The 57,671-nt window shown below is 32.2% G+C and carries 59 protein-coding genes and 1 pseudogene (1 of these 60 running past the window's edge); 48 read left to right on the top strand and 12 right to left on the bottom strand.

Going from position 1 to position 57,671, the window contains the following annotated elements:
* The 21 genes from J8H85_RS03425 to J8H85_RS03325 all read left to right on the top strand — a co-directional run.
* Positions 1–123, top strand: partial view of a GH3 auxin-responsive promoter family protein gene (locus tag J8H85_RS03425; RefSeq protein ID WP_209652687.1) — the final stretch only. 1,371 nt of this gene lie to the left of the window's left edge; the window shows 123 of its 1,494 coding nt (coding positions 1,372–1,494); the start codon falls outside the window, past its left edge; its stop codon occupies positions 121–123.
* Between the two features lie 39 nt (positions 124–162).
* A complete protein-coding gene (locus J8H85_RS03420) occupies positions 163–1,848 on the top strand; it encodes a DUF6909 family protein (RefSeq protein ID WP_209652685.1) in 1,686 nt (561 codons plus the stop codon).
* Between the two features lie 13 nt (positions 1,849–1,861).
* Complete coding sequence (locus J8H85_RS03415; RefSeq protein ID WP_209652684.1) at positions 1,862–2,911, top strand: hypothetical protein; 1,050 nt, start codon at positions 1,862–1,864, stop codon at positions 2,909–2,911.
* On the top strand, positions 2,911–3,960 hold the full coding sequence (gene rfbB / locus J8H85_RS03410; RefSeq protein ID WP_379937081.1) for a dTDP-glucose 4,6-dehydratase: 1,050 nt from the start codon (positions 2,911–2,913) through the stop codon (positions 3,958–3,960). The genes J8H85_RS03415 and rfbB overlap by 1 nt, the downstream gene beginning before the upstream one ends.
* Positions 3,961–4,815 (top strand): glucose-1-phosphate thymidylyltransferase RfbA, encoded by an 855-nt coding sequence (gene rfbA, locus J8H85_RS03405; protein WP_209652680.1) that lies wholly within the window; start codon positions 3,961–3,963, stop codon positions 4,813–4,815.
* Positions 4,816–4,820: 5 nt separating this feature from the next.
* Positions 4,821–5,369, top strand: a complete 549-nt coding sequence (rfbC, locus tag J8H85_RS03400) for a dTDP-4-dehydrorhamnose 3,5-epimerase (RefSeq protein ID WP_209652678.1) — start codon at positions 4,821–4,823, stop codon at positions 5,367–5,369.
* 6 nt (positions 5,370–5,375) lie between these two features.
* Positions 5,376–6,182, top strand: a complete 807-nt coding sequence (rfbD, locus tag J8H85_RS03395; protein WP_209652676.1) for a dTDP-4-dehydrorhamnose reductase — start codon at positions 5,376–5,378, stop codon at positions 6,180–6,182.
* Positions 6,183–6,208: 26 nt separating this feature from the next.
* Positions 6,209–7,036, top strand: coding sequence for a class I SAM-dependent methyltransferase (locus tag J8H85_RS03390; RefSeq protein WP_209652675.1), 828 nt, complete (start codon positions 6,209–6,211; stop codon positions 7,034–7,036).
* Between the two features lie 43 nt (positions 7,037–7,079).
* The gene (locus tag J8H85_RS03385; protein WP_209652673.1) at positions 7,080–8,456 is read left to right on the top strand and encodes a lipopolysaccharide biosynthesis protein; all 1,377 of its coding nucleotides are present in this window, start codon (positions 7,080–7,082) and stop codon (positions 8,454–8,456) included.
* On the top strand, positions 8,437–9,018 hold the full coding sequence (locus tag J8H85_RS03380; RefSeq protein WP_209652671.1) for an acyltransferase: 582 nt from the start codon (positions 8,437–8,439) through the stop codon (positions 9,016–9,018). Before J8H85_RS03385 ends, J8H85_RS03380 begins: the two co-directional genes overlap by 20 nt.
* A complete protein-coding gene (locus J8H85_RS03375) occupies positions 9,002–10,003 on the top strand; it encodes a hypothetical protein (protein WP_209652669.1) in 1,002 nt (333 codons plus the stop codon). The genes J8H85_RS03380 and J8H85_RS03375 overlap by 17 nt, the downstream gene beginning before the upstream one ends.
* 11 nt (positions 10,004–10,014) lie before the next feature.
* Entirely contained in the window at positions 10,015–10,842 is an 828-nt protein-coding gene (locus J8H85_RS03370; RefSeq protein ID WP_209652667.1) for a hypothetical protein, read from the top strand.
* A gap of 149 nt (positions 10,843–10,991) precedes the next feature.
* Positions 10,992–11,771: a glycosyltransferase family 2 protein gene (locus J8H85_RS03365; RefSeq protein WP_209652665.1), complete on the top strand. Its 780-nt coding sequence runs from the start codon at positions 10,992–10,994 to the stop codon at positions 11,769–11,771.
* On the top strand, positions 11,771–13,021 hold the full coding sequence (locus J8H85_RS03360) for an O-antigen ligase family protein (protein WP_209652663.1): 1,251 nt from the start codon (positions 11,771–11,773) through the stop codon (positions 13,019–13,021). The genes J8H85_RS03365 and J8H85_RS03360 overlap by 1 nt, the downstream gene beginning before the upstream one ends.
* Positions 13,018–14,103: a glycosyltransferase family 4 protein gene (locus J8H85_RS03355; RefSeq protein WP_209652661.1), complete on the top strand. Its 1,086-nt coding sequence runs from the start codon at positions 13,018–13,020 to the stop codon at positions 14,101–14,103. The genes J8H85_RS03360 and J8H85_RS03355 overlap by 4 nt, the downstream gene beginning before the upstream one ends.
* On the top strand, positions 14,093–15,481 hold the full coding sequence (locus J8H85_RS03350; RefSeq protein ID WP_209652660.1) for an O-antigen ligase family protein: 1,389 nt from the start codon (positions 14,093–14,095) through the stop codon (positions 15,479–15,481). The genes J8H85_RS03355 and J8H85_RS03350 overlap by 11 nt, the downstream gene beginning before the upstream one ends.
* A gap of 47 nt (positions 15,482–15,528) precedes the next feature.
* Positions 15,529–16,674, top strand: coding sequence for a glycosyltransferase (locus tag J8H85_RS03345; protein ID WP_317194977.1), 1,146 nt, complete (start codon positions 15,529–15,531; stop codon positions 16,672–16,674).
* A gap of 54 nt (positions 16,675–16,728) precedes the next feature.
* Positions 16,729–18,078, top strand: coding sequence for an undecaprenyl-phosphate glucose phosphotransferase (locus tag J8H85_RS03340; RefSeq protein WP_209652658.1), 1,350 nt, complete (start codon positions 16,729–16,731; stop codon positions 18,076–18,078).
* 85 nt (positions 18,079–18,163) lie between these two features.
* Entirely contained in the window at positions 18,164–19,150 is a 987-nt protein-coding gene (locus J8H85_RS03335; protein WP_209652656.1) for a UDP-glucuronic acid decarboxylase family protein, read from the top strand.
* A 9-nt stretch (positions 19,151–19,159) separates the two neighbouring features.
* Complete coding sequence (locus J8H85_RS03330; protein ID WP_209652654.1) at positions 19,160–20,569, top strand: exopolysaccharide biosynthesis polyprenyl glycosylphosphotransferase; 1,410 nt, start codon at positions 19,160–19,162, stop codon at positions 20,567–20,569.
* 7 nt (positions 20,570–20,576) lie between these two features.
* Positions 20,577–21,356: a glycosyltransferase family 2 protein gene (locus J8H85_RS03325; RefSeq protein WP_209652652.1), complete on the top strand. Its 780-nt coding sequence runs from the start codon at positions 20,577–20,579 to the stop codon at positions 21,354–21,356.
* On the opposite strand, the gene J8H85_RS03320 is transcribed toward J8H85_RS03325, so the two are convergent.
* Positions 21,340–22,701, bottom strand: a complete 1,362-nt coding sequence (locus J8H85_RS03320; protein WP_245243716.1) for a phenylacetate--CoA ligase family protein — start codon at positions 22,699–22,701, stop codon at positions 21,340–21,342. The genes J8H85_RS03325 and J8H85_RS03320 overlap by 17 nt on opposite strands.
* Positions 22,702–22,802: 101 nt before the next feature.
* On the opposite strand from J8H85_RS03320, the gene purD reads away from it, so the two are divergent.
* Positions 22,803–24,074, top strand: coding sequence for a phosphoribosylamine--glycine ligase (gene purD, locus J8H85_RS03315; RefSeq protein ID WP_209652650.1), 1,272 nt, complete (start codon positions 22,803–22,805; stop codon positions 24,072–24,074).
* Here purD and J8H85_RS03310 read toward each other — a convergent pair.
* Complete coding sequence (locus tag J8H85_RS03310; protein WP_209652648.1) at positions 24,069–24,296, bottom strand: DUF6341 family protein; 228 nt, start codon at positions 24,294–24,296, stop codon at positions 24,069–24,071. The two genes, purD and J8H85_RS03310, sit on opposite strands and share 6 nt — an antisense overlap.
* 71 nt (positions 24,297–24,367) lie before the next feature.
* Between J8H85_RS03310 and J8H85_RS03305 the strand changes: the two genes are divergently transcribed.
* Positions 24,368–25,291, top strand: coding sequence for a DUF6427 family protein (locus J8H85_RS03305; protein ID WP_209652646.1), 924 nt, complete (start codon positions 24,368–24,370; stop codon positions 25,289–25,291).
* Here J8H85_RS03305 and upp read toward each other — a convergent pair.
* Positions 25,280–25,939, bottom strand: coding sequence for a uracil phosphoribosyltransferase (upp, locus tag J8H85_RS03300; RefSeq protein ID WP_209652645.1), 660 nt, complete (start codon positions 25,937–25,939; stop codon positions 25,280–25,282). The two genes, J8H85_RS03305 and upp, sit on opposite strands and share 12 nt — an antisense overlap.
* A 168-nt stretch (positions 25,940–26,107) precedes the next feature.
* Between upp and J8H85_RS03295 the strand changes: the two genes are divergently transcribed.
* A complete protein-coding gene (locus J8H85_RS03295; protein ID WP_209652643.1) occupies positions 26,108–26,713 on the top strand; it encodes a DUF4254 domain-containing protein in 606 nt (201 codons plus the stop codon).
* A gap of 30 nt (positions 26,714–26,743) precedes the next feature.
* On the top strand, positions 26,744–27,763 hold the full coding sequence (locus J8H85_RS03290) for a glycosyltransferase family 9 protein (RefSeq protein WP_245243715.1): 1,020 nt from the start codon (positions 26,744–26,746) through the stop codon (positions 27,761–27,763).
* Between the two features lie 158 nt (positions 27,764–27,921).
* Here J8H85_RS03290 and J8H85_RS03285 read toward each other — a convergent pair whose 3' ends face one another.
* Positions 27,922–28,977 (bottom strand): ferredoxin--NADP reductase, encoded by a 1,056-nt coding sequence (locus J8H85_RS03285; protein ID WP_209652641.1) that lies wholly within the window; start codon positions 28,975–28,977, stop codon positions 27,922–27,924.
* 283 nt (positions 28,978–29,260) lie between these two features.
* On the opposite strand from J8H85_RS03285, the gene J8H85_RS03280 reads away from it, so the two are divergent.
* The 21 genes and pseudogenes from J8H85_RS03280 (at position 29,261) to J8H85_RS03180 (ending at position 48,797) form a co-directional block, all read left to right on the top strand.
* The gene (locus J8H85_RS03280) at positions 29,261–29,665 is read left to right on the top strand and encodes a DUF2059 domain-containing protein (protein WP_209652639.1); all 405 of its coding nucleotides are present in this window, start codon (positions 29,261–29,263) and stop codon (positions 29,663–29,665) included.
* Between the two features lie 3 nt (positions 29,666–29,668).
* The gene (locus J8H85_RS03275) at positions 29,669–31,147 is read left to right on the top strand and encodes a DUF5687 family protein (RefSeq protein ID WP_209652638.1); all 1,479 of its coding nucleotides are present in this window, start codon (positions 29,669–29,671) and stop codon (positions 31,145–31,147) included.
* An 11-nt stretch (positions 31,148–31,158) separates the two neighbouring features.
* Positions 31,159–31,866 carry an ABC transporter ATP-binding protein gene (locus J8H85_RS03270; protein ID WP_209652635.1) on the top strand — a complete coding sequence of 236 codons (708 nt, stop codon included), beginning with the start codon at positions 31,159–31,161 and terminating at the stop codon, positions 31,864–31,866.
* Positions 31,867–32,066: 200 nt separating this feature from the next.
* Entirely contained in the window at positions 32,067–34,637 is a 2,571-nt protein-coding gene (gene porW, locus J8H85_RS03265; RefSeq protein WP_209652633.1) for a type IX secretion system periplasmic lipoprotein PorW/SprE, read from the top strand.
* Positions 34,638–34,645: 8 nt separating this feature from the next.
* A complete protein-coding gene (locus J8H85_RS03260) occupies positions 34,646–35,065 on the top strand; it encodes a bactofilin family protein (protein ID WP_209652631.1) in 420 nt (139 codons plus the stop codon).
* On the top strand, positions 35,025–35,255 hold the full coding sequence (locus J8H85_RS03255) for an AtpZ/AtpI family protein (protein ID WP_317194976.1): 231 nt from the start codon (positions 35,025–35,027) through the stop codon (positions 35,253–35,255). Before J8H85_RS03260 ends, J8H85_RS03255 begins: the two co-directional genes overlap by 41 nt.
* Positions 35,256–35,751: 496 nt before the next feature.
* Positions 35,752–36,870 (top strand): F0F1 ATP synthase subunit A, encoded by a 1,119-nt coding sequence (gene atpB / locus J8H85_RS03250; RefSeq protein ID WP_209652630.1) that lies wholly within the window; start codon positions 35,752–35,754, stop codon positions 36,868–36,870.
* Positions 36,871–36,957: 87 nt separating this feature from the next.
* Positions 36,958–37,149 (top strand): ATP synthase F0 subunit C, encoded by a 192-nt coding sequence (atpE, locus tag J8H85_RS03245; RefSeq protein ID WP_053970734.1) that lies wholly within the window; start codon positions 36,958–36,960, stop codon positions 37,147–37,149.
* 76 nt (positions 37,150–37,225) lie between these two features.
* Positions 37,226–37,726, top strand: a complete 501-nt coding sequence (locus J8H85_RS03240) for a F0F1 ATP synthase subunit B (protein WP_209652628.1) — start codon at positions 37,226–37,228, stop codon at positions 37,724–37,726.
* 3 nt (positions 37,727–37,729) lie between these two features.
* A complete protein-coding gene (gene atpH, locus J8H85_RS03235; protein ID WP_209652626.1) occupies positions 37,730–38,266 on the top strand; it encodes an ATP synthase F1 subunit delta in 537 nt (178 codons plus the stop codon).
* A 61-nt stretch (positions 38,267–38,327) separates the two neighbouring features.
* Positions 38,328–39,908, top strand: coding sequence for a F0F1 ATP synthase subunit alpha (gene atpA, locus J8H85_RS03230; RefSeq protein WP_209652624.1), 1,581 nt, complete (start codon positions 38,328–38,330; stop codon positions 39,906–39,908).
* Positions 39,909–39,996: 88 nt separating this feature from the next.
* A pseudogene (locus J8H85_RS03225) lies at positions 39,997–40,332 on the top strand (four helix bundle protein).
* Between the two features lie 29 nt (positions 40,333–40,361).
* Positions 40,362–41,222, top strand: coding sequence for an ATP synthase F1 subunit gamma (atpG, locus tag J8H85_RS03220; protein ID WP_209652623.1), 861 nt, complete (start codon positions 40,362–40,364; stop codon positions 41,220–41,222).
* A 289-nt stretch (positions 41,223–41,511) separates the two neighbouring features.
* The gene (locus J8H85_RS03215; RefSeq protein ID WP_209652622.1) at positions 41,512–41,961 is read left to right on the top strand and encodes a hypothetical protein; all 450 of its coding nucleotides are present in this window, start codon (positions 41,512–41,514) and stop codon (positions 41,959–41,961) included.
* A gap of 97 nt (positions 41,962–42,058) precedes the next feature.
* The gene (locus J8H85_RS03210) at positions 42,059–43,534 is read left to right on the top strand and encodes a lipopolysaccharide biosynthesis protein (RefSeq protein ID WP_209652621.1); all 1,476 of its coding nucleotides are present in this window, start codon (positions 42,059–42,061) and stop codon (positions 43,532–43,534) included.
* On the top strand, positions 43,531–43,965 hold the full coding sequence (gene dut, locus J8H85_RS03205) for a dUTP diphosphatase (protein ID WP_209652620.1): 435 nt from the start codon (positions 43,531–43,533) through the stop codon (positions 43,963–43,965). Before J8H85_RS03210 ends, dut begins: the two co-directional genes overlap by 4 nt.
* A gap of 68 nt (positions 43,966–44,033) precedes the next feature.
* Positions 44,034–45,053, top strand: a complete 1,020-nt coding sequence (locus J8H85_RS03200) for a sugar phosphate nucleotidyltransferase (protein ID WP_209652619.1) — start codon at positions 44,034–44,036, stop codon at positions 45,051–45,053.
* A gap of 35 nt (positions 45,054–45,088) precedes the next feature.
* A complete protein-coding gene (locus J8H85_RS03195; protein ID WP_209652618.1) occupies positions 45,089–45,403 on the top strand; it encodes a GIY-YIG nuclease family protein in 315 nt (104 codons plus the stop codon).
* Between the two features lie 30 nt (positions 45,404–45,433).
* The gene (locus tag J8H85_RS03190; RefSeq protein WP_209652617.1) at positions 45,434–46,795 is read left to right on the top strand and encodes a tetratricopeptide repeat protein; all 1,362 of its coding nucleotides are present in this window, start codon (positions 45,434–45,436) and stop codon (positions 46,793–46,795) included.
* The gene (locus J8H85_RS03185; RefSeq protein WP_209652615.1) at positions 46,795–47,562 is read left to right on the top strand and encodes a DUF4292 domain-containing protein; all 768 of its coding nucleotides are present in this window, start codon (positions 46,795–46,797) and stop codon (positions 47,560–47,562) included. Before J8H85_RS03190 ends, J8H85_RS03185 begins: the two co-directional genes overlap by 1 nt.
* Complete coding sequence (locus J8H85_RS03180; protein ID WP_209652614.1) at positions 47,562–48,797, top strand: murein hydrolase activator EnvC family protein; 1,236 nt, start codon at positions 47,562–47,564, stop codon at positions 48,795–48,797. Before J8H85_RS03185 ends, J8H85_RS03180 begins: the two co-directional genes overlap by 1 nt.
* 90 nt (positions 48,798–48,887) lie before the next feature.
* On the opposite strand, the gene J8H85_RS03175 is transcribed toward J8H85_RS03180, so the two are convergent.
* The 3 genes from J8H85_RS03175 to J8H85_RS03165 all read right to left on the bottom strand — a co-directional run bounded on the left by J8H85_RS03175 (position 48,888) and on the right by J8H85_RS03165 (position 50,683).
* Positions 48,888–49,100 (bottom strand): DUF6515 family protein, encoded by a 213-nt coding sequence (locus J8H85_RS03175; protein WP_209652831.1) that lies wholly within the window; start codon positions 49,098–49,100, stop codon positions 48,888–48,890.
* 56 nt (positions 49,101–49,156) lie between these two features.
* Entirely contained in the window at positions 49,157–49,666 is a 510-nt protein-coding gene (locus J8H85_RS03170) for an acyl-CoA thioesterase (protein WP_209652612.1), read from the bottom strand.
* Between the two features lie 69 nt (positions 49,667–49,735).
* Positions 49,736–50,683 (bottom strand): HU domain-containing protein, encoded by a 948-nt coding sequence (locus J8H85_RS03165; protein WP_209652610.1) that lies wholly within the window; start codon positions 50,681–50,683, stop codon positions 49,736–49,738.
* A gap of 104 nt (positions 50,684–50,787) precedes the next feature.
* On the opposite strand from J8H85_RS03165, the gene dprA reads away from it, so the two are divergent.
* Entirely contained in the window at positions 50,788–51,891 is a 1,104-nt protein-coding gene (gene dprA, locus J8H85_RS03160) for a DNA-processing protein DprA (protein ID WP_209652608.1), read from the top strand.
* 93 nt (positions 51,892–51,984) lie between these two features.
* Here the strand turns inward: dprA and trpS are convergent, their stop codons facing one another.
* Positions 51,985–52,953 (bottom strand): tryptophan--tRNA ligase, encoded by a 969-nt coding sequence (gene trpS, locus J8H85_RS03155; protein ID WP_209652606.1) that lies wholly within the window; start codon positions 52,951–52,953, stop codon positions 51,985–51,987.
* A 249-nt stretch (positions 52,954–53,202) separates the two neighbouring features.
* Here trpS and J8H85_RS03150 point away from each other — a divergent pair, with 249 nt between their 5' ends.
* Entirely contained in the window at positions 53,203–53,940 is a 738-nt protein-coding gene (locus J8H85_RS03150; RefSeq protein WP_209652603.1) for a lysophospholipid acyltransferase family protein, read from the top strand.
* An 88-nt stretch (positions 53,941–54,028) separates the two neighbouring features.
* On the opposite strand, the gene J8H85_RS03145 is transcribed toward J8H85_RS03150, so the two are convergent.
* The 4 genes from J8H85_RS03145 to recA all read right to left on the bottom strand — a co-directional run bounded on the left by J8H85_RS03145 (position 54,029) and on the right by recA (position 57,623).
* The gene (locus J8H85_RS03145; RefSeq protein WP_209652602.1) at positions 54,029–55,522 is read right to left on the bottom strand and encodes a hypothetical protein; all 1,494 of its coding nucleotides are present in this window, start codon (positions 55,520–55,522) and stop codon (positions 54,029–54,031) included.
* Positions 55,523–56,065: an RNA polymerase sigma factor gene (locus tag J8H85_RS03140; RefSeq protein WP_209652600.1), complete on the bottom strand. Its 543-nt coding sequence runs from the start codon at positions 56,063–56,065 to the stop codon at positions 55,523–55,525.
* Positions 56,066–56,093: 28 nt separating this feature from the next.
* Positions 56,094–56,507: a hypothetical protein gene (locus J8H85_RS03135; RefSeq protein WP_209652598.1), complete on the bottom strand. Its 414-nt coding sequence runs from the start codon at positions 56,505–56,507 to the stop codon at positions 56,094–56,096.
* A gap of 102 nt (positions 56,508–56,609) precedes the next feature.
* Complete coding sequence (gene recA, locus J8H85_RS03130; RefSeq protein ID WP_209652596.1) at positions 56,610–57,623, bottom strand: recombinase RecA; 1,014 nt, start codon at positions 57,621–57,623, stop codon at positions 56,610–56,612.
* Between the last annotated feature and the right edge of the window lie 48 nt (positions 57,624–57,671).

The raw sequence follows: 57,671 nt of genomic DNA, 5'->3' as shown, positions 1-57,671 counted from the left end.
AAAGTAAAAAAGAGTGGGTTTCAAGAATATATGAAATCTGTTGGAAAATTAGGTGGACAAAACAAGCTGCCTAGACTGTCTAATGACAGAAAAATAGTTGAGGGTTTTCCGCACAGCAATTAAACAAAAAAGTAGTACATTTGCCCCGTTAAAAAAACAAGCATGAGCAACAAAAAACATCACGAAAGAACGCGAGCACAAGAAAGCTCGAATGCTATTGAGCGGATGTATGTTACCATGCGGCATTTATTCAATAGAGGCTTTTATAAACCTATGGGCATTTCGGGTGAAACGCTGCGTCAATCCTTATTGCTTTTACGACCAGAAATTTATGGCTCTATAGGTGAAGAAAAAGCTGAGTTGGAAGGCTTGCTTTACGTTATTGATAGGCTTCCCACTGGTATTGAAGAGTGTACGTTTATTAATTTAACGAGTGATGAGGGGTATTCCAACTCTCATTTCAAACCCATAATTCCAGAAAAAAGAAGGCGTAATTGCTATAGAATTGATGAAGAGCAAATGAATATTGAGATTACGCGCGGTCGATCTGAAATCTATGATATTTTAACGCACATCACTTTTATTTTTATTGAATCACATAAAATTAGCAATCGCGTTTTAATTGATGAAAGTGGGGCAACAACTAGAGATTGGACAAAACTAGAAAAAGCTGTTTCATCAAAAAAGAAATTAACCCAAGAGGAACGTGAAATAGCCATAACACATACGGCCAATATTTTAGGGCGTACTTTTAACGAGTTGCGTTCAGTTTATCAAGATTTTGCAACACCAACACAACCAGAGCGTTTGTTGCACATCGTATATTGGTTAGGTAAACTAGCCATTGAAGAACAAATAAGCAATAATAAGCGCACCGTTACTTTTAGTCCCGTTTTAAGAGAACGTCTCGGGCATCATATACATGGCGAAATTTGGGCAGACACTATTAAGGAAGTTCTATATAAAAATAAATTATTACAAAGACCCATACATATCATTAGCGCCAACATGCATAGTGTTATGAATACGCTTTTTGCACCAACAGCCTTAAAAACATCAGCTTCAAAAGATGCTTATAGTATTTATGAGTCTTTAAGTAAGAAAGAAAATAACGATTTACGTAGCAAAGTAACTAAAGAAGCGTTGCAAAACGGCATGATTTATATTGAAGATGCTTCGGGTACCAAGATTGATGTTCAAATTTTTGATACCAGCAAACTTGATGTCACGAAGTTGGATATTCAAGTTAATGAAAACCGGATAGCATCTGAAAAACCAGTAATTTTAGTAATGGACTATGCCTTTGGTGAACAAGCTTACGAAACTATAGATGAATTATTAAAACCTTATAAAATAAAAGGTAATAATATTCATTTAAACATAGATTCCATTTCCATTATGGGAAAAGCAGGTATTCTAGAAGGTGGTAAAGGCGACATCATGATACCGAAAGCTCATATTTTTGAAGGAACTGCCGATAATTACCCTTTTAAAAATGAACTTTCTAAACAAGATTTAGAAGGACATGGTGTTGATGTGTATGAAGGCACCATGATTACAGTTTTAGGAACATCGTTACAAAACAAAGACATTTTAAAATTCTTTTACAACTCTACCTGGCAAGTTATTGGTTTAGAAATGGAAGGTGCCCATTATCAAAAAGCCATACAAGCGGCATCTAAAGTAAGAGGAAGCATTAGTTCAGATGTTAAAGTTAGGTATGCTTATTACGCCAGCGACAACCCTTTAGAAACTGGAGCTACCTTAGCATCAGGGGGGTTAGGAACCACAGGTGTAAAACCAACCTATTTAATAACAAGAAAAATAATAGAACAAATATTTAATTAATAATACTTTTAATATGAGTAACGATTTACCAAAACCTCAGCAATCTGAAGAAGTAGATTTAGGGCAATTATTTAAGTTAATTGGAAATGCTTTTAGCAGGTTTTTTAATTTTATTGGTAGTATTTTTAAAGGGTTTTTTGGGATTATAATTTTGTTTTTGTTATTCATTCAAAAACATATTATAAAGTTTGCTATTGCGGGTGTTATTGGTTTAGCCATTGGAATTTATTTAGATGCTAGCAAACAAAGCAAATATGTTTCTACCATGGTATTGGAACCAAATTTTAACAGCGCCCAACAGTTATATAACAACATCAATTTTTATAATGAATTGGCTGAAGCAAAAGATTCCAGCGCTTTAGCTGAGGCTTTAAATATTTCCGAAAAAGAGGCTTTTTCTATAAAAGAATTTAGAGTAGAATCGTATTCAGATGAAAACCAAAAAGTAAAATCATTTGATCAATTTATTCGAAGTTTAGATACAACAACTCAAAAGGCAATAGATATGAAAGAATATCTAAACAATTTCAATTCTTTAGATGCCCGTTTTCATACCATAACTGTAATAGCTACTAACAATAATATTGCGAAAAAAATACAACCTTCCATTATTAATTCCATTTCTAGAAACGATTATTTTAATCTTCAAAAAGATATCAGTGATATTAATATCAAGTTACAAGACAGTCTTTACTATAAACAAATTGTTGAAATTGATTCTCTACAATTATTATATAAAAAGGTGATGCTTAAAGAAGCAGAGCGGGAACTAGGAGGTACTAATATTAGTTTCGGTGAAAATGGAGCAAAAGAAAACAAAGAACTTTCATTAATAAACAAAATGGAAGAATTAAAAACTAGTTTAGTAAACCTAAATGAAGAGAAGGCCAACAAATCTAGTATTTTAAATGTTATTTCTGATTTCCCCAATAAAGGTGTAGAAGATAAAAGTCTTTTAAAAAGTTATAAATTTATTATTCCATTTTTGTTTCTAATCATAATGTTAATGTTTTTTGCATTACTATCATTGAACACCTATCTTAAGAATTACAATAAACAGTAATTATGAAAATTCTGATTACAGGAGGTGCAGGTTTCATCGGTTCACATGTAGTAAGGTTATTTGTTGAAAAATACTCAAGCTATCACATGTTTAATTTAGATGCCCTTACATATGCTGGAAATTTAGAAAATTTGAAAGATATTGAAAACAACCCAAATTACACGTTCATAAAGGGAGATATTACAAACGAAACTTTTATAAATGAGCTATTTAATAAGCATAAATTTGATTCAATTATCCATTTAGCAGCGGAATCTCATGTGGATAGATCGATAAAAGATCCATTAGCTTTTGTAAAAACAAACGTTATAGGAACCATGATCCTTTTAAATGCTTTTAAGAATACTTGGAAAGATAATTTTGAAAACAAATTGGTTTACCATATTAGTACCGATGAGGTTTATGGCTCCTTAGGGCAAACAGGCTTATTTACCGAAACAACTCCTTACGACCCTAATTCACCGTATTCAGCTTCTAAAGCAAGCTCAGACCATTTTGTAAGAGCCTATGGAGAAACATATGGTATGCCATATGTAATAACAAACTGTTCTAATAATTATGGACAAAATCAATTTCCAGAAAAGTTAATTCCTTTATTTGTCAATAACATTATCAATAATAAACCGTTACCAGTTTATGGCGATGGGAATTATACTAGAGATTGGCTATATGTTAAAGATCATGCAGTTGCTATAGATTTGGTATTTCATGAAGGGAAAAACAATGAAACCTATAACATTGGCGGATTTAATGAATGGAAGAATATCGATTTAGTTAAACTGTTGTGCCAACAAATGGATGAAAAGCTTAACAGAGAAAAAGGAAGTTCAGAAAAGCTTATAATATACGTAAAAGACCGTCCTGGACACGATTTAAGATACGCTATTGATGCTTCAAAAATAAACAAGGAATTAGGTTGGAAACCATCAGTTACCTTTGAAGAAGGCTTAAATAAAACGATAGATTGGTATTTAAACAACAAAGCGTGGTTGCATAATGTAACTAGTGGAGCGTATCAATTGTACTATCAAAAACAATATAGTAATTAAATGAAGGGAATTATATTGGCAGGAGGTTCAGGAACACGTTTGCATCCACTAACAAAAGTGGTAAGTAAACAACTCATGCCTATTTATGATAAACCCATGATCTATTATCCGTTAACAACATTAATGTCGGCGGGAATCAGGGAAATTCTCATTATTTCAACTTCAAAAGATACACCAAGATTTAAAGAACTTTTAGGTGATGGTGAAGATTATGGTTGTACTTTTGAGTATGAAGTACAAGAACAACCCAACGGTTTAGCCGAAGCTTTTTTAATAGCTGAAAATTTTATAGGAACCGATAGTGTAGTACTTATTTTAGGTGATAATATATTTTATGGTTCTGGTTTAAACGAAACCTTGCAAGCTACTATTAATCCACATGGAGGCGTTATTTTTGCATACCATGTGCAAGACCCTCAACGCTATGGCGTGGTAGAATTTGACACGAATAATAACGTTATTTCTATTGAAGAAAAACCAGAAAGCCCAAAATCACACTTTGCTGTTCCTGGTATTTATTTTTATGATAATTCGGTAGTTGAAATAGCCAAAAGCATAAAACCAAGTAAACGTGGCGAACTAGAAATTACCGATGTTAATAAAGCATATTTAAAGCAAGGTACTTTAAAAGTTCAAATATTGGATAAAGGCACTGCTTGGTTAGATACAGGGACATTTACATCGCTTATGCAGGCGTCTCAGTTTGTACAAGTTATTGAAGAACGTCAAGGACAGAAAATAGGATGTATAGAAGAAGTGGCTTATAAAATGGGGTATATAAACAAATTGCAGTTGCATAAACTTGCAGAACCATTACTTAAAAGTGGTTATGGTGAATACCTTCAGCAACTATAAGAAGCATGATAATTGAAGAAACATATTTAAAAGGGTGCTTTGTTATTACACCCAAAGTATTTGAAGACGAAAGGGGGTATTTCTTTGAAAGTTTCAATAAAAGAATATTTGAATCTCAAACGGGAATCAAATCAAATTTTGTCCAAGACAATCAATCAAAATCACTAAAAGGTGTATTAAGAGGGCTTCATTTCCAAAAAGGAAAACATGCCCAAGCTAAACTAGTGCAAGTTTTAAAGGGTAAAGTGTTGGATGTTTGTGTTGACATTAGAAAAGATTCTTCAACTTTTGGAAAACACGTTTCACTTATATTAGACGACAAAGAAAAAAAGCAACTTTTTGTTCCAAAAGGGTTTGCCCACGGATTTGTGGTGTTGGAAGACGATACTATTTTTTCGTATAAATGTGATAATTTTTACAACAAAGAATCAGAAGGAGGCATTATATTTCACGATAAAGATTTGAATATAGATTGGAATTTTCCAAATGATGAACTCATTATTTCAGAAAAAGATCTTATACTTCCAACATTTAAAGCGTTAGGGTTACAATAGTTTTTTATGGAAAAATCAATATCAAGCGTTCAGCACGCAACAACTATTTTGGTAACAGGAGCCCATGGGCAACTAGGGCAAACCATAGAAGAATTATATTCTAAAAACGACGTTAATTTAGAGTTTGTTTTTGTTTCTAAAGAGAAGCTGGATATTACATTAAAAGGTCAGGTTAAGTCTTTTTTTAAGTCAAACAAGTTTGATTATTGTATAAATTGTGCTGCTTATACCAATGTAGAACAAGCCGAAAAAACTCCTGAAATAGCATATAAAATAAATGCAGAAGCAGTTAAAAATTTAGCAGAAGTTTGTAAAAATAGCAACACCGTTTTAATACACATATCAACCGATTATGTTTTTGATGGAGAAAAAAGTGGACCATATACAATAACCGATTTGCCAAATCCCATAAACGAATATGGTAAATCTAAACTATTAGGAGAGCAGTATATCCAAAGCACCATAGAAAAATATTTTATAATAAGGACCTCTTGGTTATATAGTAAAAAATACGGTAAAAACTTTTACAAATCAATACTAGAAAAGGCTAAAATTGAATACGAACTTTTTATTACTGATGAACAAATAGGGTGTCCAACAAACACGGTTAATTTATCTGGTTTTATATACCAAATAATTGTAAGCCAAAATAATAGTTTTGGTATTTATCATTTTAGTGATAAAAAAGCAGTAACGTGGTACGGTTTTGCAGAACAGATTTTAATTGAAAACGATGTATTAAAAAATATAAAACTTGTTAAAAGTAATAACTATCGTACTTTTGCAAGGCGCCCAAAAAATTCGATTTTATAAACTCGATATAGTTATAAATATATACAATGAAAAAGATAATTAATAAAACATCTAATGTTGTTTGGATGAATTTAAAAAAAATATTTAGTTTTTTTGGTTTTCAAATAAACAAGAATACTGAAAAAAGCAAAATTATTGAACTCATAAAATCCTTAAGACCTTATCAAACAAATATAGAGCTTATTAGAATGGGGAGTGTTACTGATGGAGGTTACTTGGTTCCTAATGATTTGGAAGGAATTAAAACTTGCTTCTCTCCTGGTGTAGATACTGAAAGTGGTTTTGAAATAGATTGTTTAAATAGAGGCATTCAAGTTTACATGGCAGACAACAGTGTTGAAAGACCAAATATAGATGCATCTAAATATGATTATAATTTTATAAAAAAGCATATTGGAACGACATCTAATGAAGATTTTATAACTTTTACTGATTGGTTACGGAGTAGTAATATAGAGCCAAATGAAGACCTACTAATGCAAATGGATATAGAAGGGGCAGAATATTTTACATTGTTATCAATAGATGAATTATTATTAAAACAGTTTAGAGTTATTTTACTGGAGTTTCATTTCCTTGAAAGATTATGGGATAAAGAGTTTTTTGCACTAGCAAGCTCTGTTTTTGAAAAACTTTTGAAAACACACACATGTGTGCATTTACATCCTAACAATTGCTCAAAAATATATAAGCATAAAAACGTTGAAATTCCTCCAGTTTTAGAATTTTCCTTTTTAAGAAATGATAGGATTACTTCTAAAACATTTATAGACCAGTTTCCCAATGTTCTAGATAAAGACAATTTGAATTATGAAAAGCCTGTAGTATTGCCTAAAAACTGGTATAAACACTAGCTTAAAATTAAAAACATTACTTTAATCTACAAGTAATTTTTAAATGACAAAAAAAATCGAAAATATCAAATCATTTATTTTATCTGGAAATGAACTGTCATTAAAAGTTAAAACAAATATGATTGGACTAATTTTAATAAAAGGATATAGTATTGCAATAAGTTTTTTATTAATTCCTATTTCTTTAAATATATTAGGAAATTATAAATATGGTCTTTGGATTACTATTTTTAACATGTTGTCTATGATGCAAATATTAGATGTTGGTATAGGAAATGGATTAAGAAATATGCTTACCACTGCGATTGTAAACAATAATTTTAAAAAAGCAAAAGAATATATAAGTACAGCGTATATTGTTATAGGGTTTTTGTCACTATTCTTATGCATTGTTTTTTTTATTCCATGGAATTATGTTAATTGGTCTAATATTTTTAATTCAGATTATTCATTAAACAGCGAATTAAGAAATCTTATTGGGATCACTTTCGTGCTAACGATCATTTCTTTCTTTTTTAATTTAATTAACATCATTTTATTAAGCCATCATAAGCCCGCCAAGGCATCAATGATTTATGCTTTTTCAAACACAATAATACTTACCTTGTTTTTTTTGTTTGAAAAAGAACTCAGAGACCATCTTTTTCTTATTGGGCTAATTTATTCTTTAGTTCCAATAGTTGTATTGTTTTTTGTTAGTATTCATTTGTTTTTGACAAAATATAATAATATAAGACCATCTTTTTCAAGTTTTAAAAAAAACAATATCAAAGGTCTTTTTTCAATTGGAGGAAAGTTTTTTATTATACAAGTTTCGATATTAATTATTTTTCAAACAGATGCACTTATTATTTCTCACTTTTTAAGCCCTTCTGATGTGACACCATACAACATAGTTTATAAATATTTTTCTATTCCCACCACAGTAATTACCATAATTTTAACTCCTTTGTGGGCGGCATACTGTGACGCTAACGAAAACAGCAATTATAAATGGATTAAGAAGGTTTTAAACTACCAGTTAAAAGGATTTGCTATTATTGTAGCAATTGTTTTTGTAATGTTACTAGTATCAAAACCATTAATATATTTTTGGTTAGGAAAAAACATAAACCTTTCTTTAACTTTGCTTTTTAGTACAGCACTGTTTACCATAATTAACATTTGGAATATTATGTTAGGTACTTTTCTTAATGGAATTGAGAGGATTAAAGTTCAATTAATTTCCAATGTAATTGGTTTAATAATAAACATACCGTTATCAATATTTCTAATTAAGCAATTTGGCTTAGGGGGAGTTTTATTAGCAACATCAATATCTTTATTGTTTTTTTCTTTTGGAGGTACTCGAGAAGTAATAAAGGTTGTTAAAGGATATGACACTCTAATATTAAATAAAAATGAAAAGATTAATAAATAGCATCATTTGGGTGTTTAGAAATTTTCTGAATATTTTTTCTGAATTATTTGCAATAGAACTGAAGACCTTTATTGTTTTACGATCTTTTACATTTAGAATAATTGGTATACACCTAGAAGGTAAATGTTTTATCGATAAGGGGTTTAGGTTTCTCAATCCAAAAAACATTTTTATTGGAAAAAACGTTGCTTTAGGACATTATAATAAAATATGGGCATTTAATAAGGTGTATATTGGAGATTACGTGCAATCTGCCATAGGGCTTACCATTATATCGGGGAGTCATAACAGTGGTGATTATAGTCCAATAACAGAAAATCAAGAGATTGTTATAGAGGGAGAAAATTGGATTGGTGCTAATGTAACAATATTGGGTGGTGTGACTGTAGGAAGGGGTACTATTATCGGTGCAGGATCTGTTGTTAATAAAAATTTACCTTCTTATTCTATATGTGTTGGTAATCCCTGTAAAGTTTTACGAAAAAGGGAACCTTCAAGACTTGTCGTTTCTCCTTTTGGAAAATATGAACCTAATTATTTTAGTGATGAAGGGATTTCTTAGAGATTTAAAAAATTTATCGGATGATTATAGAGCCGCTTACAAAAGAAAAAATTTGCTAAAAGGGGATTTACACAAGGTAAGGTTATCATCACACAGAGGAGTGTATAATGATTTCATTATAGACCAAACTCCAAATAGGGCTGGAATAATAGGCAACACAATTTATTACAATAGTATATTTTCCGATTTTGATTTTGTGATCAACAAACCGAATTTGGCGATAAACTACAAAAAAGAAGAAAGTTTTTTACTACATATAGAGCCGCCTTCATATATAAATAAGCTTGGATTATCTTCACCTCAAATTTTAGACAAATTCAATAAAATATATACTTCAGACCCTTATTTAATCGAAAAAAATAATGATCGATACATAGCATCGGCTCCATTTGTACATTGGCATTTAGGGTCAAACAGTCACATATGTAAAGTTAAGGACGAATATCTAATTGATTATGATTTTTTACTAAAAACAAATTACCCTAAAAAAACTGTAAATCTTTCTACAATTAATTCTAATTTAATGAATGTAGAAGGGCATAAAATTAGGGCAGAATTTTTAGAAAAGCTATGTAAAACAGATTACAATTTTAATCTTTATGGAGGAAATAAATGGTCTAAGTTTAGACAGTATATAGATAATGCTCCAAATGGCAAATGGTTTCCGTTCTCTCAAAGTAGATATATACTTGTTATAGAAAATGAAAGGGCGCCATTTTATTGGAGCGAGAAATTTTCAGATGCTCTTTTATGCTATGGCACACCTATTTATTATGGATGCACAAATATTTCAGATTATTTTCCTAAAGGAAGTTATTACCCTATAGATATTAATAGAAAAGACTGTATAGAAGAAATAATATCAGTAGTAGAAAGCGATTTTCATGAGAGGAATATGCCTCAATTAATGAAAGCTAGAGATTTAATTTTTGAAAAGTATAATATGTTTAGCTTTATGAATAAGGTGATTAATGAAAATTTATAAGATTTAAGAGAATGATAACTGTAGTTAATTTTGCTGATAAGAAATTTAGAGGAAAACAGAAATGGAGTAGTTTTACTGCTAAGGTTTTTGGAAAAGTAGATAGAGTAATTGAATATAGTCCTGAAGATATTGAAAAAAGTCAATGGGATTTACATGCTAGTTCCCTAAAATATTCTAAAGGATTTGGAAATTATTTTTGGAAACCATATTTAGTTAATAAAGCATTAAAAGAAGTAAAGGAAGGAGAATATTTACTTTCTGCAGATAGTGGTTCAATTTTCATTAAGAGTGTTTTGCCTCTTGTTAAGCACCTAGAAAAAAGCAAAAAAAACATTTTATGTTTTAGATTGTTGTTAATTGAAAAGCAATGGACAAAAAAAGATGCATTTATTTTGATGGATTGTGATAGTCCAGAGTATACAAACACTCCTCAAATCACTTCTACATTTGTATTAGTTAAAAAATGCAAAGAGTCTATTGATTTTATAAAAGATTGGGAAAAATATTCAAGAGATAGTAGAATTTTAAGTGATGACCCAAGTGTACTAGGAGCTGATTACCCTGAATTTATTCAGAACAGACATGACCAAACTATTTTAAGTTTACTCTCTAAAAAGCATGGGAATGTTTTAATTGAAGGAGATATGAGCGATTATGGCTGTTTTCCATATAGATATTTATTTGACGATAGACATATATATGATAAAGAAATGTTAGAAAACCCAAAAAATAATATTTTTAGAGGTACTGCTTTATCAAACAGGACAGAACACCCTTTATTTTACATTTGTAAGCACCTTGTTAGGTCTTTTTTCTATAAGTTTGGATTTAAACTTTAAAAGCAGAAAATTACTAATGTATTAAGGAAGTATTTTATAAAAGAAAATCAGCTGACACTAATATTGAAAGTTTTAAGCAATTTAAGTTCTTTCTAAGTAATAGAATATAAAACCAAATAAAGTGAATAAATATCACTAAAAATTTAATCATGAAATTTTCTATAATAACCGTGTGCTTTAATTCAGAAAAAACAATAAAAGATACTATAGAGTCTGTTTTAAACCAAACATATTCTAATATAGAATATATTATTATAGATGGTAATTCTAACGACACAACAGTTGAAATTATTAAATATTATGAAGTGAAATTTAATCAAAAAAACATTTCTTATAAGTGGATAAGTGAACCTGATAAAGGTATTTATGATGCCATGAATAAAGGTCTCTCAATGGCAAATGGAGACTTGATAGGAATAATAAATAGTGATGATTGGTTCGAGTTAGACGCCCTTTCACAGATATTAAAAGTAAAGCGGGATACATTGTTTTCTATTATATCGGGCAATAAGAACAAGGTTAACAATAAGAATAAGGTCTATAAAACGGTTGAAAATAAAAAGGATATAGAAAAATATATAGGAAGAATAATGCCACTTAATCACCCTGCTACATTTGTTGATAAAAGTGTCTACGAACAAATTGGGTTCTTTAATACTAATTACAAATTATCTGCAGATTATGAATTAATTTTCAGGGCTTATAGTGCTGGTGTCCAGTTTTTGTTTACAGACAAAGTAATTGTAAACATGAGGAATACAGGCGCTACACACTTAACGAAAAACCTTTTTATAACCGCCAAAGAAGATTTTGAAATTAGAAAAAACAATAAAGTAAAATTTGCGTATTTATACTATATTAAAAGATTGGTTTTTAATTATTTAGTGATTGTTAGGAGTAAATTAAAAAATTTATTTAACTTATTTTAATGATAAAAAAACTTTTTTTATTATTTATTTTTTTTGCGCCATTTACAAGTTTCTTTGCAATTTCATCTTGGTTAAGAATCCCCGTTGTTATTAATCAAGTATTGTTTGTTTTTTTGGTTTTAGGAGTTTTTATTCACGGCAAAGTAAGCCGAAAATGGATATTAAAAGAGGATTTGCTTCTTATAAGTCTATTATTCGTAGTTTGGTTAAGCTTTCTATTTGGTTTTAAAGAACAAAGAAGTTTTAATCATTCATTAGCTTACACTAACAGTATAGTTTTTTATTTTTTTGTATCAAAATATGTTATACAATTTTTAAATATTAAAGCTATAGAGGTATTGGCTGTTATATACAAATCATTCCTTTTATGTTCATTAATTATTATAATAGATTTTATAGGAATCAATTATTTTGATTTTAGCCTTAGACGCATTTATGCACCTGTAGTAGACGGAAAAATAAGCAACATGAATTATTTTATAAGGGGAGAAATGCTAAGTGTTGCGGGTGTGGCCGAAGAACCCGGACACATGGCTAATTTTTACAATATTTATTTTGGTTTATCACTTTGTTATATTTATCAAAAAAAATATGTTAAAAAATATAAATGGCTAATTGGTTTGTTCATTCTATCGCAGATAGCTTTATTTTCAAGTGCGGGGATAGCGTTGTCGATATTTGCTACAATATTAATATTTATAATAAATAAAATTGAGAAATTCTCAATAACAAAAATACAGTTAGCATGGATAGTAGGTTTACTTATGGTCTTTTTTCTAGGCTTAGTGATTCTTTTATCTTTTAAATCAGAAACTGAATTTAAGCAAATTAATTCAATAATTGACAAAATAACTTTCAGTGAAGAGGCAAATAAGGTCACTAAAGTTAGTTCTAGTGGACAAAGATTGTATCAATGGACAAGAGCATTATCAAATTTTGTAAAGCACCCAGTATTAGGAAATGGACCCGGGTATGGAGTTAACGAAGATACAGAAGGATATCTAAGTGTTTATTTTACTATTTTATCTGATGTAGGTCTGTTTGCTTTTCTCTTTTTCGTTTCATTTCAAACAATTTTGCTGATAAAAGTTATCAGACTTAAAAGAAACGTGAGGAGTTTTGTATTGTTTAGCCTAATTACATCATTTCTGCACTTAATTATTATTGCAGATTTTTATCAAGCACCACTTTGGATTTTATTTGTGCTCATACAACTTATATATAAAGAAAATAAATTACCAAACACATGAGAATAGTTCACGTTATAACGGCCTTTGGTATAGGAGGTGCTGAAAAACTTTTAGTTGAAGTTATAAATAGGCAGATAGTTAATCATGAAGTTTATTTGGTTTATTTAAAAAAAACAGACGAACTAATTTCCCTTTTGGATAAGCGAGTTAAAATAAAGAATATACCGTTGTCTATTTTTATTACTAAAAAAATAAGAAATTTTTACATATCTATAAACCCCGATATTATACATACACACCTTGGTCATGCCGATTTTTTTGGTATATGGAGTGCAAGAAATGTTAAAGCAAAAATTTTCTGTACTATGCATAATACTTACATTCAACAGAATATATTGGATAGGGTTTATTTTATGGTTTATAGAATCTTATTTACTAGGGTTGTTCCTAAAATTACAATAATATCCATCTCTAAAAGTGTTGAACAGCATGTTTTAAAAACCTTATGCGTATCAAAAGATCGATCTTTTGTTCTATTTAATGCCATACCTCCAAATGATTATTTTCAAGATCATAAAAAACAAAAAGATTTAGTAAATTCAAAAAAAACGCTCAACTTGTTATTTGTGGGTAGGCTGGTTAAACAGAAAGCTGTTCATACCTTATTACAAGCCATACGCATATTAAAAAATAAAGGATATAGAGATGTTATTAATGTTTTAATTGTTGGTGAAGGAGTATTAAGAGTTACATTGCAAAACTTATCTAAGGACCTCCAAATCGATGACATCGTAAAATTTGAAGGTGAAATAATGGCAGTTAATGAATATTATGATAATGCAGATGTTTTTATTTTACCCTCTATTTGGGAAGGTTTCGGTATTGTTATTTTAGAAGCATTTAGAGCTAAATTGGCAGTTATAGCAACTAATATAGAAGGCCCCTCGGAATTAATTACCGATAATTTTAATGGATTGCTATTTAAACCTAACGACTATGAAGAATTAGCTGAAAAAATTATATTGTTAATTGAAGACGAACTTTTAAGAATAAACTTGGCAAATAATGGTTACAAGACATTTAATGATCGGTTTAACATAAATAAGTATGTAGAATCTTTAAATGAATACTATGAGAACTAGTGAGATATTTAATAAAATAAGAAATGACTATAATTTAGATTTAACTTCTTTATTACTTTATTTGTTTATTTCTTTCTCTTTTTTAGATACATATAAATTAGCATTGCCATTTATTTTTGGTATCTTATTTTATCAAATTTTATTGGTCTATAAAAAAAAAATAGAAACCATGTGTTTTATAAATCAATGTTGGTACTTGTTAGTATTTTCATTGGTTTTTTTTCGAAGTGTACATACTATAATTTTGTTAATTATTATATTATTTATTTTATTGAATAAAAATAAATTAGAAAAAAGAAGTTTATCTTTAAGCTTAATTAAGTTTGAAGTTTACATTCTGGCTTTTTTTGTTTTAATTATTTTAAATAACTTATGTCACCAAAATTATTTAAAAGGAATTGATACTTTTTTGTATTTACTTTTGTACCCTATTTTATTTATAATCTTAAAGAAATTTCTTTTTCAAATATCATTAATAAAAACGATTAAAGTTTTTATAACTTCAGTACTAATTTCTCTTTTCTATCTTATAATTATAAATATACTTTATGCAGACAACCTTTTGGAAATAAATACCTACTTTTCAGATTTTCTAGATCTCACACATGTTTATTATGGCATGTTTTTAGGTTTAAGCTGTAGTTTTTTTATGTATTTTAAAACAAAAGGATTTATTTATGTTTCATCAAGATTTGATGTTTTGCTATACCTAATTTTTGTTTTTTTTATAATTTATATAGGGGCTAGAATATCATTTTTTGCTGTGGTTATTATTACACTCTTATCACTATATAAAACTAATAAATTGGCATGGTATAAAAAAATCACAATACTGTCAGCTTTATTTTTTGGAATACTTTTTTTAAGTCTTAAATTGTCACCTAGAATAAGCCATGGATTTGAATCTATGAATAACTTATACATATCTATTAATAAAAATGATAAACATGATTTAATCAATAACTCATGGGCTAATATAAATGAACGGTATTTGGTTTGGAGTTATTCTATCAAAGAGTTAAAATCGAATATTATTTATGGTATTGGAGTTAAAAATGTTAAAGATGTTATTAGCAATCAAATACTCAATGATGGTTACATTTATTATCAACCAAAAAACTCACATAACCAGTATTTGCATTTTTTATTAGGATTTGGGATTTTTGGGTTCATTTATTTTTTATATATAATTTATGTTTTTTTCAAAAAGGTGCCACAAGGAACATATTTTTTAGTATTTTTTTTAATAATAATGTTAACTGAATCTGTGTTGGTTCGCGTAAAAGGAATGTCGTTATTTTTTATCTTTATATTAATCTTTTCTTACAACAAGGCAAATAACATTTGTAAGGATAGGCTGCCCTTTCCAACTTGTTAATATTAACATCGTCTTTTATATTTGCAACCAAATAAAATTAAAAATTAGTGAGAAAAATTAAAGTAGCCCATGTCCTTTGTTCTACTTCTGGAGTTGCTGTTTATTTAGATCTAGCACTTAAGAATATGGAGTCCAATATTATCAATAATATTATTATTCACGGTAAACAAGAAAAGGGTATTGAATATTTAGATTCATCAGGAAAAGCGACGAAACAATTTTATATACCCATACAAAGAGAAATTAATATTTTTAAAGACCTAAAATGTATTTATCAAACCATTAAAATTTTAAAGAAAGAAAAACCAGATTTAATACATGCTCACAGTGCTAAAGGCGGTGTTATTTCAAGGATAGCATCATTATTTTATTCAATTAATGTTTTGCATACACCACATGCTTTTTCATATTTAAGTGCGCATTCTCCTGTTAAAAGATATTTATTTTTAAGTATTGAAAGAGTTTTAAAGAATTTTAATTCTATTCTATTAGCTACTTCTGAGTCTGAGTTAAAAAGAGGTATTGATGAAGTTGGTTATCAACCCCATAAAGCTTTTTTATTTAATAACTCTATTACAGAATTGGCTGTTGTGGATAATAATAGTACTGTTTCTTCTTTAGCTTACAATTTCTCTAAAGATTATATTTGTACTGTAGGTAGACCATCTTACCAAAAAAACATTGAGATGATGGTAGAAATTATTAAAAATGTAAAAGATCACATTCCCAATATACATTTAGTAGTTATGGGGCTGGGAGTAGTTAGTCCTAATTCCGAAAATGTCAAAATGTTAATATCTAAGCATAATTTAGAAAAGAATTTCACACTGATTGACTGGATTGAAAGAGAGAAAATTTTTGAAATTGTATCAAAATCGAAATTCTATCTTTCGACTTCTAGATATGAGGGGCTTCCTTATTCAATCATCGAAAGTTTATCTTTAAGAAAAGCTATAATTGCCACAGATTGTGATGGCAATAGGGATTTAGTTATTAATGATTTTAATGGATATCTTTTAAAAGAGAATCAATTAGATCAATTTAAAGAAAAAATAATAGAATTATATTACAATAACGAAACGCGAGAAAAATTTGAAAAAAATTCATTCCTGCTTTTTAAGGAAAAATTTGATATCTCTATTAATATTAGGAAATTGGAAAAAATTTATTTAAAACACGCAAAGTATACATAGACCTTTTTTAGATTATAACTATATTTGGCTTCAATAAAGAAGAGATCATTCTAGATGAAAGACAAAAAAAGAGGTTATTCAAATTTAGTCAGGCCTATATTACATTTAATTGATTTATTAATAATTTCAATATACTGTAATTATCTTTGGACAGATAAGTTAATTGATTTAGTTTTTATTCTTTCATTTTGGTTATTGCTTTCAGTTTTTTTTTCCTTCTATAATGTCTATAGATCTACAAAAGTAATTGAAATAATATCTCTTTTATTCAAACAACTATTGGTGTATGGATTAACAATCATGTCTTATTTTTATATTATAAGCTCTAATATTTATCCTAAGCAGTTTTTATTATCGTTTTTTTATTTTTTTATACTTTTTGCCGTTTGGAGAATAGTATTACATTTTCTTTTTATTAAATATAGATTAATTACAGGTAGTAATTTCAGGCAGGTTATTGTAATAGGATCAAATGAAGCTACAAAAAGACTTATCAATTTTTTTAATAATAATCAAGGTTATGGATACCATTACCAAGGATGCTTTACAGATAAGCATGAAAATAATAAGTTAGGTGATTTTAAAGATTGTTTTGCTTTCATGCTTAATAACAATGTCGATGAAATTTATTGCTCTGTTAAAGAATTATCAAATAATCAGATATCTCAATTAATTTTCTTTACTGAAAACAATTTAAAAACTATTAAGTTTATACCTGATAGCAAATATATTTTTACTAAAAAACTTAAATTTGAGAGTTATGATTTTATTCCAGTTCTCTCGCTTAGAGAGATACCATTAGATGTAAGTTTAAATAGAATAATTAAAAGAATTTTTGATATTGTTTTTTCTTTGCTTGTTATAGTCGGGTTTCTTTCATGGTTTACCCCTTTCTTAGCATTAGTTATAAAACTAGAATCAAAAGGATCAGTGTTCTTTAAACAACTAAGATATGGAGCCGATTTTAACCTGTTCGCTTGTTACAAGTTTCGCTCAATGAAAGCAAACAAGGACTCTGATAGATTACAAGCTTCAAAAAACGATATGCGAGTTACTAAAATTGGAAAGTTTATAAGGAAAACAAGCATAGATGAACTACCTCAATTTTATAATGTTTTGTTTGGTAATATGTCTGTTGTTGGTCCAAGACCGCTTTTATTAAGTCATACAGATGATTATAAAAACAAAATAAATAAATTTATGGTAAGACATGCAGTTAAGCCGGGAATTACTGGATTAGCCCAAGTAAGTGGATATAGAGGAAATATAGAAAAAGATTTAGATATGCAAAATAGAGTAAGATATGATATTTTTTATGTTGAAAACTGGTCTATATTTCTTGATCTAAAAATTATCATTCTAACAATTTTGAATATTTTTAAAGGAGAAGAAAAGGCATATTAATTGTTTTTAAAGAACTAAATTTTGAACATTTTAGATTTAATTTAGAAATTATAATTTTGAAAATAGAAACAATAACAATCAACATATGAAAAAAGTATTAATTACTGGGGCAGCAGGTTTCCTAGGTTCTCATCTATGTGATCGCTTCATTAAAGAAGGTTATAAGGTCATCGGAATGGACAACTTTATAACAGGTGATAAAAAGAATATTGCTCATTTATCAAATAACCCAAACTTTGATTTTATAGATCATGATGTTTCCGAATACGTAAAATTTGATGGAGAGTTAGACTATATACTTCATTTTGCATCACCCGCTAGTCCAATTGACTACTTAAAAATTCCCATTCAAACTCTTAAAGTCGGTTCATTGGGCACACATAACTTATTAGGATTGGCAAAAGCCAAAAGAGCTAGGATGCTTATAGCTTCTACTTCAGAAGTTTATGGTGACCCATTAGTTCATCCACAAACAGAAGATTACTATGGAAATGTAAACACTATAGGCCCACGCGGAGTATATGATGAAGCCAAACGTTTTCAAGAATCTATAACCATGGCATACCACAGATTTCATGGCGTTGAAACGCGAATTGTTCGTATATTTAATACCTATGGGCCAAGAATGAGACTAAATGACGGTCGCGTGATACCTGCTTTTATGGGACAAGCTCTAAGAGGAGAAGATTTAACCATTTTTGGAGATGGTTCTCAAACACGCTCTTTCTGTTACGTAGATGATCAAGTTGAGGGGATATACAGATTGTTATTAAGCGATTATGTTGAGCCTGTAAATATTGGTAATCCACACGAAATATCCATTAAAGATTTTGCAGAAGAAATTATAAAACTAACAGGAACAACCCAAAAAGTAATTTATCAAGATTTACCTGTTAACGATCCCATGCAAAGGCAACCAGATATAACGTTAGCCAAAAAGTTATTGGGCTGGGAACCAAAGGTTGATAGAGCGGAAGGTATGAAAATAACCTATGATTATTTTAAAAGTTTAACCGAAGAAGAACTTTATAAAAGCGAGCATAAAGATTTCTCTGGTTTTATCAATAAATAAAATCAGCTTATGGAATATAAACGCGGAAGATATTCATGGCTATTAAGACCCATATTAATTACATTTGATCTTATAGTTATAAATTTTTTCGCGTTTAATCTATTGAATTTTAATGACGAAAATTTATACTTTTTCCCATTAAAATTGCTAAACAATAAAAATTTGCTTTATGCCATTTATTCTACTATTCTGTGGCTTATATCAACCTATTTTTTAAATTTTTATAAAGTTTACAGGCATACATCTGCACTAAATATCTTATCAGTTTTATTCAGGCAATTTCTTACGTACTCAGTAATTGTATATGCGTTTTTAGGAGTATTTAGAAGTATAGACATATCTGCATTTGTAACCTTACGCTATTTATTATACTCATTTGCCGCAATTGGTTTGGTCAAAATGATTAGCTATTATATGCTTAAAACTTTTAGACGATACCTAAAAGGAAACTTAAGAAACGTTATAATAGTTGGCAGAGGAGAAAGTGCTGAAGAACTGATAAAAATTTTTAATACAAAGAAAGAACTTGGATACAACCTTAAAGGTGTTTTTGGGATTTTAAATGATAAAAACACCACTGGAACGATAGCTGAAAGTTTCAGTTATTTGGAAAATAATCAAAACATAGATGAAATATATTGTGCCATTGATGAACTATCAGAAAAAGAGGTAAATGAATATGTTAAGTATGCTAATATGCATCATTGCAATATTAAATTTGTACCCAATACATCTAAGCTTTTTACTAAACGGCTTCGCGCAGACTATTATGACTACATACCAGTTCTATCCATTGAAGAAGGTGTTTTAAATGATGATTTTAATAAATTTATAAAAAGAAGTTTTGATATTGTTTTTTCACTATTTATAATCGTTTTCATCCTGTCATGGCTTTCGGTCATTCTTTTTATCTTAATAAAACTTGAATCTAAAGGGCCTTTGTTTTATCGTCACAAAAGAAACGGAATTAACTACAAAGAATTTTATTGTTATAAATATAGGTCGTTAACGATCACAAACGAAGTTAAAGGCACTTATGTAAAGCAAAAAGATAGCAGAGTAACAACTATTGGGAAATTTTTACGTAAAACAAGCTTGGATGAGTTACCGCAATTTATAAATGTTTTAAAGGGAGATATGAGTGTTGTTGGCCCTAGACCTCATATGCTGTCTTATACCGATGCGTATTCAAAAAAAATAGACAAATACAACTTTATTTACAGGCATCATGTAAAACCAGGAATTACGGGTTTAGCACAGATAAAAGGATATAGGGGAGAAGTTGAAAACGATAAGGATATTATTAACAGGATAAAGTATGATATATTTTATATTGAAAACTGGTCGCTGTTATTAGATATTAAAATAATCATTCAAACGGTTATTAACCAACTAAAAGGCGAAGAAAAAGCATATTAATATTCCATTGAAGCCTTTAGTTTCTATCATAACGCCCATGTTTAACTCTGAAGCATTTATTTCAGAAACCATAAACAGTGTTATAAATCAAACCTATAAAAATTGGGAATTACTTTTGATTGATGATGGTTCAACAGACAAAACATTACAAATAGTTGCTCCATTTATTTCCCAAGATGCAAACATAAAGTTGCTTAAAAATCAAATGAATGCTGGTGCAGCCATTTCAAGAAACAAGGGTATTGAAGCATCGAATGGAAAATACATTGCTTTTTTAGATGGCGACGATGTATGGAAACCCCAAAAACTTCAAGTTCAAATAGAATTTATGGAAACCCATAATTGCGACGTTTCTTTTAGCAGTTATGAGCAAATAGGCGAAACAGGTAAACCGTTGAATAAATTCATAAAAGCGTTGCCAGAACTCACCTATCAAAAATATTTAAGAAGCAATTATATTGGCAACTTAACGGGTATGTTTAACGCAGAGATATTGGGCAAAATAACAGCGCCTAATCTGCGAAAACGACAAGATTGGGCTTTATGGCTATCGGCTATAAAAAAGTCCGGAAAACCCGCTAAAGGCATTCAAGAGTCGTTGGCGTATTATCGGGTTAGAAAAGATTCGATGTCTTCAAACAAAATCAACCTTTTAAAGCATAATTATTTGGTTTATAGAAAAGGTTTGGGGTTTTCAACTGTAAGATCAATGTTTTATATGTTAGTGTTTTTATACGAACACTTTTTTGTAAAATCAAAACAAGTTGTTTCTACAAATACGATTTAAATTGTTTTAATTTTCCTCTGGCAGAACGCTCTAAAGCTGTTTTTCTTTCAAATTCAACTGTTAAATTAGGCTCTAAATATTTGGAAATTGCAGCTTTAATGTTGTTTAATTTTTCTTCAGAAAGCTCGTAACTACTTGTATAGCTTATTTTAAACGTATCCAATGTTAACTGTTCAATTATAAACTCCTTTACGTTTCCATCATTTTCAATCACGGTTTTTGTAACGTAATAAAAACTTAAACCCGCTGCTTTTTTGCCGCTCGGTAACACAACAATATCGTTGGTTCTGCCAACCAAAGTTTCCAAAAGAGGTTTGTTTAGAGTGCTTTCTTTTGAAAGTTTACCAATATCGCCTAAATCATACCGAATAAACGGATGTGCTTTATTGTAAAGCGATGTAATTACAACACGACCTTCTTCACCATACGGCAAAACTCGATTGTTCTCATCTAAAATTTCAACATACAAATCTTCGGTATTTACAATCCATTCATTTTTGGTGTTTTGAAAAGCGATTAAACCCAATTCGGCAGCGCCATATTCATTTATAATTGGGATACCCAATTGTGTTTCTAAAAGAACTTTATCTTCTTCAAAAAGCATTTCAGAAGTCACGATGCATGCTTTTAAAGTGGGGCACATGGTGTTTAGAACCATGTTCTTTCGTTGTAAATATTTAGCGAATTGAACAATGGAACTGGTATAGCCATTAATATAATCGAACTTGGTATTTTTAAATATGTTCATGTTCTTTTCAAGTTGGGCATCACCTAAATCAAACACCGAAAACCGATATCGTTTACTTAAAAAATCTTTAAAACGTTCTTTATAATATCCCAATTTGTTTAAAGGAATACCATAAAAGCGGGCCTGTTTTGAGGTGTTAAAATCCAAATCAAACCAACGATATCTATCTATAAAACCCGCCCAAGTAAGTGCATGGCAGAATTTATCTTTGGCAAAAATAAAGGGGTCGCCAGAAGAACCAGAGGTTTTATTTATATAAACATTCTTTGTAGTAAATCCATCAGAAAGACGATGGTTCAAAGGTTGTTGTAAATGGCGTTTTGTCATTACCGGAATGCTGTTCCAATCTTTCGGATTAGCTTCTTTTGCAAACGTTTTATAGAACGGGTTGTGCGTTAAATGATAAGTAACAATGTCTTGTTTTTTAGCTTCAATATAGGTGCTTAATTCAGAATCATTTTTCTGCTGAATGGTTTCCAATACAGTTTTAGCCTTTTTAATAGGAAAGCCATTAATTTTTAAAGATATATTGAACAAATTCAAGAGAACACATAATTTTTGTAAAGTAAACAAAAAATATTCTTGAATTCGTGTCATTAATTTTATTTTTGTACTCGAAAAATCACTTTTAATGCTCTGCATTAAAAAAACATTAATTTGTCATTCCCATAAAAACGGGAATCTAAAAAAACAATACAATGAACATTTTAATTCTTGGTTCTGGTGGAAGAGAACATACTTTCGCTTGGAAAATTGCTCAAAGTCCGTTATGCAAAAACTTATTTGTAGCGCCTGGTAACTCTGGGACTGCTAATGTTGCGACTAATGTAAATATTGGTGTAAATGATTTTGAAGCTATTAAAGAGTTGGTTTTAAAAGAACGTATTGATATGGTTGTGGTAGGGCCAGAAGACCCGTTGGTAAATGGCGTACATGATTATTTTTTGAATGATGATGCTATTAAGCACGTAAAGGTGATTGGTCCGCAAAAAGAAGCCGCAACTTTAGAGGGCAGTAAAGAGTTTGCTAAAGAATTTTTATACCGACACAACATTCCAACGGCAGCTTATGAAAGTTTCACGAAAGATACTGTTGAAAAAGGGTTTGCTTTTTTAGAAACGTTGAGGCCGCCATATGTATTGAAAGCAGATGGTTTAGCGGCAGGTAAAGGTGTTGTTATTTTAAATGATTTAGATGAAGCTAAAGCCGAGTTAAAAAGCATGTTAGTCGATTCTAAATTTGGTCAAGCAAGTACCAAAGTGGTTATTGAAGAGTTTTTAGATGGTATCGAGTTGAGCTGTTTTGTATTAACCGATGGTAAAAATTATAAAATATTACCAACAGCAAAAGATTACAAGCGAATAGGAGAAGGCGATACAGGTTTAAATACAGGAGGTATGGGTGCCGTATCTCCAGTGCCATTTGCAACCGATGAATTTCTTGCTAAAATTGAAGAACGTATTGTAAAACCAACCATTAACGGGTTTAAAAAAGACAATCTACCTTATGTTGGGTTTGTGTTTATTGGATTGATTAAAGTTGGAAACGATCCAAAAGTTATTGAATACAACGTACGTATGGGCGACCCAGAAACTGAGGTGGTTTTACCAAGACTTAAGAATGATTTTGTTGAAATTCTTCAAGCGATGGCAAATGGAACCTTGGATAAAATTAACATCGAAATTGATGAGCGTGCTGCAACAACCATTATGTTAGTATCTGGCGGTTACCCTGAAGATTATGAAAAAGGAAAGGAAATTACAGGTATCAATGCTATTGAAGATTCAATTCCTTTTCATGCCGGATCACAATTGAAAGATGGTAAAGTGGTAACTACTGGCGGACGTGTTATGACGATAACTTCTTACGGGAATACGTACCAAGAGGCCATAAAAAAATCTTACCAAAGTATAGAAAAACTACATTTTGATAAGATGTATTATCGTAAAGATATTGGATTCGATTTATAAAAATGAATGTGAAGAAATGCTTTTATCTTCTTCGTTATTATCATTAAATATTTTAAGTTGTTTCATCCAGTAAACCATGGCTACAAATCCTATAATTAGGAAAATCCAAGAAATAGTGTTTGCAGCAAACCAATTTTCAAGTTCTAATGCTTTTAAAGCATCCATAGGTTTGAACAAAAAGTTTACAAATAAATCTTGTATAGCGTAAAATAAATCTTTCATGTCTTGATAATTATTGGTTTCTAACCAGTTTTAGTTAGTATATTTACGAAGCAAAAATACAAAAACAGTTAATGATAACAAGCATTTTTAAAAAATCTAAGCCAATAAATTTTATCATTGTTCTATTTATTACAGTTTTGGCTTTTTTAACGGCTAGAACAAGCTTAATAACAGAGCCTTTAACTACAACGCTTGTACTTAAAGAGTTAACCGTATTTGGTATTTGTATTCTTACAATTTTAGTATTTAATTTTATAATTACCAAAAACAGCTTAACCCAAACCAATAGTTATGAAGTATTATTATTCAGCTTGTTTTTCTTAACACTTGTACAAACTACAAGCTACACCAATATTCTTATTTCTAATTTGTTTGTGCTACTAGGGCTTAGAAGAATCATAAGTTTGCGTTCGCAAAGAAATATTAAAAGTAAACTTTTTGATGCTGCCTTACTTATAGCAGTTGCTGCCTTATTTTATTTTTGGGCTATTCTCTTTTTTATTGCATTTCTTTTTAGTTTGATATTCTATTCAGATAACAAAATAAGACATTGGATTATTCCATTTGTAGGTGTAGCAGCTGTTTTTAGTATTGCGGTAGGTCTCTCGGTTGTTATTTATGATGATTTTTTTGAAATATTTAAATCGCCCAGAAGCATCAGTTATGATTTTAGTCCGTACAATTCCACTAGATATTTGGTAGCTATCACCATGTTGCTATCCTTTGGTATTTGGTCGTCTATGTTTTATATGCAGAGTATTAAAAAGAAGAAAAAAGACTTAAGAGCTTCTTTCAAAATTGTAATTATTGTAGCTATTTTGGGGTTTGTTTTAGTGTTGCTTGCCCCTGTTAAAAATGGAAGTGAATTTTTATTTTTGTTTGCACCACTCTCAATAATTATTACAAATTATATTGAGATTGTAGAAGATAAATGGTTTAAGGAAGTGTTTCTTGCCATATTAATACTTATCCCCTTTTTACTATTAATGCTGTAGTTTTTCTCCATAGGATAAATCACCTGCATCACCCAAGCCGGGAATAATATAGCCTTTATCATTTAAATTTTCATCAACAGTTGCAACCCATAAATGAGTTGTTTTGTCAAAATGCCGATCAACGTAATCAACACCTTCTTGAGCTCCAATAACACTTACTAAATGGATTTCTTTAGGTATTCCAAAAGGTTTTAATGCTTCAAAAGTAGACACCATCGATTGTCCTGTGGCTAGCATAGGGTCTGCCAAAATAAGTGTTTTTCCTTCCAAATTTGGGCATGCTAAATATTCAACAATAATTTCAAAACTTTCAGAATTTTTTTCGTGATGTCTATATGCTGATATAAAGGCATTCTCAGCAGTATCAAAATAATTCAGCAGTCCGTTATGTAAAGGTACGCCAGCTCTTAAAATGGAACATAACACGATCTCGTTCTCTATAACATTCATGGAAGATGTTCCTAAAGGTGTTTCTATAGAAATTGGTTTGTAATTTAAATTTTTACTCATTTCATAGCCTAAAACTTCACCAATGCGTTCAATATTTCTTCTAAAACGCATGCGGTCTTTTTGAACTGAAATATCTCTAATTTCAGAAATAAATGCATTAAGTACCGAGTTCTGTTGAGATAAGTTATGGATATGCATAAGTTTTCAGTCTTCCTTTTTTTTTGAATGTTAAAGTTAATTATTTAGATTCATAATATCACAATCTTGCCTTATTATAATAAAAAATGAAACGGCAATGGTATAAACATAAAGCCCATTAAATATGATTAAATTTTGTAGTTTTGTACCTCTTTAAATTTATACACCATGTTTACAAGTAAAGCCAATAAAATTTTTCAAGACGTTATAGCAAAATACCATGTTATAAATACCGTAGATCAATCGTTTGAAAACCCATATTCAGAGAATGATTTGTTAGAACATTTATTATACAGAAAATGTTGGATTGATACGGTGCAATGGCATTATGAAGATATTATTCGGGACCCACAAATAGACCCAGTAGCGGCTTTAACTTTGAAACGAAAAATAGACGCTTCAAACCAAGATAGAACGGATATGGTGGAGTATATTGACAGCTATTTTTTAGAAAAATACAAGCATGTAACTGCAAAACCAAATGCAACCATCAATACTGAAAGTCCTGCGTGGGGCGTCGATAGATTGTCTATTTTAGCATTGAAAATCTACCATATGAATGAGGAAGCAACCCGAGCTGATGCCTCTGATGCACACCGTGCTGCTTGCCAAACCAAATTGGATATTTTACTTGAACAACGTGTTGATTTAAGTACCGCCATCGATACACTACTTAGCGATATTGAAAAAGGGGATAAATACATGAAAGTGTACAAGCAAATGAAAATGTATAATGATGATGAATTAAACCCTGTGCTTAGAGGGCAGAAATAATTCTTGCTCAGGCAGGAATCTCATCATAATATGTCTAAGCTACCCAAACACATACTCGTTATCCGTCTATCCGCTATGGGCGATGTGGCGATGACAGTTCCTGTTTTAAGAGCTTTTACAGAGCAGTATCCAGAGGTAAAAATCACCATTTTAACCAGGGCTTTTTTTGTGCCTTTTTTTAGGGATTTAAAAAATGTTTCGGTTTTTCCGGCCGAAGTTAAAGGTAAACATAAAGGCGTTTTTGGGCTTTACAAACTTTCAAAAGATCTGAAAAGCTTGGGAGTTGATGCTGTTGCCGATTTACATAATGTTCTTAGAACCAATATTTTAAAAATATTTTTCTTCGGAAAAAAAGTTGTTCAAATTGATAAAGGCAGAGCTGAAAAGAAAGCATTAATTTCTGGTGAAATTTTTCAGCAATTGAAAACAACCCACCAACGCTATGCCGACGTTTTTGAAGCTTTAGGTTTTAAATTAAACATATCAAATCCTAATTTCCCTAAAAAAGCCATATTAAATAATCATATTAAAGCTGTTTTAGGAGACACATCAAAAACGTTAATTGGTATAGCGCCTTTTGCTGCCCACGAAGGAAAAATGTATCCTTTAGACGCCATGAAAGAAGTTATTGAAACGCTTTCAAAAGATTATAAAGTGGTTTTGTTTGGTGGTGGAAAAAAAGAAATAGAGTTGTTGAACACGTTGGCTGAAACTTCAGAAAACATCATCAATATAGCTGGAAAATTATCGCTTACTGAAGAATTGGAACTTATTTCCAATTTAGATTTAATGCTTTCTATGGATTCTGGTAACGCCCATTTAGCGGCCATGTTAGGTGTAAAAGTCCTGAGTATTTGGGGTGTAACGCATCCGTTTGCTGGTTTTGCACCATTCAATCAACCAGAAGATTATTTGCTACTTTCAGACAGAAATCAATTTCCAAAAATCCCAACGTCCGTTTACGGTAATAAATACCCCGAAACTTACAAAGAAGCTGCAAGAAGTATTTCACCTGAAACGGTTATTGAAAAAATTAAGGCAATTATTTAAATAGTTTGTCATTCCTATGCATTCAGGAATCCACTTTATAGTGATGCAGCTTAATTGAAAAATCTAAAAGCGTAGCGTTCTAAAAAATCGAATATTAAAAATCTATGATAGTAATTTATATTCAATTTATAAGATTCCTGCCTTCACAGGAATGACAGTTAAACATCATCATAATCTACCACAATAGTTGGCGTAGTAGGATGTGCTTGACAAGTAAGTATTAAGCCTTCTGCCACTTCTTTCTCGGTTAAAATGTTGTTTTGGCGCATGGTTACTTCGCCTTCTTTTAAACGTGCTAAACAGCTACTGCAAATACCGCCTTGGCAGGAATAGGGTGCATCAATATCTTCATCTAAAGCCGCTTCTAAAATGCTTTGTTTTTGCGACATTTCAATTGTTGTGGTTTCGTCATCAACAGTAATGGTTGCTGTTGTTTTACCAGAAGGTGCTGCTTTTTCTTCAATTTCAACAGGTTTTGCCGCTTTAAAAAGTTCAAAGTGAATGCGGTCTTTATCAATGCCATTATCGGTTAATACATCTTTTACGGTGTGGATCATGGCTTCTGGCCCACATAAATAAAACGCATCCACTTCCACATGTTTGTGTTTGTTTAACATCACGTAATTAACCGTGCTTTTTTCAATACGCCCAAAAATAGAATCGTCTTTATCTTGTTGGCTGAATACAAATTGAATTGAAAAACGATCTTTATACGTATGTTGAAGCTCTAAAAGTTCGTTTAGAAACATGGTATCTTCAGTGGATTTATTTCCATAAACCAAAATAATTTTGCTGTAAACTTCTTCTTCTAAAGCACATTTTATAATGCTTAAAATAGGCGTGATGCCACTTCCAGCAGCAAAAGCAGCTATATTTTTCGTTTTAGAATCGTTAGGTTCAAAAATAAAACGTCCTTTTGGAGGTGCTACTTCCATGGTGTCGCCAACGTTTAAACTATTATTGGCATATGCTGAAAATGTTCCATCTTTAACCTCTTTTACAGCTACTTGAAGTTCACCACTTTTAGGTGATGCACATATAGAATAATCGCGTCGTACCTCGTTTCCGTTAATGGTTGCCTTTAGTGTAATATATTGTCCTGCCTTAAAAGCATAAATTTCTTTTAGATTTTGGGGTACATTAAAAGCGATACTTATAGCTTTATTAGCCTCTTTTTTTATGTTTTTAATAGAGAGTTTATAGAATGATGACATGTGTAAATTTTTAACAAAAATAATGAAGCCATTAGATTTACAATACAATTACTTAAAAAAATAATGATATAAGATATTTAAGTGTAAGAATATTATGTATATATTTGAGTTTAAGAGTTTATCAAACAGGTACAAATACAATAAGTAATTAAGTAAATGATGATTACTGTTTTTGAATAATATTTAAAGTAATCATCAGATAGATTTACTTAACCATGTAACAAACCTGTAAAGTAAAGTACTAACTAAGTACAGTTTAATAAATAACCTAAAGAATAATCAAATGAAAAAAATCTTACTAGTATGTCTATTTATGGTTGCCATCGCAACTCAAGCCCAAGAAACTTCCAATTTTAAAGCAGAAACAATTGAATTTATTAAATTAACAGGTGCAGCTGATGCTTTTGATGGCGCCATAGAGCAAATAGGTTATAACGTTCCTGAGGCCAAAAAAGCAGCTTACATTAAAGAGGCAAACACAACTTTAGAAGGTTTGTATTCCAAAATGGCCGATTTATACATGGAAGAATTCACTCAAAGTGAAATTAAAGAATTAGTAGCCTTTTATCATACCGATTTAGGAAAAAAATTAGCAACAAAGCAACTAAGTTTAACTCAAAAAGCGATGAGTTTTGGTCAGGCATGGGGTATGGAAGTGAGCCAGATAGCCCAAAAGTATAACGAGTAAAGAATGATTAAAAACTTCTTAAATTTAGAATGGAAATCTTTTTTTAGGTCGGCTAGTTTTGGTAAAGGGTTGGCCATAAAAATACTCATGGTATTTTTAGCATTGTACTTTATATCCCTTTTTTTAGGCTTGGGAATTGTATTGTACCCAGCGCTTAAAAAAGCATTTCCAGACCAAAATCCGCTAACCATTGTAAATAGTGTTTTGTTTTATTGGATTATTGGCGATTTGGTTTTTAGGTTTTTCTTTCAAAAACTACCAGTAGTGATTGTAAAGCCTTTACTTGTACTGCCCATTAAAAGACGGAACATTGTAAATTATGTTTTAGGAAAATCGGTTACGTCGTTTTTTAATTTTTTACCGCTTTTTGCCATCATACCATTTGGTATCACTTTACTTGTAGAAGGATATCCAACAGTTTCTGTTTTAACATGGATGCTCTCTTTAATGTTGGTAAGCCTCATTATAAATTTTCTAAATTTTATTATTGAAAGTTTTTCGTCAGAAATTGAACTATCCTTTTTGCCCATTATAAGTATTGTTGGCGGCTTGTTTGCGCTTAACCATTTCAATATTGTTTCGTTTTCACAAATTTTTTCTAACGGATTTAACGCTATTTATAATACGCCTTTTTTTATTGTAATACCTATTTTGATTTTGTTAGTGCTTTATGCTTTTAACTTTAAAATATTAAGAAAAAAGCTGTTTTTAGATAGTGGTTTAAAAGAAAAAGTAAGAGAAATACAAACATCTAATTTAGATTGGACCAAAAATTTTGGAGCCATGGCACCTTTCATGCAATTGGATTTGAAACTTATTTGGCGTAATAAACGAACCAAATCATCAGTTTGGATGGTGTTAATGGGTTTGTTTTATGGGTTGTTTTTCTATCCGCAGCCTATGTATCAAGATATGCCGTGGCTATTTGCATTCATTGGTGTTTTTTCAACAGGTATTTTTTTAATCAATTTTGGCCAGTTTATACCAGCATGGGATAGTAGTTATTACAAATTACTTATGAGCCAGAATATTAAATACGAACAATATCTACAATCTAAATTCACATTAATGGCATTAAGCGTTGTTATCTTATTCGTTTTAGGCATTCCGTATGTGTTTTTTGGTTGGAAAATTTTACTGGCACATTTTGCAGCGGCTATTTACAATGTTGGGGTTAATACCCATGTTATTTTATATGGCGGTTCTTTCAATAGAAAAAAGATAGACTTAAGCCAAAAAGCAGCATTTAATTACCAAGGTACAGGTGCGGTACAATGGCTTATTGGTATCCCATTATTACTTATTCCCATGGGCATATTTGCTTTATTTTATTTTCTGATAGGGTTTGAACTAGCCTGTTTGGTTTTAGCAATTCTAGGCATTTTAGGTATTGTGTTTCATCAAAAACTTATGAAAGGTATTACAGCCGTGTACATGCAGTCAAAATATAAAATGATTGATGCGTTCAATCAAAATAACTAATCAAAATTATCATGATAGTAACTTCAAACTTATCAAAAAAATATAGTGGCAATTTAGTTTTGAATATCGAATCTTTGGAAATCCCTAAAGGGCAAAGTTTTGGTTTAGTAGGTAATAACGGTGCGGGTAAAACTACTTATTTCAGTTTACTTTTAGATTTGATTCAACCTACAACAGGCGTTATAACAACTAATGGCATTCAAGTGAATGAAAGCGAAGATTGGAAACCGTTTACATCTGCATTTATAGATGAAAGTTTTTTAATAGGCTATTTAACTGCGGAAGAATATTTCTACTTTATTGGCGAATTACGTAACCAAAACAAAGCAGATGTAAATGCTTTGGTAGCTCAATTTGAAGATTTTTTTCATGGTGAAATACTAAACCAAAAAAAATATTTAAGAGATTTAAGTAAAGGTAATCAAAAGAAAGTGGGCATTGTAGCTGCTTTAATTGGAAACCCCGAGGTTATCATTTTAGATGAACCTTTTGCAAATTTGGATCCAACAACTCAAATTCGATTAAAAGACATCATTAAAAATTTAGCCCAAAAACAAGGCATTACCGTATTGGTTTCCAGTCACGATTTGATGCACGTAACCGATGTTTGCGAACGTATTGTTGTATTGGAAAAAGGCGAAGTTGTAAAAGATATAGCAACCAATGCCACAACACTAAAGGAATTGGAAACACATTTTGCAGGAACCGGGGTTGTTTAGTAGCCTTTTTCAGTTTATGTTCTTTATCACTTTTTATTCGTCTTCCAGCAATACTAAACACCATAAAACCAAACAAATAACGTCACTTCATCCAAAAATCCTGTCATTTTATCGGATAATCAAAAAAGATGCTTATTTTTACCTGCTTACATAATATAAACACAAGTTTATAGTTATTATTTAGACTAAAAATACCAGCATTGAAAACACCATTTAAAGCAATCTTAGTTATTGTATGTTCTACTATTTTGTTAGTAAGTTGTTCTAGAAAAAAGGACAAATTTATTAACCGAAATTTTCATGCCGTTACTGCAGAATTTAATGCACTTTATAATGGTTACAATGCTTTGGAAGCCGGCAGAAGCAGTTTAATTGATGGGTATTTTGATAATTATTGGGAAGTTTTGCCCATTGAGCGCATGCAAGTATCTGATGAGGTGATGCTTCCAGGGCAATCTAAAAACGAAAATTTCAATACGGCAGAAGAAAAAGCGGTAAAAGCCATTCAAAAACATAGCATTACCATCGATGGGAAAGAAAAAAACCCACAAATTGATGAAGCCTATTTGCTTTTAGGAAAAGCTAGATATTTTGACCAGCGTTTTATACCAGCGTTAGAGGCTTTCAACTACATCCTATACAAATACCCTGCAAGTGATAAAATAAACCAAGCTAAAATTTGGCGCGAAAAAACCAACATTCGGTTGGATAACGATGAGCTTGCCATTAAAAACCTGAAGCGTTTATTAAAACAAGAAAAACTTGAAGATCAAGATTTAGCCGATGCCACATCTATGTTGGCGCAAGCGTATTTAAACACAAAATCCATTGATAGTGCCATCACCCAACTGGAAATAGCTTCAAAGGCTACAAAAAGGGAAGATGAACGTGGCCGATACAGATTCATTCAAGGACAATTGTATAACGAATTGGGCAAAAAGGATAGTGCTATTTATGCATTCGACAAAGTGATTGAGCTGAACAGAAGAACACCCCGAATTTATATGATTAGTGCCGAGATTGAAAAAATTAAAAATTTCGATTATGAAAAAGGTAATAAATATGAATTGTTGGAACATATTACGGAGCTTGAAGAAAACCGTGAAAACCGACCTTTTTTAGACAAAATTTATCACCAAAAAGCAGCCTATTTTCTGCACAATCAATCCGATTCTTTAGCCATTGCATATTTTAATAAATCGTTAAGAACCAATTCACCAGACAAAGTTTTAAGAGCCAAAAACTATGAGATTTTGGGCGATATGAATTTTGATAAATCTGTTTACGAAACAGCAGGAAACTATTACGATAGTACCATGACGAGTTTGGTTTTAAATTCGAAGCCCTATAGAATCATAAAGCGCAAACGCGATAATTTAGAAGATGTTATTTATTATGAATCGATTGCGAAAGTAAACGACAGCATTTTAAATTTAGTAAATTTATCAGAAGGTGAACGCGTTGCTTATTTTGAATCCTTCATTGAAAAGCTAAAAATTAAAGCAAAAGAAGAAAAAGAAAAAGCCGAAGCTGCCGAACGCAATAGCAACTCAGGTTTAGTAACGGTTAATAATAACATAGGAAACCAACCTGTTCGAGGAGGCACGCCTATACAAGCCACTATGTTTTATTTTTATAACCCAACAACGGTGGCGTATGGTAAAAATGAATTTACCAAAATTTGGGGAAATCGTGCATTGGACGATAATTGGAGATGGTCCAACAAAGGCACATCGGGAGCAATTGGAAACGCTTCAACCAATAATTTAATAGTAACAGCTTCAGAGGATGAGTTATTCGACCCTCAATTTTATATTTCTAAAATCCCTACTGAGACCAAGGAAATTGATAGTCTTTCTAAAGACAGAAATTATGCTTATTACCAATTAGGATTGATTTATAAAGAGAAATTTAAAGAATACGAATTGGCAAAAAGTAAATTTCAAAACTTACTGAAAAGCAATCCAGAAGAACGATTAATTCTTCCTTCAAAATACAATTTATATAAAATTTATGAAGCTTTAGGTGAAAACGGTGAAGCTTCAATTGCTAAAACCGATATTGTTTCAAATTATCCGGAATCTAGATATGCCACAATATTAACGAATCCAGATTCAGCTTCAGGGAAGGATGAAAACAGTCCGGAAAGTTTATACGAAATACTGTATCGGCAATATGAAAATCAAGCTTATGCAGAGGTTATTTCTAAAAGTGAAGAATACATAAACACTTTTGACGGCGAGCCTATTGTGCCAAAATTAGAACTTCTAAAAGCAAGCGCAACGGGACGTTTATACGGTTTAGAGCCTTATAGAAAAGCCGTTAATTATATTGCAATTACTTATGCCAATACACCTGAAGGAAAACAGGCTCAAGAAATTGAAACTACGGTATTGCCAAAATTAGTGAACTCAGATTTTGTTTCTGAAAATGAAAGTACAGACAGCAATTATAAAGTTGTTTTCAAATTTGAAAACCCGAAGCCAGAGCAGATTGCCAGTTTTCAAAAAACGCTGGATGAGGCACTGAAAAACATAAGATATTATACATTAAAATCATCGGTTGATGTGTATAACCCTAACACAACATTTGTGATAGTTCATGGGTTGAAAAATGAACAAGTAGCTAAAACATTCGATCAGTTGCTTACCAAAGAAGATAAGAAAAAAATTAAAGAACCATATTTTGCAATAACATCTGCAAATTATCAAATCATTCAAATCCATAAAAATTTGGATGCTTATTTAAGTATAGATAATAACTCTAAATAAACAGTATTATGTTTTCAGAAAACAAAAAGGAAAAGCACGCTATTGAAGGCTTATCGAGTCAGAATATTATTTCCCAAGGCACTAAAATAGTGGGCGATTTTACCAGTGAAGGTGATTTTAGAATTGACGGAACCTTAGAGGGTAACATAAAAACTTCTGGTAAGGTGGTAGTTGGAAAGTCGGGATTAATAAAAGGGACCTTACAGGGTACCGATGCTTATTTTGAAGGTAGCTTTAACGGTAAATTAGCATTATCGGGTACATTAACTTTAAAATCAACAGCAAAGATTGATGGTGAAGTGGTGGCAGGAAAGCTGGCGGTAGAACCAGGCGCAACGTTTAATGTATCTTGTATAATGAAAGGAACGGTAAAAGAAATGAACAAAAGTGGACAACAACAAGCAGCAGGATCCGAAAAAACCGCTTAAAAACGCTGTTGTTTTAACAGGAATAGCATTTCAAATGGGTATAACTATTTACCTTTTTATTATGGGTGGTAAGTGGTTGGATACCAAATTTTCTAACGGAGGGAAATTATACTTAATTTTAGGGACATTGTTTGGCGTTGCCATATCTCTGTATGTTGTTTTGCGACAATTAAAGAAGTTTAATAGTTAGATGAGGAAATTATTAGCAGGAAATATTTTAATAATAGCTAGCATATCTATTATTACTTATTTCATTTATATCTTTATTTTACAATATATTAAAGTACCCATCCTTCAACATCACATTTTACAGGCTTATATCATTAACACCCTTTTAGCAATAGGTATTATGTCGTTTATGTTTCTGTTTAAAGAACGATTTAAAGACCAGCTGGGGTTTCTTTTTATGCTGGGTAGTTTCATAAAATTCGGCTGTTTTTTTATCTTCTTTTATCCGACGTATAATTCCGACGGAACGATAACACGTTATGAATTTTTTTCTTTCTTTATTCCTTATGCCATTTGTTTAATAACCGAAACAGCAACAACCATACGGATTCTCAACAAATTAGATGAAAATTAACAGGTAAAAACCTCCCTTGTAAATAATGTGAAATTTTGATTTTTTATTTTAAGATAAAAACATACCTTTGCACCGATTTTTAGCCCACTATTAATTAAGTGATATGCAAAATATATTTTCATTAAAAACCATTTGTTTATTATTTCTTTTAGTTTCAAGCATTTCTTTTGCTCAAGATGAGCCACAAAAGATGCACTTAGAAGAAATTGCACCTGAAGTAGAAGGTAAACAAAGTGTAAAGGAAGAAATTAAAGAATACATTAACCATCACTTATTAGATTCGCATGATTTTGGTTTATATTCTTATGTGAATGACGCAGGAGAACATAAGTATGTTGGATTTCCACTTCCAGTAATTTTATGGGATAATGGGTTGCAAGTGTTTTCATCATCAAAACTTCACCATGGAGAATCTGTTGCAGAAGTTAACGGAAATTACTATAAACTTTACCACGGAAAAATTTATAAAACGGATGCTGAAGGTACTATTCATTACGACGAGCACCATCATGCAACAAACGTAAAGCCTTTTGATTTATCAATCACTAAAAACGTATTTACCATATTTTTAGTAGGGTTGTTGATATTCTTCATGTTTAGAAGAATGGCTAAATCTTACCAAAAAGGAGCAATACCAAAAGGAATGGGTCGTTTATTAGAGCCTATCGTACTTTACATTCGCGATGACATCGCTATTCCAAACATCGGAAAAAAACACTACAAGCGTTACATGAGTTTCTTGTTAACCGTGTTTTTCTTTATCTGGATCATCAATTTATTAGGGTTAACGCCACTAGGGGTTAACGTAACAAACAATATTGCTGTAACATTAGCATTGGCATTATTAACTTATTTAATAACCACATTTACAGCTAACAAAAATTATTGGGGTCATATTTTCTGGATGCCTGGTGTGCCATGGCCAATGAAAATTATTTTAGCTCCCATAGAATTATTAGGTACATTCATTAAGCCTTTCTCATTATTAATACGTTTGTATGCAAATATTACTGCAGGACATATTGTATTAATGAGTATTATCGGTTTAATGTTTATCTTTAAAAACTGGTTAGGAAGTTCATTATCATTTGGTTTAGCATTCGTGTTAGCATTGTTAGAACTTTTAGTGGCTGCTTTACAAGCGTATATCTTTACAATGTTATCGGCATTGTACTTTGGTTCGGCTGTAGAAGAGCATCACCACGGGGACGAGCATCATTAAAAATGTCCAGTGGAGATTTTATGCGAGTAGCCAGACGGCGCATTGGCGCATTAATAAATTGAGTGTTTAATTTTTAATATATATATTATGACAATTCCAAACATTGTAGGAGCTGGTTTAATCGTTATCGGTGCCGGTTTAGGTATCGGTAGAATTGGTGGACAAGCTATGGAAGCTATTGCTCGCCAACCAGAAGCCTCAGGAAAAATCCAAACAGCTATGCTTATTGCAGCTGCACTTATTGAAGGTATTGGATTTGCTGCTTTATTTGCAGCTTAAAAAAACAAAAACAGCTATAACGGTTGGTTATAGCTGTTTTTAAATTAAAAATTAACTAGTATAAAAAGATACATAAATGGAAAAATTAATTGAACAATTTTCATTAGGTTTATTCTTCTGGCAATTATTGTTATTTGTTGGATTGGTACTTTTATTAAAAAAGTTTGCTTGGAAACCAATTCTTGATGCTGTGGAGAAAAGAGAAGATGGTATAAAAGATGCATTAGATTCTGCTGAAAAAGCAAAATTAGAAATGCAAAACCTTCAAGCAGATAACCAAAAGTTATTGAAAGAAGCAAGAGCAGAGCGTGAGGAGATGTTAAAAGAAGCAAGAGATATCAAAAATAAAATGATAGAAGATGCTAAAGGTGAAGCACAATCTCAAGCTAATAAAATGATCGAGCAAGCTACGGCAGCTATTGAAAGCGAAAAGAAAGCAGCTATGGCAGAACTAAAAAGTCAGGTAGCTGGTTTATCTTTAGAAATTGCTGAAAAAGTAGTACGTGGTGAATTATCTAACAAAGACAAACAAGAAAAATTGGTTGAGTCTATGTTAAGTGAAGCTAAATTAAACTAAAACATGGCAGGAGCAAGAGCAGCAATACGTTACGCAAAAGCAGTTTTAAGTTTAGCATCCGACAGAAAAACGGCCGATGCTGTTAACGCTGATATGAAGCTAATTGCAAGCACTATTGCAGAAAGCAAAGATTTAAACGATGCACTACAGAGCCCTGTAATAAGTGCTTCGGTAAAAAAAGCAGTGTTGTTGGAGGTTTTTAAAAAGGCAGACAAAACAACTTTAAGCTTAATAGATACTTTAGTAACTAACAATAGAATTGCTATTTTGGGCGATGTTGCTTCAAAGTATACGCAGTTATTCGATGAATCTAAAGGTATTCAAGTAGCAACAGTTACCACAGCAATTCCTTTAACCGACGCTTTAAAACAAAAAGTATTGGCTAAAGCAAAAGAGCTTACAGGTAAAGATATTGAAGTAAAAAGTATTGTAGATGAAAGCATTTTAGGAGGCTTCATTTTAAGAGTTGGGGATATTCAATACAATGCAAGTATTGCAAATCAATTAAGTAAATTAAAAAGAGAATTTTCAATAAATTAAAAATACGTTAGAAGTTGGTGTGTCTAGCACCTAAGATCTAACGTCTAATATCTAAATAGAGATGGCAGAAGTAAAACCAGCTGAAATATCAGCAATCTTAAAGCAACAACTAGCAGGTTTCGAAGCAAGTGCTTCTTTAGACGAAGTTGGAACTGTATTAACTGTAGGTGATGGTATTGTACGTGCTTACGGATTAGCTAACGCTCAATATGGTGAGTTAGTAGAATTCGAAGCAGGTTTAGAAGGTATCGTACTTAACCTTGAAGAAGATAACGTAGGTATTGTATTATTAGGAGTTTCTAAAGGAGTTAAAGAAGGTTCTACAGTAAAACGTACAGGTCGTATCGCTTCTATCAATGTTGGAGAAGGTATTGTTGGACGTGTGGTAGACACTTTAGGAAACCCAATAGATGGTAAAGGGCCTATTTCTGGTAAAACTTATGAGATGCCTTTAGAGCGTAAAGCTCCTGGGGTTATTTTCCGTGAGCCAGTTACTGAACCATTACAAACGGGTATCAAATCTATCGACGCGATGATTCCTGTAGGTCGTGGTCAACGTGAGCTGGTTATTGGTGACCGCCAAACTGGTAAAACAGCAGTTTGTATTGATACCATCTTAAATCAAAAAGAATTTTATGATGCAGGTCAGCCTGTATATTGTATATATGTTGCCGTTGGTCAAAAAGCATCAACAGTAGCTTTAATTGCTAAAACATTAGAAGAAAAAGGTGCTTTAGCCTATACAACTATCGTAGCAGCAAATGCATCCGATCCTGCAGCAATGCAAGTATACGCGCCTTTTACAGGAGCTTCTATTGGAGAGTACTTTAGAGACACGGGTCGTCCAGCATTAATCGTGTTTGATGATTTATCTAAACAAGCAGTAGCTTACCGTGAGGTATCTTTATTATTGCGTCGTCCACCAGGACGTGAGGCGTATCCAGGTGACGTTTTCTACCTTCACTCTAGATTATTAGAGCGTTCTGCAAAAGTTATTAATAATGACGAGATCGCTAAAAATATGAACGACCTTCCGGATTCTCTAAAAGGCATCGTAAAAGGTGGTGGTTCGTTAACAGCGTTACCAATTATTGAAACGCAAGCGGGAGACGTTTCTGCTTATATCCCAACAAACGTAATTTCTATTACAGATGGGCAAATTTTCTTAGATGGAGATTTATTCAACTCTGGTGTACGTCCAGCAATTAACGTAGGTATTTCGGTATCTCGTGTTGGTGGTAATGCTCAGATTAAATCCATGAAAAAAGTAGCTGGTACTTTAAAATTAGATCAAGCACAATTCCGCGAATTGGAAGCGTTCGCTAAGTTTGGATCTGACTTAGATGCAGTTACTTTAAATGTAATTGAAAAAGGAAAACGTAACGTTGAGATTTTAAAACAAGCTCAAAACGATCCGTTTACAGTAGAAGATCAGGTTGCTATTATTTATGCAGGATCTAAAAACTTATTAAGAGATGTGCCTGTTGAAAAAGTAAAAGAATTTGAAAGAGATTATCTTGAATTCTTAAAAGCAAAACATGCAAATGTGTTAGCAGACTTAAAAGCAGGTAAATTAACTGATGAGGTTACAGATACATTAACAGCTGTAGCTAAAGATTTATCAGGAAAATATAGAGCTTAAAAAGTTATGAGTTCAGAGTTATGAGTTCAGAGTGTTATACCATTCTTGATACTCATAACTCTAAACTGATAACTCATAACTAGAAGAAATGGGTTTAAACGAAAGTCCTATTAGAATTAAGAGTTTCGAATTTGCCTGTGAAATAGTTAAATATTGTGATAAGTTAAAAGAACAAAAAGATTTTGAATTAGCTTCTCAATTGTTAAAAAGCGGAACCAGTATTGGAGCAAATACTAGGGAAGCACAAAGAGGGGTTAGCGCAAAGGATTTTAAAAATAAGTTTGGTATTGCTCTTAAAGAAGCTGATGAAACTAAATATTGATTAGAATTATTAGAAGCAACCGGAAGAGAAGTACCAAAAGAAATGAAGAATAAGTGTGAGGAGTTAATTAGAATTTTGGTAGCAATCATTAAAAACTCATAACTCAGCACTCATAACTCATAACTTGAAACATGGCAAATTTAAAAGAAATACGTAATAGAATCACATCGGTATCTTCAACCATGCAGATTACCAGTGCCATGAAAATGGTATCGGCTGCAAAGTTAAAGAAAGCTCAAGATGCTATTACTGCAATGCGACCTTATGCAGATAAGTTAACTGAACTTTTACAAAGTTTAAGTGCTACTTTAGATGCAGATTCTGGAAGCAAATATTCTGCACAACGCGAGGTAAAAAAGGTTTTAATTGTAGCTGTTACCTCCAACAGAGGTTTGGCAGGTGCTTTTAATTCAAATATTATAAAAGAAGTTAATAGATTAGCTTCTAAAACCTACGCCAACCAAGAGGTTTCGTATTTAGCTATTGGAAAAAAGGCGAATGACGCTTTTAAAAAGACCAATAAAGTCATTGCAAATAAAAGTGCTATTTATGATGATTTAACGTTTGATAACGTAGCTGAAATTGCCGAAATGCTCATGGCTAAGTTTGTTGCCGGCGAGTTCGATAAAATCGAAATCGTTTACAACAAGTTTAAAAATGCAGCAACCCAAATTGTAATGACTGAACAATTTTTACCAATTGTACCAGTGCAATCAGATTCAAATGTAAATTTAGATTACATTTTTGAGCCTTCAAAAGTTGAAATTGTTGAGCAGCTAATACCTAAGTCTTTAAAAACACAATTGTACAAAGGCATTAGAGACTCTTTCGCGAGCGAACACGGTGCGCGTATGACTGCGATGCACAAAGCAACAGATAACGCAAAAGAGTTAAGAGATCAGCTTAAATTAACATACAACAAAGCACGTCAAGCAGCCATTACCAATGAAATTTTAGAAATTGTTGGTGGTGCGGAAGCTTTGAATAATTAATTGTCATGCTGAACTTGTTTCAGTTTCTCATTATAACATCAAACCTCACTTTCAAGTGGGGTTTTTTTATGGCATTACTTTTGAAAAGTTATCTTTATAACATTCAATTTCGATTGTGTGATATTACTCATAACGTAATGTCGCCTCGAGCGGAGTCGAGAGGTTGTCCGATTAACTTAGGTAATGATGAGGTCTCGACTTTGGTTTATCTTGAGCGCAGTCGAAAGGCTCGACCTGGCATAGAAATAGAATTATTACTAATTACCGACAATCGGTTCAATTTAATAACATGCAATTATTTAAAAGCTTTATATATTTATTTTTTATAGGATTGGTTTTAGCTAGCTTTTCCCAATGTGTAAGCGCCAATAAACTACAAACCGATTCGCCTTTAAAAATAGGAGATGTTTATTATCAAGAAGATGGAGCTCATGTTTCTATAGTAATCCCCATTACATCCAACCCAAACAACATTGTGCTTGATAATGTTTATTTTCATGGGAAAGAATCCCAATTGGAGTTTGTAAATGATAAAGTTTATATTGGTAGGTTTCAACCTAAAAACACGTCCAAATCTAATATTATAATGAGCAATGAGCCTTATGCCGAATATGGAAATAAAGTTCCAGAAATCCCCAGAAAACCGCGTTTTCAGCTCAAAGAAGATGAATGTATGGTAAGTTACAAACAAGGGAAAGGTATAACGTATTTTAAAATTGATAAAATCAAAAAAAAGTAAGCTTTAAAATTACTATAAGCATAAGCTAAGAACCAATAATTTATCTTTGGTTTGCATTGGCTAAAAACGTATTTTTAACCAGATAAATAAATAATCCTTGAGCGGACTCAAAACATTATTTAAGCAAACAGCAATTTATGGATTAGCAACCGTTGTTCCACGAATGTTCAGCTTTTTTCTTGTTCCACTTTACACCGAATTTTTACCAAAAGCAGAATACGGACAAGTAACTATCATATTTGCTTACATGATTTTTTTCAATGTCATTCTAGCTTATGGAATGGAAACGTCCTTTTTCAGATTTTATAATAAAGAAGACCAAAAAGAATCAGTTATACAAACAGCTACAATTTCTATCTTTTGGTCTACCATGCTATTCTTATTGTTAGCATTGTTTTTTAGACAAAACATTTCTAATTATATCAATATCGATGTTCAATATGTAACTTACACCATATGGATTTTAGTATTAGATGCGTTAGTAATTGTACCCTTTTCTAAACTTCGAGCTTTTCAAAAACCAACATATTACGCGGTATTAAAAATTGGAAATGTAATAATCAATCTATCCTTAAATTTATTTTTTTTAATCCTTTTGCCAAAATTAGCTACTCAAAATCAAGATGGTATTTGGAATTCAATTTATATTGAAAACTTTCAAGTAGGGTATATTTTTGTGTCTAATTTGGTTGCAAGTTTTTTAACTTTCATCTTTTTATCTCAAAACTATGTTCGATTAAAGTGGAAATTCAATTTCAATTTATGGAAAAAAATGATGAAATATGGTTTGCCCATTTTAATTGCTGGCATTGCATTTGCCATTAATGAACAATTTGACAAAATTTTATTGGCAAAATTATTACCACCAAACATTGCCGATGCTGAAGTTGGAGTTTATTCGGCATGTTATAAAATAGGTTTGTTCATGGTATTGTTCAGAACCGCTTATTCATTAGGTATAGAGCCGTTTTTTTTCAGTCATGCAAAAAATGAAAATGCTCCACAAACCTATGCAACAGTAACCAAGTATTTTGTGATTTTCGGCTCTTTTATTATGTTGAATGTTATTGTTTTTGCCGACTTATTTAAGCAATTGTTAATAAGAGATCCTTCATATTGGGTTGCCATGAAAGTTGTTCCGTTAATTATTTTAGCTAATTTTTTTCTTGGAATCTACACGAATCTTTCGGTTTGGTATAAATTGATTGATAAAACATACATTGGAGCATATATTTCTTTGATTGGGGCAGTAGTTACATTAGTACTGAATTTTTGGTTAATACCAAAACCAGGATATTTTGGAAGTTATTATGGCTCTGCCATAGCAACTATTGGAGCTTATGGCTCAATGATGTTGATTTCTTATTATCTTGGCAGAAAACAATATCCTATTCCATACGACATTAAAAAAATAGCACTTTATTTGTCACTTTCAATTGGTTTTTCAATAGTTTCTTTTTATTTTTTTAGAGAAAATTATTTAGTTGGAATTCCATTAATTTTGCTGTTTTCATATTTTATATATTATGGAGAAAAAGAAACGTTATTACCAATAATTAAACGAAAAAAATGAATATTAGAATAATCAACAAATCCAATCACCCTTTGCCACATTATGAAACAGAGGCATCAGCAGGAATGGATTTACGAGCAAATTTATCAGAAGAGCGCACATTAAAACCTTTAGAGCGAAGCATTGTAGGCACAGGCTTGTTTATTGAACTGCCCATAGGTTACGAAGCCCAGGTACGTCCGCGTAGTGGCTTAGCTGCAAAAAAGGGCATCACGGTTTTAAATGCACCAGGAACCATTGATGCCGATTATAGAGGAGAAATAGGTGTGATTTTGGTAAACCTTTCCAATGAAGATTTTGTAATTCAAAACGGCGAACGCATCGCACAGCTAGTCATTGCAAAACACGACCGTGCAGAATGGGTTGCTGTTGAAGAACTTTCAGAAACCATTAGGGGAGAAGGTGGCTTTGGAAGCACTGGGACAAAGTAAAAGAAGAATTACGATTAGCGATTTATGATTATAGAACATAAAACGAATACACAAATCAACTCAATTAAATGAAAATTATAGTACCCATGGCAGGACGAGGTTCTCGTTTGCGCCCACACAGCTTAACCGTACCAAAACCTTTAATTCCTGTTGCGGGTCAACCCATTGTTCACCGTTTAGTGAAGGATATTGCCAAAGTTTTAAAACAACCTATTGATGAAATTGCTTTTGTTTTAGGCGATCCTGCTTTTTTTGGTGATGATGTGGTTGAAAGTTTAGAAAAACTAGCGACCGATTTAGGTGCCAAAGCATCTATTTACCGCCAAGATTTACCTTTAGGCACAGGTCACGCTATTATGTGCGCTAAACCATCTTTATCCGGGCCAGCAGTAATTGCTTATGCCGATACTTTGATTCGGGCTGAATTCGCCTTAGACCCAACAGCCGATAGCGTTATTTGGACCAAACAAGTAGAAAACCCCGAAGCTTACGGTGTTGTTAAGTTAAACAACAAACAAGAAATAGTTGAATTGGTTGAAAAACCCAAAGATTTTGTAAGCGACCAAGCGGTTATAGGTATTTATTACTTTAAAGATGTGGCGGTTTTAAAAGAAAAACTACAACAAATTCTAGATGAAAACGTTACCAATGGAGGCGAATACCAAATTAACGATGGTATAAAACGTATGATGGCCGATGGTAAAATTTTTAAAACAGGTACCGTTGATGAGTGGATGGATTGTGGAAACAAAGCCATAACCGTTGAAACCAATACCAGAATGTTAGGATTTTTAAAAGCAGATGGCGAAGAGCAATTGGTAGCAACATCGGCAAAAGTGCAAGATTCCAATATTATCGAGCCTTGTTTTATTGGTGAAAACGTGATGCTTAAAAAGAGTACCGTTGGTCCAAATGTATCTATTGGGGAAAACAGCATTATTGAAAACTCCACCATTAAAAATAGTTTAATACAAACACATACTACCATTAAAAATGCAAATTTAGATGAGGCCATGATTGGGAATCATGTAAAATTTGATGGAAAGTTTACGAGTGTAAGTATTGGCGATTATTCTGTTTTAGAATAATTCCTGCGAAGGCAGGAATCTCTTAAAAAAATAGTATGGAACATTGGTACGTTTATATCATGACAAACAAACCAGATGGCGTTTTGTACATAGGGGTGACAGATAACATTGATGAAAGAGTCAAAGAGCATAAGCTAAAAGTTTACCCTAAATCTTTTACTGCCAAATTCAATTGTGACAAATTAATTTATTTTGAAGAGTTTGAAGATGGAAATAAAGCTGAGAAAAGAGAAAGGCAGTTCAAAAAATGGAAAAGAGGCTGGAAAATTAAGTTTATTGAAGAAATGAATCCTAATTGGACGGATTTAAGTTTGAATTGGAATCTAAACTATAATAAATTGCGGAATTAATTAAAAAGATACCTGCCTCCGCAGGTAAATATGAAACAAAAAATCTACATATGCATTTTACTATTCGGACTTTTTATAGTGCCGCAGATTAACTATGCCCAAGTAGATTTTAATAAAAAACCAACGGACGATTTAGGCAATGTTGAAGATGAATTTCAGGAACTTTTTTACGAAGCTTTAAAGCAAAAGGCTGTTGAGAACTACGACCGATCGGTTGATGCACTTTTAAAATGTATCAAACAGGATAATTCGGTACCTGTTTTATATTTTGAATTGGGAAAAAACTATAACCAGCTTAAAAATTTTGGTGCCGCGGAAGATGCCTTTAAAAAAGCGGTGAGTAAGGCGCCAGAAAACGAATGGTTTTTAGATGCGCTTTATTCGTTTTACATGGAACAAAACGAGTTTGATAAAGCCATTAAAACCGTGAAACAATTGTTGAAATACCACCCCGATTATAAAGAAAATTTAGCGGCATTGTATGTAAAAACCAAAGAGTATAACGATGCTTTGAAAATTTTAGATGAATTGGATGCGGAATTTGGCATATCGGTAGCACGCGATTTTATGCGAAATCAAATCTATGAAGCTACGGGGCGCAAAAAAGACCAAATTAAAAATCTGGAAGCGCGTGTTGAAGATAACCCAGATAAGGAATCGAATTATCTGCAACTCATTTTCCGTTATAGCGAAAATAACGAAAAGGAAAAAGCGTTTGAAACGGCCAAAGAATTGTTGAAAATCAATCCGAATTCACAAATTGTTCATTTGGCATTGTATAAATTTTATTTAGATGACGATAATGCTGAAAAAGCGATTGAATCGATGAAAATTGTGGTTAAAAGTCCAGAGATAAAACCCGAAGCCAAACTTAAGGTACTTACCGACTTTGTTCAGTTTGTGGGCAACAATCCGCAATACGAAGCCGATTTAGTAGAAGCTACGGCTTTGGTTGGTGATAGTAATAACAGCAAAACGCTTATAGAACTTGGGCAATATTATCTATCAAAAAACAACAAAGCAAAAGCTTTAGAGTATTTTGAGGCGGCTTTAAAAATAGATTCAGAAAACTTCAATGTGATTCGCAACGTATTGTTACTTTACATAGATTTGCAAAAGTTTAGTGTAGCCGAGAGCAAGAGTAACGAGGTGCTTCAAAAATACCCCGCACAACCCTTGTTTTATTTAATTAATGGGGTGGCATTAAACCAATTAAATCAACCAAAAAAAGCGGTAGATATTTTGGAAACAGGATTGGATTATGTAATTGATGATACCAAAATGGAAATCGATTTTTACAAGCAATTAAGCATTGCTTACGGCTCGTTAAACAATACAGCAAAGGCAAAAACGTTTAGTGATAAAGCAAAACAACTAGAAACCTCAAATTAATGAACAAATTAAAGTACATCGTTTTTACCTTATTGGCATTTTTGGTGTTTAATTGCAAATCGTCTAAAACCATTGCAGGTGGAGAAGCTAATTTAAATTTAAATGCCAAACAACTTTTAAAAGAAAATGCTAAAAGTACGCCGGACTTTAAAACACTACAATCTAGACTTAAAATAACATATGCTCAAGATGATAAAGTACAATCGTACACCGTAAACTTTAGAGCAAAAAAAGATGAAGTGATCTGGATAAGCGCTACGTTTTCGGTTGTAAAAGCCTTAGTGACGCCTGAAAAAGTGAGTTTTTACAATAAATTGGATAACACGTATTTTGAAGGCGATTACAAATATTTAAGTGATTTGTTAGGAACGGAATTAGATTTTCAAAAAGTACAGAATTTACTTTTAGGAGAGGCAATTTTCCCGTTAAATTCAAATGCTTATGAAGTTTCTGTGAATGATACATCTTATATTCTTCAACCTAAACAACAACGTGAACTTTTTGAAATTTTCTTTTTGTTAGATCCTGTTCATTTCAAAATAAAATCGCAACAAGTATCACAACCAAAAGCATTGAGACATTTGCAGATAGATTATTTAACCTATCAAGAAGTAGAAAAACAAACATTGCCAGAAAATATAAAAGTTATTGCTGTTGAAGCGAATAAGGAAACCATTATAGAATTAGAGTTTAAGGGCGTTACTTTAAATGAAGATTTAAGTTTTCCATATAAAATACCCTCAGGTTTTAAAGAAATAAAACTTTAATGTTACAAAATAACCAACCATTAAAAAATGTAGTACTACTTAGCTTTTTGTTTTGTAGTATTTTTGTGTTTTCTCAAAGTGCCAAACAAGAAGAGTTGGAGGCGCGTAGACAAGAGCTTCGTTTAGAACTTCAAAAAATCACTCAGTTACGTGCAGAAAACCAAAGTAAGCAAAAGGTGCAATTAACTTTAATTCAAGATTCCAAACATAAAATTGATGTGTTGGATAAGTTCATTAAAGTTACCAACCAACAAACTAATTTAATAACGCGGGATATTAACTTTAACCAAAGGAAAATTACGAGTTTAAGAGACGAATTAAAGGTTTTAAAGGAAGATTATGCTGCAATGATGGTTAAGTCTTATAAAAGCAGAAACCAACAAAGTAGAATCATGTTTTTGCTTTCTGCTAACGATTTTAAACAAGCGTATAAGCGTCTTCAGTATATGAAGCAATATACAGACCACCAAAAGGAGCAAGGTGAAACCATAAAAGCAAAAACAGCCGAATTACAAGCCACTAATTTAGACTTGTTAAAGCAACAGGAAACCAAGAAAAAACTCATTGCGGAAAACAGAGAGATCCAAAAAACTTTAGAGGCCGAACGGAAACAGCATGAAGAAATAATGAAAGGCATTAAAAAGAATTTATCTGTTTATGCTGCTCAAATAAAACAAAAACAACAAGAGGCTGATAGAATAGATGCGGAAATAGACCGTATTATTAAAGAAGCTATTGCTAAATCCAATAAAAAATCGGATGCAACATCAACAAAAAGCTCTTCGGGGTTTGCTTTAACACCAGAAGAGAAGGTTTTGGCGGCTAATTTTGTATCTAACAAGGGGAAATTGCCTTGGCCTGTAGAGAAAGGCTATGTAACGCTTGGTTACGGTACACAGCCGCATCCTATAGACCATTCGTTAACCATTAAAAGTAATGGGGTGCGCATAGCCACCGAAAAAGGTGCTAAAGTGTACGCTGTTTTTAACGGTGAAGTAAGTGCGGTACTAAGAATGAAAAACGTAAACCCCATTGTAATGATACGTCATGGTGATTACCTAACATTATATAAAAATCTATCAACCGTTTATGTAAAAGAAGGTGATAAAGTAACCACCAAACAAGCCATAGGCGAGGTGTTTACCAATCCATCGAACGGAGAAACGATTTTGAGTTTTTCAATTTCAAAAGGAACAGCTACCGAAAATCCGGCATCGTGGGTTTTTAAAATGTAAAATTCCTGCCTTTCGGCTGCGCTTAAGATAAACTTAGGCAGGAATCTTATCTATATTATGGCTTTTAATACCAAGTAATTGTATTTGGTGTTAAAGCCTTACCAAAATAAAACCACGTCTGGTTTTTCTATAATGGTTTCCGTTCCAAAAATAGTAACGTTTTCCTTTAACCTTAACTATTTTGTAATTAGCAGGACGTGCTTTTACAACAGTAACGGATGCAGGTTGTGCAACAACTCTTGCGGCGCATGACGATAGGCTTAGCATCATCATAAACGAAAAAAGTAAAATAATAGGTCTCATAGCTTTTTAAGATTTGATTTTATACTATTAGACCTTAAAGTTTTATAAAAGTTTAATTACTCAAACAAAGCTTTTAGTTCAGTCGCTTCATTAGGTTTCATTTTTCCAGAAAGTAATAAGCTTAATTGTTTTCGGCGTAAAGCAGCTTCAAAACGTTGTTTTTCCAAATTGGTTTCAGGCAGTACTTCAGGCACCAATACAGGCTTTCCAGTATCATCTACCGCTACAAAGGTGTAAATACCTTCATTGGCCTTGGTGCGTTCACCAGAGATGCGGTCTTCAATCCAAACATCAATAAACACTTCCATAGATGTTTTAAAAGCACGAGACACTTTTGCTTCTACCGTTACAACGCTTCCAAGCGGAACCGCTTTACTAAAAGCCACGTGGTTTACCGAGGCGGTTACCACAATATGTCTGCAATGGCGACGTGCCGAAATACTTGCGGCTCTATCCATACGCGCCAATAACTCACCTCCAAAAAGGTTGTTTAATGGGTTGGTTTCACCAGGTAAAACCATGTCTGTAAGAATCGTTTTAGATTGTTCGGGTGTTTTAGCTTGCATCACAACATATTTAATTATGTGGCAAAGGTAAAACGATTTTATAATTTAGGAAGTGCTTTTAAAATATAATTACTCAGCAGTAACGTTTAGATCTTTAACCAATAACCAAGCGTCTTCGTTTTGGTTTTTTCTAACATCGCGCAAAATACTTAAAGCTTCTTCGGCAGTTTCGTAGCTACCATACACCACTTCATGTAAACCGTATTTGTTTACACCAATGGTTCTGGCGTTAAAACCTTGCGCTTTTAATTCGCTTATAATGGATTCGCAGTTATCTTCAACCCTAAAAGCACCAGCAACCACGTGGTAATTACCCGATTTTTTAGTCACGTTTAAAGTAATGGCAGGAAGCGGATTCAAGTTAAAAGTAGCTTGCTCAATTTTAGCATCAAGCTGTTGGAACGCTTTTTCTTGGGCTAGTTGATTGTGTTGTTCAATTTGGTCTACATAGTATTTAGATGATACCAAGCCACCCACTGTTAAGGCTATTAAAGCTACAGCAGCATATTTAAAATAAGGTCTTGCTTTGCGTTTTTCCGGTGTCACGGTAAGCGGAATCACTTTCTCAATAGCTTCAACTTCAGTTTTATAAACTTCTCTAGAAACGGTTGGCGATACCAATTGCGATAAACCAAAAGAATCGGTTAAATAGTTTAAGCTATAAGCCGGTTCAAATAAAATTTTACCTTCACTGTTAAAAGTAATGTCTCCAATATTTTTAAAAGTAATGGTTTCACCCTGTGTTAAATACGATTTTATACTGTTAACACGTTTTGCAATTTTTTCATTCGCAACCTCAAAAGGAATTTTTTCCACATCGGCAATGTAATGTGCTAACAAGCCATCGTTTTTTTGAATTTGCTCGTTAAACGATACCGTTTTTTTAGGTGGATAAAACGTATTAGTGGCATCATCAATGGTTGCAGATGCACGTTGTGTTAAAAATGCCCCAAATTCAGGGATGGTAACACACTCATATCTATAGAGTAAATCGCTTATGTAGGTTTCTAATTGCATAGAAACAAAGTTATAATTTTTTGCTTTTGGATAAAATTAACTTCAAACTTTTTATTAACATCGTAAAAAATTCTTTTCTTTAACTTCAAAATCAATTGTATACAATGAGCGAAAATGATTTGCTTTATACTTTAGCGTTGCAACATGTGCCAAATATTGGCGATATTACGGCTAAACGACTTATCAATCATTGTGGATCTGCCGAAGCTGTTTTAAAGGAAAAGAAGCAAAATCTACTAAAAATTGATGGTATTGGAAGTGTTATTTTGGGCGATTTGTTTAAACCCCATCACTTAAAAGAAGCTGAAAAGGAACTTGAGTTTATTAAAGAAAATAATATTCAGGTTTTATATTTTGAAGACAGCAATTATCCTGAAAAACTAAAACATTGTATTGATGGCCCTATGGTATTATTTCAAACGGGAAACATCCATTTAAAACAACAGCGAATTATTAGCATTGTTGGGGCACGAAAAATTACTACAAGTGGTATTGCGTTTTGTGAAGATTTAGTAGAAAAGCTAGCCATTTATAATCCAGTTATTGTTTCGGGTTTTGCTTATGGTACGGATATCACAGCACATAAAGCAGCTATAAAAAACAATTTGCAAACCGTTGGTTGTTTAGCTCATGGTTTGAACACTATTTATCCGGCTGTACATAAAAAGTATATGGTTGATGTTGAAAAAAACGGTGGTTTTTTCACCGATTTTTGGAGCACCGATACTTTTGATAGAAACAATTTTTTAAAAAGAAACCGAGTGATTGCTGGTTTGAGTGAAGCCACCATTGTTATAGAATCTGCTGAAAAAGGCGGAAGCCTAGTAACTGCCGATATTGCCAATTCCTATAACCGCGATGTATTTGCAGTTCCGGGCAGAACCACCGATTTACAAAGTTCGGGGTGCAACAATTTAATAAAATACCAAAAAGCACATATGCTAACTACCGCTTTAGATGTGCCCTATATTTTAAATTGGAAACTGGAAGAAGAAAAGAAACCCGTTATTCAAAAACAATTATTTGTAGAATTGGATGCTACTGAAAAAACAATTTATAACTACCTAAAAGAAAACGACACACAACAATTAGACACGATTGCCATAAATTGCAATCTGCCTATTTTTAAAATAGCCAGTGTGTTGTTAAATATGGAATTAAAAGGTGTGGTTCGCCCATTGCCCGGAAAGTTGTTTGAGGTCATTTAAGAATTCCTGAGCAGGCAGGAATCTCATCAAAGAAACTAAAAGTTTCAATTTTATTTCGAGATTCAAACAATCAGATTCCTGCTTTTGCAGGAATTAATATCCAACCTTTTCCCTAACGCGCTTTAAAACGTCATCAGCTACCAATCTTGCTTTTTCAGCACCTAAAGCTAAAGCTTTGTCTACTTCTTCTAGATTGTTCATATAATAGTGGTAGCGTTCGCGTTGTACAGCAAATGTTTCAACTATTAATTCAAACAAGGCTTGTTTAGCATGTCCGTAACCATAATTGCCGTTTTCGTAATTGGCTTTCATGGTTTTAATTTGTTCGTCGCTAGCTAGTAATTTATAGATAGCAAAACAGTTGCAAGTGTTCCAATTTTTAGGGTCTTCAAGAGGCGTGCTATCGGTTTGAATAGCCATTACTTGCTTGCGTAGTTTTTTATCATCTAAAAATATATTGATGGTGTTGTCTCTACTTTTACTCATTTTCTCACCATCGGTACCTGGAATAAGCATGATGTTTTCTTCCACTTTTCCTTCTGGCAATACAAAAACCTCACCCATTTTCGCATGAAAACGAGATGCCACATCGCGCGTCATTTCTATATGTTGCAATTGGTCTTTCCCTACCGGAATTATTTCGGCATCATACATCAAAATATCGGCAGCCATGAGCATGGGGTATGTAAACAAACCTGCGTTTACATCTTCCAATCTGTCGGCTTTATCTTTAAAACTATGCGCCAATGTTAAACGCTGGTACGGGAAAAAGCAACTTAAATACCAAGACAGTTCTGTTACTTGCGGAATATCACTTTGTCTGTAAAACACCGTTTTTTCAATATCCAGCCCAAAAGCCAACCATGTAGCCGCCACAGAATAGGTGTTCTGCCTTAATGTTTCGGCATCTTTAATAAGGGTTAAGGTGTGCAAATTGGCAATAAACAAAAACGATTCGTTTTCAGGGCTGTTAGCCATTTTTATTGCGGGCATTAATGCGCCTAAAATGTTTCCTAAATGTGGTGTTCCTGTACTTTGTATGCCTGTTAGTATTCTTGCCATTTTTTTCATTCCCATGAAAATGGGAATCTAATTAATTGATTATACGTTTTTTTAGAGGCTGTCTGAAAAGTGGGGTTCTATGTCATATTGAGCCTGTCGAAATATTTCAACTTGGTGATAATCAATATCGGTTTCGACAAGTTCAACCTGACAAATAAAACTTTATACACTTTTCAGGCAGCCTCTTATTAAGGCAAAGGTAATTTTTTTAATAGAATTGCTCAATACAATTATGTATTTTTGGGTGCGATGAAGCTTTTTAAATATCTATTCTGGATTTTATACCGTATTTGGTTCTACATACTTGTAGCATTGCCAATACTTATACTGTTCCCCATACTTTTAATTTCTATTTTGAAAGAATCGTGGTATCCGTTCTTTTTTAAGTTGGCTCGTTTATGGGCTAAAATCATTTTGATTGGCATGGGTTTTCATTGGAAAATAGAAAGAGAACAAACGCCAGAAAAAAGCAAAAGTTATATGTTTATTGCCAACCACACATCGATGGCAGATATTATGCTCATGCTGGTTTCAATAAAAAATCCATTTGTTTTTGTTGGAAAAAAGGAGCTAACTAAAATTCCGTTATTTGGGTTTTTCTATAAGCGGACCTGTATTTTGGTAGATAGAAGTTCTGAAAAAAGCAGAAAAGCCGTTTTTTTAAGAGCACAAAAACGATTGAAAACTGGTGTAAGCATTTGCATTTTTCCTGAAGGTGGTGTTCCTGAAGAGCATATTGTTTTAGATGATTTTAAGGATGGTGCATTTAGGTTGGCCATAAACCATCAAATTTCTATAGTGCCCATAACGTTTGGAGATAATAAAAAGCGCCTTTCATATACCTTTTTTAGTGGCGGCCCTGGAAAAATGCGTGTAAAAATCCATAAATTTTTAACTACAGAAGGGTTAACTATTAAAGATACAAAAGCTTTAAATGAAGAAGCAAGAAGTGTTATTTTGAAACAATTAGAAATCTTCAACAAATAAAAAAGACCACTCTGGGGAGAGCAGTCTTTTTCCGATATTGATTTTCGAGCTTAATGAAAATCAGTACCTAATAGATCTAACCAAAAACCTAAAATTTAATAGCGAATCCGGTATAAACACCTATAAAAAATGGTGTGAAATTACCAGAAGTATTGTTAAACGTGTTAATTTGATATTTAAACATAGGTTCTAAATTCAAGTCAATTTTTTTAGAAACCTGATAGTTCAATCCTAAACCAAAATTAGCACTATAGCTTACTTTATTTATATTGCTCGCTTCACCTAAAAAGGTACGTGTACCCGTTTCGGCTTCCGAATATATTTTATTATCACTCAAAAAGAACGAGCTAAAGCCACCTATAAGGTTAACGCCCAATTTGCTGTTTACAAGTGCGTATTGAATTTCCAAAGGTACTTCAATGTAAGCCAAAGCCTGATTAATAGACGTATTGGTAGTTGCAAAGTCTTCCGGTTTGGCACTTATACTTTCACCACTGACTAATGAAAAATTATCAGGAGCATCATTACTGATAGTTGTATTTACATTTTGTAATGCATGCGTGTTAGAGCTTATGCCAACCGATTGGTAAACAACTACATTGTTGGTGTTATAACCTAAATTTACTTTATTGACGCCCGAACGCACTTGTATTTTGTTGTTAACAACATAACTGGCGCTAATACCGTAACTCATGTTAACTTCTCCTGTTTTAGAGTTGCTGTTAAATTGCGGGTCTATAGAAGACCCTTCGCCTAAACTGTTAAAATATACAGGTGCTGCATTTGGTGTAATACGCCACTTGTTGGTGTTTTTTTCTTTTTCAATAATATCTTTATTACTGTCTAAAGCTTCTTCAATAGAAAGTGAAGTTTTATTTTCAGTTTTAGCAACCGCTGTGTTATCTTTAGATGCATTAGTGATTACTTCTTGTGCTTTTTTGGAGTCGATTAAAGGGTCTTTCTTTTGAGGTACTTCCGTGTTGTTTCCAGAATTTTTAGCAACGGCTGAATTTACAGCGTTGTTTTTTTCTGTAGCGTTGCTTTTTTCTTCAGAATTTGATGCAAGTGCATTGTTATTTGGGTTTTTAAAGCTGTTTTTTACAAGCGATGGTTTGTTTGAAGAACTTCCAGCTTGCTGAGTATCTTCATTTGTATTAATTGAAGATGGATTTGAAGCTATGGATGTTTCTTGCGATGCATCACTTTTGTTAGTATTAGAAGGCATTAAAACATCGTTTTTAGAAGCATTTTCTAAATTACTAGGTGTAACATGGTCTTTTTCAATAGCAATTTTAGTGTCGTTTTCGGTACTAGAACTTCGCGATTGGGTATCCTCGGTATCAACCACTTTCACAGGGTTGCTGGTTTCTTCGTTAAAAAAATACGAGCTACCAATGGTTAATAACAGTGCCAATAGCGCAGCAACACCTGCATACTGCCACCAAATAGGTATGATGCGGCGTTTTTTCTTGTCTTGGTTAAGTTGTGCTTCAATGTTTTCCCAAACTTTGTCGTTAGGAGCCACTTCAAAATCTTTAAAGTGTTCTTGGAATAACCGGTCTATGTGTTTTTTATCATTCATTTATAATGATTGTAAACTGTGTGTTGTTTTGTAATCTTCAATAGTTTGCTTCAAAATTTGTCTAGCACGCGCTAAATTTGATTTTGAAGTACCTATGTTTATACCTAGCATACTTGCTATGTCTTTGTGCGAATATCCATCTAGCACATATAGGTTGAAAACCAATCTGTACCTGTCTGGCAATTCTTGTATGATTCGTAAAAGGTAATCGATGGATAATGTGTCTTCATCAATATCTATTTCAACCTCATCAATAATGTTTTCGTTTACTATTTCAAAAACCTTTTCGTTTCTATATTGTTGCAATACGGTATTTATGGTAACCCGTTTTAGCCAGCCTTCAAACGAACCTTTACTTTTATATTGATCAATTTTTTTGAAAATTATTAAAAATGCGTCTTGCAAATTATCTTCGGCTTCGGCATAGTTACGTGAATACTTTAAGCACACTGCGAATAGCTTACTCGAAAAGAGTTTATACAATTCACTTTGTGCTTTAGTATCATTAATTTTACAACTTTCTATGAGTTGATCTAAACTCAAATTAAATACGTATTAATTTATACCTAAACTACTCTACTACTGGTACTTCAATGGTTAAATACTGGTCTTCTCCATTAATGTCCTCACCTTGCCAAAACTTAAAAATGTAAGAGCCATTGCTTGTAACTATAAAGTTAAAAGTAGCTTCTTCTGAAACATTATCCAAAGTTTCACAATTATCATTTTCATAAACTATAGTAATAGGTGCCACAGTACGTTCATTTAGGTTTTTTGAATAGTAGAATTCCTTAAAAACATGGCATGCTGTGGGTTTTAAATACGTAACCGTTATAGGGTATGTTTCTCCTAGTGTAAATTCGCTAGGAATATCAACACTTTCTACCGGTAAAACTTCAAAGCTATAGTGTGTGTCGTTGTCGTCATTTAAACTGCACGAAACGAGCAAAACTAAAGCTAAACTTAGGGCAATTAGCTTTTTCATAAAAATTATCTTTAAAACAGTTTTTATTTATAGATGCGTTTGTACCCAAAAGGTTGCGTATTAAAACAAAAAAATCCCGATACACATCGGGATTTTTTTAAATTATTCTGAAGCTGAAGCGGCTTTGGCTATTTTTCTAACCTTAACTTCGAGTTCCTCCATGAGTTCTGGATTGTCTTTTATGAGTGCTTTAACAGCGTCTCTACCTTGCCCCAGTTTGGTTTCATCGTAGCTAAACCAAGAACCACTCTTCTTAATGATTTCGTTTTCAACGGCAATATCTAAAACTTCGCCAACTTTACTAATACCTTCTCCATACATAATATCGAATTCAGCCGTTTTAAAAGGTGGCGCCACTTTGTTTTTAACCACTTTTACGCGGGTTTTGTTACCTGTAACGTTACCATCGGTTTCTTTAATTTGTGTAGAACGACGGATATCCAAACGAACCGATGCGTAAAACTTTAAAGCATTACCACCCGTTGTAGTTTCTGGGTTACCGAACATAACTCCAATTTTTTCACGTAATTGGTTAATAAATATTACGGTACAGTTTGTTTTGCTTATGGAAGCGGTAAGCTTTCTAAGGGCTTGCGACATTAAACGTGCGTGTAACCCCATTTTAGAATCGCCCATTTCGCCTTCAATTTCGCTTTTTGGCGTTAAGGCAGCTACAGAATCTATTACTACAATATCAATAGCGCCTGAACGAATTAAATTATCGGCAATTTCTAAAGCCTGTTCACCGTTATCCGGTTGCGAGATAATTAAGTTTTCTAAATCTACACCTAATTTTTCAGCATAAAATCTATCAAAAGCATGTTCAGCATCAATAAAAGCGGCAATTCCACCAGCTTTTTGTGCTTCGGCAATAGCATGTAAAGTAAGGGTTGTTTTTCCCGAAGATTCCGGTCCGTAAATTTCGATTACACGTCCGCGTGGGTAACCGCCAACGCCTAAGGCAATATCCAAACCAAGAGACCCCGATGAAATAGCATCAACATCTACAACCGCTTGGTCGCTCATTTTCATTACGGTACCTTTTCCGTAGGCTTTGTCTAATTTATCTAATGTAAGTTTTAGTGCTTTTAATTTAGCTTCTTTTTCGCTGCTCATTTTTATTTTTATTTTCTGAAGTAATGGATGCTAAAATACTATAAGTTT

Source organism: Mariniflexile gromovii, from assembly GCF_017814435.1.
GTDB lineage: Bacteria > Bacteroidota > Bacteroidia > Flavobacteriales > Flavobacteriaceae > Mariniflexile > Mariniflexile gromovii.
The sequence above is the reverse complement of the archived record's forward strand: the minus strand, read 5'-3'. Positions and strand labels throughout refer to the sequence as shown.

Coding starts and splice junctions, on each gene's coding strand:
- J8H85_RS03170 (WP_209652612.1), bottom strand. CDS start 49,666: ATGCAAGCTAAAACACCCGAACAATCTAAAACGATTCTTACAGACATG.
- rfbA (WP_209652680.1), top strand. CDS start 3,961: ATGAAGGGAATTATATTGGCAGGAGGTTCAGGAACACGTTTGCATCCA.
- J8H85_RS03195 (WP_209652618.1), top strand. CDS start 45,089: ATGGAACATTGGTACGTTTATATCATGACAAACAAACCAGATGGCGTT.
- J8H85_RS03415 (WP_209652684.1), top strand. CDS start 1,862: ATGAGTAACGATTTACCAAAACCTCAGCAATCTGAAGAAGTAGATTTA.
- J8H85_RS03340 (WP_209652658.1), top strand. CDS start 16,729: ATGAAAGACAAAAAAAGAGGTTATTCAAATTTAGTCAGGCCTATATTA.
- J8H85_RS03275 (WP_209652638.1), top strand. CDS start 29,669: ATGATTAAAAACTTCTTAAATTTAGAATGGAAATCTTTTTTTAGGTCG.
- J8H85_RS03375 (WP_209652669.1), top strand. CDS start 9,002: ATGAAGGGATTTCTTAGAGATTTAAAAAATTTATCGGATGATTATAGA.
- J8H85_RS03335 (WP_209652656.1), top strand. CDS start 18,164: ATGAAAAAAGTATTAATTACTGGGGCAGCAGGTTTCCTAGGTTCTCAT.
- J8H85_RS03390 (WP_209652675.1), top strand. CDS start 6,209: ATGAAAAAGATAATTAATAAAACATCTAATGTTGTTTGGATGAATTTA.
- J8H85_RS03135 (WP_209652598.1), bottom strand. CDS start 56,507: ATGAAAAAGCTAATTGCCCTAAGTTTAGCTTTAGTTTTGCTCGTTTCG.
- J8H85_RS03370 (WP_209652667.1), top strand. CDS start 10,015: ATGATAACTGTAGTTAATTTTGCTGATAAGAAATTTAGAGGAAAACAG.
- J8H85_RS03295 (WP_209652643.1), top strand. CDS start 26,108: ATGTTTACAAGTAAAGCCAATAAAATTTTTCAAGACGTTATAGCAAAA.
- purD (WP_209652650.1), top strand. CDS start 22,803: ATGAACATTTTAATTCTTGGTTCTGGTGGAAGAGAACATACTTTCGCT.
- upp (WP_209652645.1), bottom strand. CDS start 25,939: ATGCATATCCATAACTTATCTCAACAGAACTCGGTACTTAATGCATTT.
- atpH (WP_209652626.1), top strand. CDS start 37,730: ATGGCAGGAGCAAGAGCAGCAATACGTTACGCAAAAGCAGTTTTAAGT.
- atpG (WP_209652623.1), top strand. CDS start 40,362: ATGGCAAATTTAAAAGAAATACGTAATAGAATCACATCGGTATCTTCA.
- J8H85_RS03285 (WP_209652641.1), bottom strand. CDS start 28,977: ATGTCATCATTCTATAAACTCTCTATTAAAAACATAAAAAAAGAGGCT.
- J8H85_RS03380 (WP_209652671.1), top strand. CDS start 8,437: ATGAAAAGATTAATAAATAGCATCATTTGGGTGTTTAGAAATTTTCTG.
- J8H85_RS03350 (WP_209652660.1), top strand. CDS start 14,093: ATGAGAACTAGTGAGATATTTAATAAAATAAGAAATGACTATAATTTA.
- atpB (WP_209652630.1), top strand. CDS start 35,752: ATGCAAAATATATTTTCATTAAAAACCATTTGTTTATTATTTCTTTTA.
- J8H85_RS03420 (WP_209652685.1), top strand. CDS start 163: ATGAGCAACAAAAAACATCACGAAAGAACGCGAGCACAAGAAAGCTCG.
- J8H85_RS03365 (WP_209652665.1), top strand. CDS start 10,992: ATGAAATTTTCTATAATAACCGTGTGCTTTAATTCAGAAAAAACAATA.
- rfbD (WP_209652676.1), top strand. CDS start 5,376: ATGGAAAAATCAATATCAAGCGTTCAGCACGCAACAACTATTTTGGTA.
- J8H85_RS03165 (WP_209652610.1), bottom strand. CDS start 50,683: ATGCAATTAGAAACCTACATAAGCGATTTACTCTATAGATATGAGTGT.
- recA (WP_209652596.1), bottom strand. CDS start 57,623: ATGAGCAGCGAAAAAGAAGCTAAATTAAAAGCACTAAAACTTACATTA.
- J8H85_RS03355 (WP_209652661.1), top strand. CDS start 13,018: ATGAGAATAGTTCACGTTATAACGGCCTTTGGTATAGGAGGTGCTGAA.
- J8H85_RS03360 (WP_209652663.1), top strand. CDS start 11,771: ATGATAAAAAAACTTTTTTTATTATTTATTTTTTTTGCGCCATTTACA.
- rfbC (WP_209652678.1), top strand. CDS start 4,821: ATGATAATTGAAGAAACATATTTAAAAGGGTGCTTTGTTATTACACCC.
- dut (WP_209652620.1), top strand. CDS start 43,531: ATGAATATTAGAATAATCAACAAATCCAATCACCCTTTGCCACATTAT.
- J8H85_RS03290 (WP_245243715.1), top strand. CDS start 26,744: ATGTCTAAGCTACCCAAACACATACTCGTTATCCGTCTATCCGCTATG.
- J8H85_RS03330 (WP_209652654.1), top strand. CDS start 19,160: ATGGAATATAAACGCGGAAGATATTCATGGCTATTAAGACCCATATTA.
- trpS (WP_209652606.1), bottom strand. CDS start 52,953: ATGGCAAGAATACTAACAGGCATACAAAGTACAGGAACACCACATTTA.
- J8H85_RS03305 (WP_209652646.1), top strand. CDS start 24,368: ATGATAACAAGCATTTTTAAAAAATCTAAGCCAATAAATTTTATCATT.
- J8H85_RS03180 (WP_209652614.1), top strand. CDS start 47,562: ATGTTACAAAATAACCAACCATTAAAAAATGTAGTACTACTTAGCTTT.
- J8H85_RS03260 (WP_209652631.1), top strand. CDS start 34,646: ATGTTTTCAGAAAACAAAAAGGAAAAGCACGCTATTGAAGGCTTATCG.
- J8H85_RS03280 (WP_209652639.1), top strand. CDS start 29,261: ATGAAAAAAATCTTACTAGTATGTCTATTTATGGTTGCCATCGCAACT.
- atpE (WP_053970734.1), top strand. CDS start 36,958: ATGACAATTCCAAACATTGTAGGAGCTGGTTTAATCGTTATCGGTGCC.
- J8H85_RS03320 (WP_245243716.1), bottom strand. CDS start 22,701: ATGACACGAATTCAAGAATATTTTTTGTTTACTTTACAAAAATTATGT.
- J8H85_RS03175 (WP_209652831.1), bottom strand. CDS start 49,100: ATGAGACCTATTATTTTACTTTTTTCGTTTATGATGATGCTAAGCCTA.
- atpA (WP_209652624.1), top strand. CDS start 38,328: ATGGCAGAAGTAAAACCAGCTGAAATATCAGCAATCTTAAAGCAACAA.
- J8H85_RS03185 (WP_209652615.1), top strand. CDS start 46,795: ATGAACAAATTAAAGTACATCGTTTTTACCTTATTGGCATTTTTGGTG.
- dprA (WP_209652608.1), top strand. CDS start 50,788: ATGAGCGAAAATGATTTGCTTTATACTTTAGCGTTGCAACATGTGCCA.
- J8H85_RS03200 (WP_209652619.1), top strand. CDS start 44,034: ATGAAAATTATAGTACCCATGGCAGGACGAGGTTCTCGTTTGCGCCCA.
- J8H85_RS03150 (WP_209652603.1), top strand. CDS start 53,203: ATGAAGCTTTTTAAATATCTATTCTGGATTTTATACCGTATTTGGTTC.
- J8H85_RS03145 (WP_209652602.1), bottom strand. CDS start 55,522: ATGAATGATAAAAAACACATAGACCGGTTATTCCAAGAACACTTTAAA.
- J8H85_RS03190 (WP_209652617.1), top strand. CDS start 45,434: ATGAAACAAAAAATCTACATATGCATTTTACTATTCGGACTTTTTATA.
- J8H85_RS03215 (WP_209652622.1), top strand. CDS start 41,512: ATGCAATTATTTAAAAGCTTTATATATTTATTTTTTATAGGATTGGTT.
- J8H85_RS03270 (WP_209652635.1), top strand. CDS start 31,159: ATGATAGTAACTTCAAACTTATCAAAAAAATATAGTGGCAATTTAGTT.
- J8H85_RS03385 (WP_209652673.1), top strand. CDS start 7,080: ATGACAAAAAAAATCGAAAATATCAAATCATTTATTTTATCTGGAAAT.
- J8H85_RS03240 (WP_209652628.1), top strand. CDS start 37,226: ATGGAAAAATTAATTGAACAATTTTCATTAGGTTTATTCTTCTGGCAA.
- J8H85_RS03310 (WP_209652648.1), bottom strand. CDS start 24,296: ATGAAAGATTTATTTTACGCTATACAAGATTTATTTGTAAACTTTTTG.